This is a genomic window from Stutzerimonas kunmingensis, from assembly GCF_002929225.1.
Taxonomy (GTDB): domain Bacteria; phylum Pseudomonadota; class Gammaproteobacteria; order Pseudomonadales; family Pseudomonadaceae; genus Stutzerimonas.
Genome location: NZ_PISM01000018.1, coordinates 738601 through 785000 on the forward strand (window position 1 = coordinate 738601; position 46400 = coordinate 785000).

The 46400-nt window shown below is 61.5% G+C and carries 34 protein-coding genes, 2 tRNA genes, 2 rRNA genes and 2 pseudogenes (1 of these 40 running past the window's edge); 10 read left to right on the forward strand and 30 right to left on the reverse strand.

Annotated elements, in window-relative coordinates; genetic code table 11:
- Positions 1 to 161: the 5' portion of a hypothetical protein gene (locus CW305_RS14140; protein ID WP_014820595.1), read on the reverse strand. 76 nt of this gene lie to the left of the window's left edge; 161 of the gene's 237 nt are visible here — the first part of the coding sequence; its start codon is at positions 159 to 161; its stop codon lies off the left edge, out of view.
- A 213-nt stretch (positions 162 to 374) separates the two neighbouring features.
- Between CW305_RS14140 and CW305_RS14145 the strand changes: the two genes are divergently transcribed.
- Complete coding sequence (locus tag CW305_RS14145) at positions 375 to 1214, forward strand: DMT family transporter (RefSeq protein WP_104098180.1); 840 nt, start codon at positions 375 to 377, stop codon at positions 1212 to 1214.
- 17 nt (positions 1215 to 1231) lie between these two features.
- On the opposite strand, the gene CW305_RS14150 is transcribed toward CW305_RS14145, so the two are convergent.
- From CW305_RS14150 to fadB, 5 genes are all read right to left on the reverse strand, one after another.
- Positions 1232 to 1750, reverse strand: a complete 519-nt coding sequence (locus tag CW305_RS14150) for a DUF6586 family protein (RefSeq protein WP_104098181.1) — start codon at positions 1748 to 1750, stop codon at positions 1232 to 1234.
- 136 nt (positions 1751 to 1886) lie between these two features.
- Positions 1887 to 4490, reverse strand: coding sequence for a type I DNA topoisomerase (gene topA / locus CW305_RS14155; RefSeq protein WP_104098182.1), 2604 nt, complete (start codon positions 4488 to 4490; stop codon positions 1887 to 1889).
- A gap of 288 nt (positions 4491 to 4778) precedes the next feature.
- Entirely contained in the window at positions 4779 to 5012 is a 234-nt protein-coding gene (locus CW305_RS14160) for a DUF1653 domain-containing protein (RefSeq protein ID WP_014820599.1), read from the reverse strand.
- Positions 5013 to 5146: 134 nt separating this feature from the next.
- The gene (gene fadA / locus CW305_RS14165) at positions 5147 to 6322 is read right to left on the reverse strand and encodes an acetyl-CoA C-acyltransferase FadA (RefSeq protein ID WP_003285577.1); all 1176 of its coding nucleotides are present in this window, start codon (positions 6320 to 6322) and stop codon (positions 5147 to 5149) included.
- Positions 6323 to 6340: 18 nt separating this feature from the next.
- Complete coding sequence (gene fadB, locus CW305_RS14170) at positions 6341 to 8488, reverse strand: fatty acid oxidation complex subunit alpha FadB (protein ID WP_104098183.1); 2148 nt, start codon at positions 8486 to 8488, stop codon at positions 6341 to 6343.
- A 432-nt stretch (positions 8489 to 8920) separates the two neighbouring features.
- Here fadB and CW305_RS14175 point away from each other — a divergent pair, with 432 nt between their 5' ends.
- Together CW305_RS14175 and CW305_RS14180 are read left to right on the forward strand one after the other, a co-directional pair.
- Positions 8921 to 10954 carry a S9 family peptidase gene (locus CW305_RS14175; RefSeq protein WP_104098184.1) on the forward strand — a complete coding sequence of 678 codons (2034 nt, stop codon included), beginning with the start codon at positions 8921 to 8923 and terminating at the stop codon, positions 10952 to 10954.
- A 288-nt stretch (positions 10955 to 11242) separates the two neighbouring features.
- Positions 11243 to 11605: a YgaP-like transmembrane domain gene (locus CW305_RS14180; protein WP_104098185.1), complete on the forward strand. Its 363-nt coding sequence runs from the start codon at positions 11243 to 11245 to the stop codon at positions 11603 to 11605.
- Between the two features lie 118 nt (positions 11606 to 11723).
- On the opposite strand, the gene acs is transcribed toward CW305_RS14180, so the two are convergent.
- The 3 genes from acs to CW305_RS14195 all read right to left on the reverse strand — a co-directional run bounded on the left by acs (position 11724) and on the right by CW305_RS14195 (position 16111).
- Complete coding sequence (gene acs, locus CW305_RS14185) at positions 11724 to 13679, reverse strand: acetate--CoA ligase (RefSeq protein ID WP_104098186.1); 1956 nt, start codon at positions 13677 to 13679, stop codon at positions 11724 to 11726.
- A gap of 385 nt (positions 13680 to 14064) precedes the next feature.
- A complete protein-coding gene (locus tag CW305_RS14190; protein ID WP_104098187.1) occupies positions 14065 to 15063 on the reverse strand; it encodes a DctP family TRAP transporter solute-binding subunit in 999 nt (332 codons plus the stop codon).
- Positions 15064 to 15211: 148 nt separating this feature from the next.
- The gene (locus CW305_RS14195; RefSeq protein WP_104098188.1) at positions 15212 to 16111 is read right to left on the reverse strand and encodes a LysR family transcriptional regulator; all 900 of its coding nucleotides are present in this window, start codon (positions 16109 to 16111) and stop codon (positions 15212 to 15214) included.
- Between the two features lie 176 nt (positions 16112 to 16287).
- On the opposite strand from CW305_RS14195, the gene CW305_RS14200 reads away from it, so the two are divergent.
- The gene (locus CW305_RS14200) at positions 16288 to 17490 is read left to right on the forward strand and encodes a CaiB/BaiF CoA transferase family protein (RefSeq protein WP_104098189.1); all 1203 of its coding nucleotides are present in this window, start codon (positions 16288 to 16290) and stop codon (positions 17488 to 17490) included.
- Between the two features lie 100 nt (positions 17491 to 17590).
- Entirely contained in the window at positions 17591 to 18547 is a 957-nt protein-coding gene (locus CW305_RS14205) for a hydroxymethylglutaryl-CoA lyase (RefSeq protein WP_104098190.1), read from the forward strand.
- A gap of 36 nt (positions 18548 to 18583) precedes the next feature.
- Here the strand turns inward: CW305_RS14205 and CW305_RS23225 are convergent, their stop codons facing one another.
- The 10 genes and pseudogenes from CW305_RS23225 to CW305_RS14250 form a co-directional block, all read right to left on the reverse strand.
- Entirely contained in the window at positions 18584 to 19315 is a 732-nt protein-coding gene (locus CW305_RS23225; protein WP_146067152.1) for a hypothetical protein, read from the reverse strand.
- A gap of 118 nt (positions 19316 to 19433) precedes the next feature.
- A complete protein-coding gene (locus tag CW305_RS23230; protein WP_146067153.1) occupies positions 19434 to 20132 on the reverse strand; it encodes a hypothetical protein in 699 nt (232 codons plus the stop codon).
- A gap of 349 nt (positions 20133 to 20481) precedes the next feature.
- Positions 20482 to 21372, reverse strand: coding sequence for an alpha/beta fold hydrolase (locus CW305_RS14215; RefSeq protein WP_104098192.1), 891 nt, complete (start codon positions 21370 to 21372; stop codon positions 20482 to 20484).
- 122 nt (positions 21373 to 21494) lie between these two features.
- A pseudogene (locus tag CW305_RS14220) lies at positions 21495 to 22481 on the reverse strand (TRAP transporter substrate-binding protein); the annotation flags it as partial.
- Positions 22482 to 22535: 54 nt separating this feature from the next.
- Complete coding sequence (locus CW305_RS14225; RefSeq protein WP_104098193.1) at positions 22536 to 23363, reverse strand: HpcH/HpaI aldolase/citrate lyase family protein; 828 nt, start codon at positions 23361 to 23363, stop codon at positions 22536 to 22538.
- Positions 23364 to 23384: 21 nt separating this feature from the next.
- Positions 23385 to 24590 (reverse strand): CaiB/BaiF CoA transferase family protein, encoded by a 1206-nt coding sequence (locus CW305_RS14230; protein ID WP_104098194.1) that lies wholly within the window; start codon positions 24588 to 24590, stop codon positions 23385 to 23387.
- Between the two features lie 124 nt (positions 24591 to 24714).
- Positions 24715 to 26067 carry an MmgE/PrpD family protein gene (locus CW305_RS14235; protein ID WP_104098195.1) on the reverse strand — a complete coding sequence of 451 codons (1353 nt, stop codon included), beginning with the start codon at positions 26065 to 26067 and terminating at the stop codon, positions 24715 to 24717.
- On the reverse strand, positions 26064 to 26456 hold the full coding sequence (locus CW305_RS14240) for a VOC family protein (RefSeq protein WP_104098209.1): 393 nt from the start codon (positions 26454 to 26456) through the stop codon (positions 26064 to 26066). The genes CW305_RS14235 and CW305_RS14240 overlap by 4 nt, the downstream gene beginning before the upstream one ends.
- Before the next feature lie 115 nt (positions 26457 to 26571).
- Complete coding sequence (locus CW305_RS14245; RefSeq protein ID WP_104098196.1) at positions 26572 to 27735, reverse strand: acyl-CoA dehydrogenase family protein; 1164 nt, start codon at positions 27733 to 27735, stop codon at positions 26572 to 26574.
- 249 nt (positions 27736 to 27984) lie between these two features.
- Positions 27985 to 28806: an HTD2 family dehydratase gene (locus CW305_RS14250; protein ID WP_101275443.1), complete on the reverse strand. Its 822-nt coding sequence runs from the start codon at positions 28804 to 28806 to the stop codon at positions 27985 to 27987.
- Positions 28807 to 28931: 125 nt separating this feature from the next.
- Here CW305_RS14250 and CW305_RS14255 point away from each other — a divergent pair, with 125 nt between their 5' ends.
- The 3 genes and pseudogenes from CW305_RS14255 (at position 28932) to CW305_RS14265 (ending at position 32663) form a co-directional block, all read left to right on the forward strand.
- Complete coding sequence (locus CW305_RS14255; RefSeq protein WP_104098197.1) at positions 28932 to 29822, forward strand: LysR family transcriptional regulator; 891 nt, start codon at positions 28932 to 28934, stop codon at positions 29820 to 29822.
- A 72-nt stretch (positions 29823 to 29894) separates the two neighbouring features.
- Positions 29895 to 31218 (forward strand): annotated as a pseudogene (locus tag CW305_RS14260) (DUF2254 domain-containing protein).
- Positions 31219 to 31346: 128 nt separating this feature from the next.
- A complete protein-coding gene (locus CW305_RS14265; protein ID WP_045666038.1) occupies positions 31347 to 32663 on the forward strand; it encodes an MFS transporter in 1317 nt (438 codons plus the stop codon).
- A gap of 37 nt (positions 32664 to 32700) precedes the next feature.
- On the opposite strand, the gene arfB is transcribed toward CW305_RS14265, so the two are convergent.
- A complete protein-coding gene (arfB, locus tag CW305_RS14270) occupies positions 32701 to 33114 on the reverse strand; it encodes an alternative ribosome rescue aminoacyl-tRNA hydrolase ArfB (protein WP_003297653.1) in 414 nt (137 codons plus the stop codon).
- 136 nt (positions 33115 to 33250) lie between these two features.
- On the opposite strand from arfB, the gene CW305_RS14275 reads away from it, so the two are divergent.
- A complete protein-coding gene (locus tag CW305_RS14275; RefSeq protein WP_104098198.1) occupies positions 33251 to 34294 on the forward strand; it encodes a metal-dependent hydrolase in 1044 nt (347 codons plus the stop codon).
- A 45-nt stretch (positions 34295 to 34339) separates the two neighbouring features.
- On the opposite strand, the gene CW305_RS14280 is transcribed toward CW305_RS14275, so the two are convergent.
- The 6 genes from CW305_RS14280 to CW305_RS14305 form a co-directional block, all read right to left on the reverse strand.
- Positions 34340 to 36292 carry a methyl-accepting chemotaxis protein gene (locus CW305_RS14280; protein ID WP_104098199.1) on the reverse strand — a complete coding sequence of 651 codons (1953 nt, stop codon included), beginning with the start codon at positions 36290 to 36292 and terminating at the stop codon, positions 34340 to 34342.
- A gap of 235 nt (positions 36293 to 36527) precedes the next feature.
- Entirely contained in the window at positions 36528 to 38306 is a 1779-nt protein-coding gene (locus CW305_RS14285; protein WP_104098200.1) for an ABC transporter ATP-binding protein, read from the reverse strand.
- Complete coding sequence (locus CW305_RS14290; RefSeq protein ID WP_260465934.1) at positions 38299 to 38907, reverse strand: DsbA family protein; 609 nt, start codon at positions 38905 to 38907, stop codon at positions 38299 to 38301. Before CW305_RS14290 ends, CW305_RS14285 begins: the two co-directional genes overlap by 8 nt.
- A gap of 69 nt (positions 38908 to 38976) precedes the next feature.
- Complete coding sequence (gene trhO / locus CW305_RS14295; protein ID WP_014820625.1) at positions 38977 to 39912, reverse strand: oxygen-dependent tRNA uridine(34) hydroxylase TrhO; 936 nt, start codon at positions 39910 to 39912, stop codon at positions 38977 to 38979.
- A gap of 127 nt (positions 39913 to 40039) precedes the next feature.
- Positions 40040 to 40336: a BolA family protein gene (locus CW305_RS14300; RefSeq protein ID WP_014820626.1), complete on the reverse strand. Its 297-nt coding sequence runs from the start codon at positions 40334 to 40336 to the stop codon at positions 40040 to 40042.
- An 11-nt stretch (positions 40337 to 40347) separates the two neighbouring features.
- Complete coding sequence (locus CW305_RS14305) at positions 40348 to 40854, reverse strand: DUF2059 domain-containing protein (RefSeq protein ID WP_014820627.1); 507 nt, start codon at positions 40852 to 40854, stop codon at positions 40348 to 40350.
- 146 nt (positions 40855 to 41000) lie between these two features.
- Here CW305_RS14305 and CW305_RS14310 point away from each other — a divergent pair, with 146 nt between their 5' ends.
- Complete coding sequence (locus CW305_RS14310; RefSeq protein ID WP_046622366.1) at positions 41001 to 42395, forward strand: class II fumarate hydratase; 1395 nt, start codon at positions 41001 to 41003, stop codon at positions 42393 to 42395.
- Positions 42396 to 42820: 425 nt separating this feature from the next.
- Here the strand turns inward: CW305_RS14310 and rrf are convergent.
- From rrf to CW305_RS14330, 4 genes are all read right to left on the reverse strand, one after another.
- Positions 42821 to 42936, reverse strand: a 5S ribosomal RNA gene (gene rrf, locus CW305_RS14315).
- 133 nt (positions 42937 to 43069) lie between these two features.
- Positions 43070 to 45960 (reverse strand): 23S ribosomal RNA (locus CW305_RS14320).
- Positions 45961 to 46213: 253 nt separating this feature from the next.
- Positions 46214 to 46289 (reverse strand) — tRNA-Ala (locus CW305_RS14325).
- Between the two features lie 30 nt (positions 46290 to 46319).
- Positions 46320 to 46396: transfer RNA gene (locus tag CW305_RS14330), tRNA-Ile, on the reverse strand.
- Between the last annotated feature and the right edge of the window lie 4 nt (positions 46397 to 46400).

Sequence of the window (46400 nt, forward strand, 5' to 3'; positions counted from 1 at the left end):
ACATTGAACATCGCCTTGGCAATCTCGACGTGCTGCCCCTGTAGAAATAGCTTGGCGTCTTCCGAAAAATTCAGCGTGACCAACACCTCTTCGTCCTCGGCACGACGAAGCACGATGCGCCCGTCAGGTAGCTCGACGATTTCCAGAAAAGATGTAGGCATGGATCAGCTCCGCGTGAAAGGCGTCCATTGTAGCAGCCGACCAGCCTCAGGACAGCCTTTGCAGGCCTCAAGCTCCTTTCGCTAGCAACACCCCGATAGGTAGCAGCATCATGCAGCCGTGCGTTGCCCGACCAACAAAACGATGCGGCTATGGATACCGACACGTAGCATGCACAAAAAAAAGCGCGCGCCGGCGCTCGATAAGGATTGTGTATGACAACCCGCACCTTGCTGCTTACCGCCTTGGCCATGCTTGCATTTGCCGGCAACTCGATCCTATGCCGTATCGCCTTGCGAGACACCGCTATTGACCCGGCCAGCTTCACCGGCCTCCGTATACTGGCCGGAGCGCTCACGCTCTGGCTACTGTTGCGAATCGGCACGCCGAAACAGTCGCAGGGCGGAGATTTGTTCAGCGCCTTGGCGCTGTTCGTCTACGCCGCTAGTTTTTCCTACGCCTATATCAACCTGGATGCCGGAGCCGGCGCCCTGCTGCTGTTCGGCGCGGTGCAGTTGAGCATGCTTGCTTGGGGATTGCTGCGGGGCGAGCGCTTTAGCGCTTGGCAGATTGTCGGCTTGCTGTTGGCATTGAGCGGATTGCTGATTCTGCTGCTGCCGGGAAGCAGCGCGCCGGCATTGGACGGCGCACTGCTCATGCTGCTGTCCGGTGTCGCCTGGGGCATCTATTCGCTGCGTGGACGGGGCGCGAGCAATCCCCTTGCAGCAACTGCGGGCAATTTCATCAAGGCCGTGCCGCTGGCCGCAGTGCTTTGTCTGGTGACACTTGGCCAGCAGCAATGGGATGCGCCAGGAATCGTGTACGCCCTGCTCTCCGGGGCGCTGACCTCTGGCGTCGGCTACGCCATCTGGTACGCGGCGCTGCCCGGTCTTGCGGCAATACAGGCGGCGAGCGTCCAGCTCAGCGTTCCGTTACTCACAGCCATCGCCGGGACTGTGCTGCTGGGTGAAGCGTTGACGGCAACGCTGATCATCTCAGGTGCGGCGATTCTCGGCGGCATCGCCATGGTCCTGAGTATCAGGCACCGCGGCTGACGCCACGGTCCCGAGTGTCACCATTCGGTCAGCGACTCACGAAAACGTAATGCCAGGCCCTTGAGGTTCTGTCGCCAGGCTTCCAGCTCGACGCGCGACAGCGGTGGCACATCGTCCTCGACACTGACTGCCTCGATCAACGGCTGGCGCGGATCAGTCTTGGCCTTGGCAGGAGCGCGTGGCGGCTGGGAGAGCTGCTTGTAGGCGGTAAGCAACTGCCCGAGCCAGGTGCTTGGCTGCTCCGACAATTCCAGCAATTCGGCGAGTTCCGGGCTCGGCGCAGCCTCGAGCACGCTGCGGGTCAGAAATGCGTCGACGACAGGCGCATCCGCACCGGGCGATCGGTAGTAACCGGCGATCTCATGGCACAGTCCAAGCAAGGCGCCGTAAAGGTGGAACAGGCAGGCCTCACGTTCGGCCTGAATCAAACCTTGAGAATTCATCGAGGCAGATTCTTCGGCCTTGCGCCAGCTTTCCAGTGACAAACCGGCGAAGAAGATCTTCTGGTTGGTACGTGTGTAGAGCTCGTGAGCCATGGCATGCTCTCCGAAAGAAGATGGACAGAGAATGGACCTTCACAGGTTGCCGAACCAGATCGGCTGACGAAGTGTCAGCCAATCTGAAGAACGCACTCGGTGCAGCCGGTCTGCTGAGCGGTCGACCGCAAAGAAATCAGCGTTTGTCTTCGACCTTCCACTTGCCGCCGTCGTAGAACGCTTTCCAGCCGGTCGGCTTACCGTCCACTTCGGTCTGCACGTACTGCTCCTTGGTCTTGCGGCTGAAGCGGATAACCGCGAAGCGGCCTTCCGGATCCTTCTGCGGCGCATCGAGCAGGAAGTGGTACTTGGGATCGATCTCGTCCTTGTGCGGGATCAGCTCACGCACCAGCGGCGCGCGGGTTTCGCGATTCTTCGGGAACTGACTGGCAGCCAGGAACAGACCGGAAGCGCCATCGCGCAGTACGTAGGTGTCGTCGACCTTGTCGCACTTGAGCTCGGGCATCTTCACCGCATCCATCTTCGGTGGCGCGGCTTCGCCATTTTTCAGCAGCTTGCGGGTGTTCTTGCATTCGGCGTTGGTACAACCGAAGAACTTGCCGAAGCGACCGGTCTTGAGCTGCATTTCGCTGCCGCACTTGTCGCATTCCAGGCTCGGGCCTTCATAGCCCTTGATGCGGTACTGGCCTTTCTCGATCTCATAACCCGAGCAATCCGGGTTGTTGCCGCAGATATGCAGCTTCTGCGTCTCGTCGAGCAGATAGGCATCCATCGCGGTGCTGCAGATCGGACAGCGGTGCTTGCCAAGCAGCACGCGAGACTCGGACTCGCCCTCGTCATCGGCAGCGATCTCGTCGCCCGGAACCAGGTTGACGGTGGACTTGCAGCGTTCCTTCGGCGGCAGGCTGTAGCCGGAGCAACCGAGGAACACGCCGGTGGAAGCGGTACGGATCATCATCGGCCGACCGCAGACCTTGCACGGGATATCGGTCACGGTCGGCTGATTGGCACGCATGCCGTTCTCGCTGGCCTCGGCAACCTCGAGCTTCTTGCGGAAGTCACCGTAGAATTCGTCCAGTACGTGCTTCCAGTCGCGCTCCCCCTGGGCGACGTCGTCCAGATGCTCTTCCATGCCGGCGGTGAAACCGTAGTCCATCAGATTGTTGAAGCTCTCGGACAGGCGCTCGGTGACGATGTCGCCCATCTTCTCCGAATAGAAACGGCGGTTGTGCAGCGAGACGTAGCCGCGGTCCTGGATGGTCGAGATAATCGCGGCGTAGGTGGACGGCCGGCCGATACCGCGCTTCTCCATCTCCTTGACCAGGCTGGCTTCGGAGTAGCGCGCTGGCGGCTTGGTGAAGTGCTGGCTCGGGTCGAGCTTGAGCAGCTTCATGTCGTCGCCCTTGTTCATCTCCGGCAACACGTCATCCTCACCGGCCTTGCTCTGCTGCGGCATGACCTTGGTGTAACCGTCAAACTTCAGGATGCGGCCCTTGGCGCGCAGTTCGAAATTGCCGGCAGCGACGGTCACGCTGGTGGAGAGGTACTGTGCCGGCGGCATCTGGCAGGCTACGAACTGGCGCCAGATCAGCTCGTACAGACGCTCGGCATCGCGTTCCATGCCCGAAAGCTGGGTCGGGCGCAGGTTGACGTCGGACGGGCGAATCGCCTCGTGCGCTTCCTGCGCGCCTTCTTTGCTCGAATAGACATTCGGTTTTTCCGGCAGGTACTTGTCGCCGAACTCGCTCTCGATGAAACCGCGCACCATACTGATCGCGTCAGCGGAAAGGTTGGTCGAGTCGGTACGCATGTAGGTGATGTAACCGGCTTCGTACAGGCGCTGAGCCATCATCATGGTCTTCTTCACACCGAAGCCGAGGCGATTGCTCGCCGCCTGCTGCAGGGTCGAAGTGATGAAGGGGGCCGAGGGCTTGCTGCTCGTCGGCTTATCTTCGCGCTTGCTGACGCTGTACTGCGCGCCCTTGAGTTTCTCCAGTGCAGCGGTGGCTTGGGCTTCGTTCAGCGGCTTGAAGGCTTCGCCGTTCTCACGCGCGACCTCGAAACGCACCTTGGCCTGCTGCGCATTCGCCAGGTCCGCGTGAACTTCCCAGTATTCTTCCGGAACGAAGGCGCGAATCTCACGCTCGCGCTCGACCACCAGCTTCACCGCTACCGATTGCACTCGGCCGGCGGAAAGCCCGCGAGCGATCTTCGCCCAGAGCAGCGGCGACACCATGTAGCCAACCACCCGATCGAGGAAACGACGCGCCTGCTGTGCGTTGACCCGGTTCAGATCGAGTTCGCCAGGCTTGGAGAAAGCCTCCTGAATCGCCTTTTTGGTGATCTCGTTGAACACCACGCGCTTGTAACGGCTGTCGTCGCCGCCAATCGACTCGCGCAGGTGCCAGGCGATGGCCTCCCCCTCTCTATCCAAGTCGGTCGCGAGATAGATGGTGTCGGCTTCCTTGGCCAGACGGCGCAGTTCCTCGATGACCTTTTCCTTGCCGGGCAGGATCTCGTACTTGGCCTTCCAGCCGTGCTCCGGGTCGACCCCCATGCGGGTGATGAGTTGACGCTTGGCCTTCTCCTTCGGCGACAGCGCAGGCGCTTCGGCGGCCGCAGCCTTGCCGCGCTTGACCGGCTCCTTGTTGGCAGAGCCGCTGGTAGGAAGGTCGCGGATATGGCCGATACTCGACTTCACCACGTACTGGTTGCCCAAATACTTGTTGATTGTCTTGGCCTTGGCCGGTGATTCCACGATGACCAGCGATTTACCCATGGAGAGGAGAGTTCCTGAATCTAGAGGTGAACAGAGGCGGCGCCTCCGACAGTTTGAATACCCGCACCGGCGCTAAACGGCAAGGCATCAGCGTACGTTAGTGCGCGTTTTGCGAACGGGCCGACCTGACAGAAAAAACGCCCTGCCCGGCTCCGCCTGGTGCGAATCAGAGCAGCCGTTCGATGCCATCCAGCGAACAGCAAGGTTTAAGCTCTGTCTGAAAAGCACCGCTATATATAGTGGCGATGGAGGTGAGGTCAAGCGCGGACCTGGTGGCCGCTAGCCAGCTCAACCTTCGAAAACGCTCGTTTCGGCTTCGATCAATGCGAAACGCGGGACCGTTTCGCCGTTGACTTCGACAGTCTCGATGAACATCGACAACGGGCGCACCCAGAGTCCACGTTCCCCATACAGCGCCTGGTAGAACACCACCGACTCCTCGGTCTCGGAGTGCCGCGCAACAGCGAACACACGATATTCCGGCCCCTTGTAATGGCGATAACGCCCCGGCTGCAACTGCATGCCTACCTCCACACAAATACAAAAAAGAAAAACCGGGGCACCAGGCCCCGGCTTCCATGCACCGGCTAACAATTATATTCCCGCTCAGTCGCGAGATTGGCTGTCAGCCTAGCGCAGTCATTTGCATCTGTCTGTTAGACGCGTTCGAAGACCGTACTGATCCCCTGGCCCAGACCGATACACATGGTGGCAATACCAATCGTGCCGTTGTTCTGCTTCATCACGTTCAGCAGGGTGCCGGAGATGCGCGCACCGGAGCAGCCGAACGGGTGACCCAGGGCGATCGCGCCGCCGTGCAGATTGACCTTCTCTTCCATCTTGTCGAGCAGCTTGAGGTCCTTGAGCACCGGCAGTGCCTGTGCAGCGAAGGCTTCGTTCAGCTCGACGTGGCTGATGTCGTCCATGGTCAGACCGGCGCGCTTGAGCACCTTCTGGGTGGACGGCACCGGGCCGTAACCCATGATTGCCGGGTCGACACCAGCCAGTGCCATGGCGCGAACCACGGCCAACGGCTGGATGCCGAGATCCTTGGCGCGCTGGGCGGACATGACGATCATGCAGGACGCGCCGTCGGTGATCTGCGAGGAAGTACCTGCAGTCACGGTGCCGCCCTTCGGGTTGAACGCAGGCTTCAGCGCAGCCAGGCTTTCCAGGGTGGTGTCCGGACGGATGGTTTCGTCGTAATCGAAGACCTTGAGGAAACCGTCCTCGTCGTAGCCTTCCATCGGGATGATTTCATCCTTGAAGTTGCCTTCCAGCGTGGCCTTGTGCGCCAGACGGTGCGAACGCTCACCAAAGGCGTCCTGCTGCTCGCGGGTGATGCCGTGCATCTTGCCCAGCATTTCGGCAGTCAGGCCCATCATGCCGGACGCCTTGGCGGCGTACAGCGACAGCTGCGGGTTCGGGTCGACGCCGTGCATCATGCTGACGTGGCCCATGTGCTCCACACCACCGATGACGAACACGTCACCGTTGTTGGTCTGGATGGCCTGCACGGCAGTGTGCAGGGCGCTCATGGACGAACCGCAGAGGCGGCTCACGGTCTGGCCGGCGCTGGTGTGCGGGATACGCGTCATCAGCGAAGCCATGCGGGCGATGTTCCAGCCCTGCTCGAGGGTCTGGTTCACGCAGCCCCAGATCACGTCCTCGACTTCGGCCGGGTCGATCTTCGGGTTGCGCGCCAGCACGCCGTCGATCAGGTGTGCGGACATGGTTTCAGCGCGGGTATTACGGTGCATGCCGCCCTTGGAGCGCCCCATCGGGGTGCGACCGAAGTCGACGATGACTGCATCTCTTGGATTCAGGCTCATGAATTCTCTCTCCCTCGATTAACCGTAGAAGCGCTGGCCGTTGGCAGCCATCTCGCGCAGCTTCGCGGTCGGGTGGTACAGCGGGCCCAGGTCGGCGTACTTGTCGGCCATCGCGACGAACTCGGCGACGCCGATCGAATCGATGTAGCGCAGCGCACCACCACGGAAGGGTGGGAAGCCAATGCCATAGATCAGGCCCATGTCGGCTTCGGCAGCGGTCTCGACGATGCCGTCTTCCAGGCAGCGCACGGTTTCCAGGCACAGCGGGATCATCATGTAGTTGATGATGTCCTCGTCGGACAGCTCGCGAGTCTCGGCAACGATTGGCTTGAGCAGCTCGTAGGCCTCGGCATCGACGACCTTCTTCGGCTTGCCCTTCTTGTCCATCTCGTAGGCGTAGAAGCCCTTGCCGTTCTTCTGGCCAAGACGGTTGGCCTCGTACATGACGTCGACAGCCGTGCGGGTGTCGTCCTTCATGCGATCCGGGAAGCCTTCAGCCATCACGTCACGGCCGTGGTGGCCGGTGTCCATGCCGACGACATCCATCAGATAAGCCGGGCCCATGGGCCAGCCGAACTTCTCCATCACCTTATCAGCGCGAACGAAGTCGACACCGTGGGCGATGGCGCGGGCGAAGCCGCCGAAGTACGGGAACAGCACGCGGTTGACCAGGAAGCCCGGGCAATCGTTGACCACGACCGGGCTCTTGCCCATCTTCTTGGCGTAGGCGACGGTGGTAGCAATAGCCACTTCGCTGGTCTTCTCGCCACGGATCACTTCCACCAGCGGCATCATGTGTACCGGGTTGAAGAAGTGCATGCCGCAGAAGTTTTCCGGACGCTTGAGCGCCTGGGCCAGGTAATTGATGGAGATCGTCGAGGTGTTGGAGGCGATGATCGCGTCTTCGCGAACGTGCCCTTCCACCTCGGCCAGCACGGCGTGCTTGACCTTCGGGTTCTCGACCACGGCTTCGACGACGATGTCGACGTTGCCGAAATCGCCGTAGGACATGGTCGGGCGGATCGCGTTGAGCGCCTGAGCCATCTTGTCAGCGGTCAGACGACCTTTTTCAACACGCTTACCGAGCAGCTTGGAGGCCTCGTCCAGGCCCATCTGGATACCCTCTTCACGGATATCCTTCATCAGGATCGGCGTGCCCTTGACGGCCGACTGGTAGGCGATGCCGCCGCCCATGATGCCAGCGCCAAGTACGGCAGCCAGTTTCACGTCACGCGCCTGCTTGTCGTAGGCTTTGGCCTTCTTCTTCAGTTCCTGATCGCTGAGGAACAGGCCGACCAGGCTCTGTGCAACCGAGGTCTTGGCCAGTTTGACGAAGCCGGCGGCCTCGACTTCGATGGCCTTGTCACGGGTGAAGTTGGCGGCTTTCTGGATGGTCTTGATGGCTTCAACCGGGGCCGGATAGTTCGGGCCGGCCTGGCCAGCCACGAAAGCCTTGCTGGTTTCGAAGGCCATCATCTGCTCGATGGCGTTGAGCTTGAGCTTGTCCAGCTTCGGCTGGCGTTTGGCCTTGTAGTCCAGCTCGCCAGAAATGGCGCGCTTGACCAGGTCCAGAGCAGCTTCCTGGAGCTTCTCCGGAGCGACGACGGCATCGACCGCGTGCACCTTGAGGGCGTCTTCAGCACGGTTTTCCTTGCCGGAGGCGATCCACTCGACGGCGTTGTCCACACCGATCAGGCGCGGCAGACGCACGGTTCCGCCGAAGCCCGGGTAGATGCCCAGCTTGACTTCCGGCAGTCCGACCTTGGCAGCGGTGGACATGACGCGATAGTCAGCGGCCATGCACATCTCGAAACCGCCACCCAGGGCGATGCCGTTGATGGCGACCACGGTGGGCACGCCCAGGTCTTCGAAGTCACTGAAGATCTTGTTCGCTTCGAGGTTGCCGGCAACCAGCTCTTCATCGGGCAACTTGAAGTTGTCGACGAACTCGGTGATATCGGCGCCGACGATGAACACGTCCTTGCCGCTGGTGACGATCACGCCCTTGACCGAAGCGTCGGCCTTGATGGCGTCGACAGCCTGGCGCAGATCGTTGAGAGTGAGGCGATTGAATTTGTTGACGGACTCACCCTTGAGGTCGAAATTCAATTCGACGATGCCGCTCTCAAGAGCCTTAACCGTGATGGCTTTACCTTCGTAAATCATCAACTGATCTCCAGGTATGGAAGCTGAACGTTACGTGTCTCACGTCTTCGGCCCTGACTCGACCGCGCCTCGCGGCGAACGACACCCACCGACACGATAATCCGGGTGATCGGCATCTGCTCTGGCAAACGCTCGATTCATACGCCCGTTTGATTTGGGTCGGCACACCTTCGGGGAAAAGCGCAGCATTGTCAATCGGCTGCTTTGCCTAACCGAAAGGCACCCGCAAGCGGACATTTCGCGACCGCCCGGTCATCATCGACAACGCCGATTCGCCGCCATTCACCGCGCCGATCCTTGCCGTGTGCCAGTCACCGACCGACGCCATGTTTGTCTGTTGAATCCTAGCCGCAGCCGAGCAGGTACACTGGCGCCTCTCGCTCTTTGCCATCACCGGCCTTACCGGCCGCGAACCGAATCCGGAGTTACTGCATGTCCCACGCCCCCATCGCCCGCGCCGACACAGGCACCGATCCCTATCGCTGGCTGGAGAATCGCGACGCCGACGATGTGCTGGCGTACCTCAAGGCAGAGAATGCCTACCTCGAGGAACAGCTCGCCGACCAGTCCGAACTGCGCGAGACGCTGTTCCAGGAAATCAAGGGCCGCATCCGCGAAACCGACCTGTCCCTGCCGTCGCCTTGGGGACCGTGGCTGTATTACCAGCGCACCACCGCTGGCGACGAATACCCGCGGCACTATCGCTGCCCACGCCCGGTCGATGGCTCGCTCACCGTTGACGAGGACGCCGAACAGCTGCTGCTCGACCCCAACGAGCTGGCCGAAGGCGGCTTCCTCTCCCTGGGCGCGTTCAGCGTCAGTCAGGACCACAGCAAGCTCGCCTACAGCCTCGATCGCGAAGGCGACGAGATCTACCGACTGTTCGTCAAGGATCTCGCCAGCGGCGACGTGACCGCCCTGCCCTTCGACGATTGCGACGGCAGCATGACCTGGGCCAACGACAGCCAGACGCTGTTCTACGGTGAACTGGACGACACCCACCGCCCGCACAAGATTTACCGCCATCGCCTTGGCGATACGGGCAGCAGCGAGGTTTATCACGACCCGGACGGGCGCTTCTTCGTGCATTGCTACCGCACCAGCTCCGAGCGCCAGCTGGTCATCCTTTCCCACAGCAAGACCACCAGCGAAGCCTGGGTGCTGTCGGCGGACGAGCCGGAAGGTCAATGGACGTGCCTGGCACCACGCCAGGAAGACCACGAGTACTTTCCCGATCATGGCCTTCACGAAGGTCAGTGGAGCTGGCTGATCCGCAGCAATCAGGCTGGCATCAACTTCGCGCTCTATCACGCCAGCGAGGCGCAGCCCGAGCGGGAGCACTGGCAGGAACTGGTTGCCCATGACGACACGGTGATGCTCGAGGACGTCAGCCTCAACGCCGAGGCGATCACCCTGACCCTGCGCGAAGGCGGCCTGCCGGTTATCGAGGTGCGGCCACAGGGCGTGCAGCCCTATCGCCTGCAGCTGCCAGATGCGGCCTACAGCCTGCACGTGCAGAATTCGCTGGAGTTCACCAGCACGGTGATCCGCCTGCGCTATGAAGCGCTCAACCGCCCGGCGCAAGTCCGTCAGCTGACGCTGGCCGACGGCACGCAGGAAGTGCTCAAGGAAACGCCGGTGGAAGGCCCCTTCGATGCGGACGCCTATGAAAGTCGACGCATCTGGGCGACCGCCCAGGACGGCACGCAGATACCCATCAGCCTGGTCGGCCGCCGCGACAGCTTCGGCAAGCCGGCTCCGCTCTATCTCTACGGTTACGGCGCCTATGGGCACAGCCTCGATCCGTGGTTCTCCCATGCGCGCCTGTCGCTGCTCGACCGCGGTTTCGTCTTCGCCATCGCCCATGTGCGCGGCGGCGGCGATCTCGGCGAAGCCTGGTATCGCGCCGGCAAGCTGGAACACAAGCCGAACACCTTCAGCGACTTCATCGCCTGCGCCGAGCAGCTGTTGGCCGATGGCTACACCACCTCAGAGCGCCTGGCCATCAGCGGCGGCAGCGCCGGCGGGCTGCTGATCGGCGCAGTGCTGAACATGCGCCCGGAGCTGTTCGGCGCGGCAGTCGCCGAGGTGCCCTTCGTCGATGTACTCAACACCATGCTCAACGCCGACCTGCCGCTGACCGTCACCGAGTACGACGAATGGGGCGATCCGAATCAACCGGAGGTGCATGAGCGGATCAAGGCCTATGCGCCCTACGAAAATATCCGCGCCCAGGCCTACCCCGCGCTGCTCGCCGTGGCTGGTTACAACGACAGCCGCGTGCAGTACTGGGAAGCGGCCAAATGGGTCGCCAAGCTGCGCGCGACCCGCACCGACGACAACCTGTTGCTGCTCAAGACCGAATTTGGCGCCGGGCACGGTGGCATGAGCGGTCGCTACCAGGCGCTCAAGGACGTGGCGCTGGAGTACGCCTTCGTGCTCAAGGTATTCGGCATGGCCGGTTAGCACGCACGCGCGCGGCTCTTCGGATTGCGCTAGATATTCAGCCTCGGGGCCGACCGTGAAGCACGGCTGCCCCGCGCCGGTGTTAGCCGCGAAGCTCGTCCATCGCATTTCACGATTCGCGGTCAGGACCGCTCCCACGCATTGGCGCGCCCTGGATCGCTCCCCTGCATCCGTTTGGCTTCCCACAACAGCCATTACACCGCGTTGTCGCCAGATGCCGACCTGCGGCACCGAACAGCCTGCGCTGGCGAGAGTCATTCATTGAGAATGTCCTCGTCGGAGCCACCCATGAACAACAAGTCCTCGAACCACCAGAATCAGAACGTCCACGGCTGGGAGCGCGCCATGTCCCTGGCCGGCGGGCTGTATTTCCTTGCCAAGGGCCTCAGCCGCGGCGGCCTGGGCGGACTGCTGCAGCTGGGTATCGGCGGCCTGGCGCTGTCCCGTGGCGTAACCGGGCACTGCGAAGCCAAGCGCGTGTTCAATGAAATCAACGAACAGGCCGGCATGGCCGAAGGCCGCTCGCACCACATGCCGTTCGAACGCTCGGAAAAAGATAGTCAGCAACTGCAAGCAAATGCCGCGGCAGCCACCAACGGCACCACCGTAACCGGCAATGACAGCCTGAAAAGCCCGCCCGCGGGCGTCTGATGCCCGCGGCCATACAAGCGGGAAACATCGAGCCCGGCGTGTCGTGGCATTGCAGCCGGGCACAGGCTCATGGGTAGAGGCGACCGGCTGCGTGACTACGCTCCGGTCGCCCTCGCCTTCAGCGCTTCTTCACCGCCTCATGAGCCTCGATCAGCTGATCGACCACACCAGGATCGGCCAGGGTCGAGGTATCGCCCAGCGCGTCATAGTCGTCCGTGGCGATCTTGCGCAGCAGCCGGCGCATGATCTTGCCGGAACGCGTCTTCGGCAGCCCAGGGGCCCACTGAATCACATCCGGCACGGCGATCGGCCCGATTTCCTTGCGCACCCATTGCTGCAGCTCCTGACGCAGCGCATCCGTGGGTTGCACGCCACTGACCAAGGTCACATACACGTAGATCGCCTGCCCCTTCAGCGCATGCGGAACGCCCACCGCTGCCGCTTCGGCCACCTTGGCATGGGCGACCATGGCGCTTTCTATCTCCGCAGTGCCCATGCGGTGCCCGGACACGTTGAGCACGTCATCCACCCTTCCGGTGATCCAGTAATAGCCATCCTCGTCGCGGCGCGCGCCATCGCCGGTGAAGTACATGCCGCGGAAGGTCTTGAAGTAGGTGTCGACGAAGCGGTCGTGGTCCTTGTAGATGGTGCGCATCTGCCCCGGCCAGGAGTCGAGGATCACCAGATTGCCGTCGGCAGGGCCTTCGAGCAGGTTGCCGAGGTTGTCCACCAACCCTGGCACCACACCGAACAGCGGGCGCGTGGCGGAGCCTGGCTTGAGCGCGGTCGCCCCCGGCAGCGGGCTGATCAGGATGCCGCCAGTCTCGGTCTGCCACCAGGTATCGACGATGGGGCAGCGCGATTGGCCGACCGTTTCGTAATACCAGTGCCATGCCTCGGGATTGATCGGTTCGCCCACCGTGCCGAGCAGACGCAGGCTGGAGCCGTCGGCCCCATCCACCGCCGCGGCCCCCTCGGCCATCATGGCGCGGATCGCCGTGGGCGCCGTGTAAAGGATGTTCACCTTGTGCTTGTCGATGATCCGGGCGATGCGGGTAACGTCTGGATGATTCGGCACGCCTTCGTACATCAGCGTCGTCGCGCCGTTGGCCAGCGGACCATAGATCAGGTAGCTGTGCCCGGTGATCCAGCCGATATCGGCCGTGCACCAATAGACCTCCCCGGGGCGGTAGTCGAACACCCGCTCATGGGTCAGTGCGGTATAGAGCAGATAGCCGCCGCAGGTATGCAGAACGCCCTTCGGCTTGCCCGTGGAGCCGGAGGTATAAAGGATGAACAGCGGCTCCTCGGCCCCCATTTCCTTCGGTGCGCAGACCTCGCCGGCCACGCGCATCAGGTCGTCGTAGCAGATGTCGCGATGCGCGTGCCAGCGGATGTCCGCACCCGTGCGGCGCACGACGATGATCTTCTTTACACAGCTGGTCTGGGGATTGGTCAGCGCCTCGTCGACATTCTCCTTGAGCGGCACGGGTTTGCCGCCGCGAATGCCTTCGTCGGCGGTGATCACGATCTTCGACTGACCATCGATGATGCGCCCGGCCAGTGCTTCCGGGGAGAAGCCACCGAACACCACGGAATGAATAGCGCCGATGCGTGCGCAGGCCAGCATCGCCACCGCGGCCTCGGGAATCATCGGCATGTAGATGGTCACCACGTCGCCGCGATGCACATCCTGGCCGCGCAGCGCATTGGCGAACTTGCTGACTTCCTGATGCAGCTCGCGGTAGGTGATCTCGCGGTGTTCGGAAGGATCATCGCCCTCCCAGATGATTGCCAGCTGATCGCCGCGCTCGGCCAGGTGCCGATCCAGGCAGTTGGCCGAGACGTTGAGCGTGCCATCGGCGAACCATTTGATATCCACATGGTGATCGTCGAAGGAGGTGCGCTTGACCTCGGTGAAAGGCCGGATCCAGTTCAGCCGCGCCGCCTGTTCACGCCAGAAGCCCTCGGGATTGATCACCGACTGCTGGTACATGGCCTTGTAGCTGGCTTCGTTGGTCAGTGATTGAGCGGCCACCTCGGGCCGAACCGGATATACGGACGCAGCGCTCATGGCAGTTCCTCGTCTGTCTTGTTGGTATGCAGAACCCTGTCCAGCAGGCGAACCCAATGACCAACCCAGCGCCTGTCAGACGGTGCACTCCAGCCAAGCACGCCACCCTTGGCGTATCGGCTTTGCTCAAGCATAGACCGCGCCTCACCGCATGGCGTGTGCACTACCGCCATTTGCCAGAGCTTTCGCGTAGCTGAATGCTACGGCCCCGACACCCGCGGATGCGTTTTGCGGGCAAAAAAAAAGCGGCCTCAAGGGCCGCTCGGTCAACCATCCGGTTGGAATACACACTTGTCCGATCACGCAGATAGACGCCGCCATTCTGTGCAGCCAGCGCCGTGGCCGAAACTGCACATTGGTCTAACAGACCATTGGCGGACTTGCCTCAGGGCGCAGAGTTGGCTGCCTGGGCCGCCTCTATGAGCTCCTTGCCGATATCGGCTTCGAACTTCTTCCACGCCGGCTGCACCGCGTCACGCCACTTGGCGCGTTGCTCGTCGGTCAGCACCAGAATCTCGCTCTTGCCCGAGTCGATGACGCCCTGCTTGGCCTTCTCGTTCAGCGCTTCGGCCTGGCGATTCACCTCTGCGGTGACCTCATCGATGATCGCCTCCAGCTCGCCACGCACATCCGCCGGCAGGCCGTTCCAGAACCTGGTGTTGGTGATCAGCAGGTAGTTGCCGATGCCGTGGCCGGACTCGGTGATGTACTTCTGCACCTCGTGGTACTTCTGGCTGTAGATGTTCGACCAGGGATTGTCCTGGGCATTGACCACGCCGGTCTGCAAGCCCTGGTAGATCTCGGCGAAGGCCATCTTGCGCGGTACCGCCCGCAGCGCGGTGTACTGCGCGGCCTGCAGGTCCGAGGGCTGTACGCGGAATTTCAGCCCGCGGGCGTCGGCCGGCTCGCGCAGCGGCTTGTTGGCAGTGAAGTGGCGCATGCCATTGAGCCAGTAGGCCAGGCCGGTGATGCCCTTGTCCTCCATCGACTTGAGCATGGCGCGGCCCTCGTCCGACTGCTGGAAGCGCTGCGCCGCGGCCATGTCGTCGAACAGGAACATCAGGTCGAACAGCTGCAGCTGCTTGGTGTACTGCTCGAGCTTCGAAGGCGCGGGGGCCAGCAGCTGTACCTCATTCATCAGCAGCGCTTCCATCTCCTTGCCGTCGCCATACAGCGAGGAGTTGGCGAACACCTGCACTTCTACCTGGCCGGGCAGGCGCTCTTCCACGAGCTTCTTGAACATCAGCGCGCCCTGGCCCTTCGGCGTGCTGTCGGCGGTGATATGGGAGAACTTGATCAGGATCGGATCGGCCTGGGCGCCGAGAGCGGTAAACAGCGCCGAAGCGGCGAGCAGACGGGTAATGCCACGGGTGAGTCGTGCCATGGGGGTGAGCTCCGTATTGTAGTTGTGTGAGCCATGCAGCTGGCCCGACTCTACCCCGCCGCCCCCGCGGGCTGAATTGCTATTTGGCCAAGCGCGACTTCGCGTTTGGCGAAGGCCGCGCCGCAATCGTGCGGCCGAACGGCTTCGTTCAGGCCTGGCCTTCGCGAAGCGTGAGGTGCTCGAGCATCTGCCTCGCAGTCACCGACAGGCTTTCCAGATTGCGCACGCCGAGCTTCAGCTCGCGTCGCGCCCAGGCATCGCTCAGCGGCACGATGGCCACGTCCAGCGCCGGCAGGTAGTTGCGCACCACCTGCTCGGGCAGCACGCCGATGCCCATGCCGGTGTGGATCATCCGGCAGATCGCCTCGAAGCTGCGTACCTGAATGCGCAGGCGCAGCGGCGTGCCCATCTGCTGTGCCGACTGCTGCAGCAGGGCATGCAGTGAGGCGTCCTGCTGCAGGCCAATGAAGTCGAAGCCTGCCGCCTCGCGCAGCGCAATGCATCCGCGGCCGGCCAGCGGATGCTCGCGTGGCGTGACCAGCACCAGGCGATCCTCGCGGTAGGGAAACACCTGCAGGTCCTCGGCCGGCATGTGCCCGGCGAAGATGCCGATATCGGTCAGCCCCTCGCGCAGGGCGCGCAGGGTGTCACTGCTGACGCGCTCCTCCAGGTCGATCTTCACTTCCGGGTGCTGGCGGGCGAAGGCGCTCAGGTCTTCGGGCAGAAACTCGATCACCGCCGAGGTGTTGGCGTGGATGCGCACATGGCCCTTCACGCCCTGGCTGAACTCGCTGAGGTCAGCGTCCAGCTGCTGCAGGTTGTCCAGCAGGTTGCGCGCGTGGTGCAGCAGCGCGTGGCCGGCCGGCGTCAACTCGACGCCCTTGGGCTGGCGATAGAGCAGGCTGACGCCGAGCTGCCCTTCCAGATCGCTGACGCGCTTGCTCACCGCTGCCAGCGCCAGATGCTCGCGCTCGGCGGCGCGGGTCAGGCTACGGGTCTCGGCGATGGCGACGAACAGCCGAAGGGTGACGAAATCGATGCGGCGCATGGGCAAGCTTCCGTATTCGCGGGTGACGAAGCATGCACCTATTCCCGCCGCTATTCCAAGGCCCCACGTCTCCCGGCTTCGTGGAGCGCGAAGCCATGCTTGGCCAACGACCAATTGTCCGCTGCCGATGGGTCGGTCATGCTCGGCACCATGAATCAACCGGCACAGGTGTCGTGATGAGCGAACAGACAGACAAGAACCTGCCGCTGCAGGGCCTCAAGGTGATCGAGATGGGCCAACTGATCGCCGGCCCTTTTGCCAGCAAGCTGCTCGGCGAATTCGGCGCCGATGTGATCAAGATCGAGCCGCCCAAGGTCGGCGACCCGTTGCGCAAGTGGCGCAAGCTCAAGGACGGCACCTCGCTCTGGTGGCATGTGCAGTCGCGCAACAAGCGCTCGGTGACGCTGGATCTCAAGGCCGCGGAAGGCCAGGAAATCGTCCGCCAGCTGGTGGCCGAAGCCGACATCCTGGTGGAGAACTTCCGCCCCGGCACGCTGGAAGAATGGGGTCTGGGCTGGGATGAGCTGTCGAAGCTGAACCCGCGGCTGATCATGCTGCGCATTTCCGGATACGGCCAGACCGGTCCCTATCGCGACCTGCCGGGCTTCGGCGTGATCGGCGAAGCCATGGGTGGCCTGCGTCACCTCTCCGGCTATCCCGGCCAGCCGCCGGTGCGGGTTGGCGTCAGCATCGGCGATTCGCTGTCCTCGCTGTATGGCGTGATCGGTGTATTGCTCGCCCTGCAGGAGCGCAACCGTAGCGGCCAGGGCCAGGAGATCGACGTGGCGCTATACGAGTCGGTGTTCGCCATGATGGAAAGCCTCGTGCCCGAATACGACGCCTTCGGCTACGTACGCGAGCCGGCTGGCAGTGCCCTGCCCGGCATTACGCCGTCCAATTCCTATTTGTGCAACGACGGCGCCTACGTGCTGATCGCCGGCAATGGCGACAGCATCTACAAGCGCCTGATGACCCTGATGGGCCGCCAGGACCTTGCCGATGATCCGCGCTTCGCCCACAACGACGGCCGCGCCCAGCACGCCGAGCTGATCGATGCCGCCATTGGCGAATGGACCATCCAGCACAGCCGCGACGAGGTGATCGAAGCACTCAAGGGCGCCCGCGTGCCGGCCGGCTATCCCTACACCGCTGCCGATATCGTCAAGGACCCGCACTACCTGGCGCGGCAGATGATCGAGCAGGTGCAGACCTTCGCCGGCCCGCTCAAGGTACCGGGCGTGCTGCCCAAGCTGTCGCGCACGCCAGGGCGCATCGGCGAAGGCGGCCCGCAACTGGGCGAGCACACCGACGATGTGCTGGCTGGCCTCGGCCTCACCGACGAACAACGCCAGGGCCTGCGCGAACGCGGGATCATCTGAACGCCACGCAGGGTGGACAAGGCGAAGCTTGTCCACCAGCCAGCAAGCCACAACGGTGGATGGGTAGAGCGTCCACCCTACGAAAACCCTAGGACTCCCCATGAGCAAACGCCTGTATATCCAGGAAGTCGCCACCCGCGACGGCTTCCAGATCGAAGCGGACTTCGTGCCGACCGAAGCCAAGATCGCTCTGATCGACCGCCTCTCGCAAACCGGGCTGGCGAAGATCGAGGTCACCTCCTTCACCTCGCCCAAGGCCATCCCCAACCTGCGCGACGCCGAGGACGTGATGCGCGGCATCCGCCGTGCGGAGGGCGTCGAGTACACCGTGCTGGTGCCCAACGTGAAGGGCTGCGAGCGCGCGCTGGCCTGCGAGGTGGACGAGATCAACCTGGTGATGTCGGCCAGCGATACCCACGGCCTGGCCAACCTGCGCATGACGCCTGAGCAGTCGCTGGTGCAGTTCCGCGAAATCATCGAAGTCACTCGCGGCAGTGGCGTGTTCATCAACGCCTCGCTATCGACCACCTTCGGCTGCCCCTTCGAGGGCGACGTGCCCGAGCGGCGCATCTATGAGCTGGTGCAACGCCTGCTGGAAATCGGCGTGCAGGGCATCACCCTCTGCGACACCACCGGCATGGCCGACCCGGCGCAGGTCGAGCGCATCTGCCGCGAAGTGCTGAACAGCTGGCCACAGGCAGCATTCACCGCACACTTCCACAACACCCGCGGCATGGGCCTGGCCAACGCGCTGGCAGCGCTGAGCGCCGGCATCGACCGCTTCGACGCCTCCCTCGGCGGACTTGGCGGCTGCCCCTACGCACCCGGCGCCAGCGGCAATATCTGCACCGAAGATCTCGTGCATATGTTCCAGCGCATGGGCCTAGACACCGGCGTCGATCTCGACCGCCTGCTGCAATGCGCCGCCGACCTACCCCAACTGGTCGGCCACGACGTACCGGGCGCGGTACTCAAGGCCGGCAAAGCCGATCGCCGTTATCCGAAGCCGAAGTGGATGCAGGAAGTCGTGTTTGACCCAATGCGGGGCGGCTGCTGAAGGGTGGCGCTATGAGTGGCCTTTATACGTACTGACTTAATTTTCGCTGTTAATATGTTCTATTTTTGCCAGCAGCCAAAAAGCTGCTTCAGTTAATGTATAAACTGGACCTGTGCTGAACGAGCCTTGATCATTGTCATGAAGCAATCCTTTAGACATTAGCTCCATGCAGAACATTTGGACTTCTGTGCGGTTTCTACCACCAAGCTTTGTCAATATATCTATTGTTGGGGCGGTTGACCTGCCATCGGTGAATCCAGGCTTTGGGAAATTCGGAGTGTCGATATAAAATTTCGCCGCCCTACTTAAAGGATCAATGTGCAATGATGCTTCTGAAATTATTTTAATATGAATATCTTCTAGATCAGAAATCGCTCGAAGTGCCGTTGCAGTTTCATCCCATGAACTGTTATTAATGATGTGGCCTGATATTATTTTTGCAAACCTATTTATTTTTTCAGTACTCACCGCCGATTGAACGCCTTGAATAGCGAGTGTAACCGCTTCGTGAAGATTTTCATTCAAGGTTTCAATGCTGTTTTTGTGCTGCTCAAGTTGCAACCTGATTTGATCTGCTAGATAGCCCTGCTTAATTTTTGTGCGCTGAGAGTTTCCGTAAGATAAAAGAGCGCCAATAGCTGCAGCAGCCGCACCAAATGCAGGGTTAATTGTTGTTAATAGTGCGGCGAGGGCAGGTCCAGCAGCATTTTCATAATGCTCACCCAGCTTACTGATTGCAGTGTCCTGGATTCGGACTGGCAAATTCATATGATGTTCCTTTGTATTGTGGCTTTCTACAGACATGCCTAACGTTTGGCTAAGGGACGGCCGGAAGCGCAGCTTACGGCCGTCCCGAGTGAGTGAAGCGAACGACTTGAGCCAGTTGTTAGGGGATGCATACGGGAGTCTCGGACTCTTGTTTTTCTACTTCTAAACTTGCTGCCTTTTGAGCTTGCGTTTTTGGTTTTATGGTTGGTTTTCCTTCAATGGTTTGGTGAATCCACTTATTTTCTCTGGCCTTGTACCATGACCAATGAAATGGCGCCTCAAAGAATTCACACAAATAAACAAGAGACAGGTAGATATTAGTACCTTTTACAAAATTTTCATCTGCTAGGAATGTTTTGACATACAGGGATGACCAGAGTGCAACTGAAATATCAAACCTTATCTTTATCGATGGAGAGGCTATTGAATACATTCCTTTATTTTTTGCAGAAATTATTATGCTAAATAGCTCATTTCCTACCTCGCAAGCGGAAACGAAAAGTCTTCTGTTCTGTAGAAAACCAGAGAATATTTCAGCGAAACGCTGATAGGAAATACTCCCGAAGGTTGTTGCGATCTCGTTGTGGCTTCCGTGGCAGGACAGATGAAGAAATCGATAGCCTGACTTTCTGAATTCCTTTGCCAGTTCAATTAGTTCTTCTTCAGTTCTGAAGTAATAATATTCGGGGGATTTGCCGCACATCTTTAAGGTTTCAGCGAGAACCTTACCTTCGTATCTCCCTCTGCGCTCATCCTCAAGGGATAACGACTCTAAAATGAATACCTCAGGGAATGTTTCTTGAATTGGAGGGTACATTTTTGTTTTCCCTAACTATAATTAGACACCAAGTGGTGTATAAAACGCTGAACGGGCTTGGTGTATAACATCCCGTTCGCCTTTCTCTCCGAGCCTCTAGCTCGGGCCTCTCAGGGACGCCGGGTGTTTATACACCAGCTCCGGGAAGCATGAAATTGATGTCATCAAACCTTGCCTCGCCTGCGACCTTCCGCAAACGCTCCCCCATTGCCGTGTCGATAAAGCTTCGCGATTCCATACCGTGTTGCGCCGCAAAAAAACTGGCAAGCACAAGCGCCAGGCCTAGCAGAGCCCTAAAAAACCAACCACTGCTGGCCAGAGAAACGGCCCGCAGCATCTAGCAACGGGCTCAATCCCCCTGACAGAACCGCAGAATCGCCTCGGCCACCGCCTGCGGCGCCTCGCGCTGGGGGAAGTGGCCGACGCCTGGCAATAGCTGTCGGTGGTATGGGCCGCTGAACAAGGCCTCACGCCCGGCCGAGGTTTCCGGTGCGTTGCAGGTATCGGCCTCGCCGTGCAGCACCAGCGTCGGCACGGCGAGCACCGGGGCCGGTTGCAGCAGCGCCTCGTCCGAAGCATAGGCAGGATCGCCGTCGACGAAGCCCCAGCGGTGGCGATAGGAATGCAGTACCACGGCAGCCCAATCCGGGTTGTCGAACGCCTCCAGCGCCTGGATGAAATCAGCCTCGGCGTACCAGCCGGCCGGTGACCAGGTGTCCCACAGCAACCGCGTGAAGGCCGCGCGATCCTCGACTACCGTCTGCTCGCCGCGCGGGGTGGCCATGTACCAGTGGTACCAGTAGTTGCGCGCCTGGCTGAGCGAGATGTGCTGGTTCGGGTCATTGGTGCCGTAGCCCACCGCGAGCATTACCAGCCGTGCGGCGGCGTGATGGCGCAGCCCGCAGGCATTGGCCACCGCCCGCGCGCCCCAGTCATGGCCAACCAGCACCGGCTGGTCGAGGCGCAATGCGTCGATGAAATCCAGCAGGTCGCGCCCCAGCGCGGCGAGCTGACCGCTGCGTGGGGTCAGCGCGTCGCGAAAGCGTGTCTGGCCGAAGCCGCGCAACGTCGGGCAGAGCACGCGGTAGCCCGCTGCGGCCAGGCGCTCGGCCACGGGCTCCCATCCTTCGGGGCAATCCGGCCAGCCGTGCACGAGCACGGCCACCTGCTGGCCGCGGGGGTTCCATTCAAGATAAGCGATATCCAGCACGGGTGTGCTGACCGTGGCGTAACGACTCATGCCGGCGTCTCCTTGCGCGCTTTGGTCGGTCAGCATAAGCCTGGTTTCAGGCATAAAAAAACGGGCCGGTCACATCGGACAGGCCCGTTCGTTCTCCGCCGCTTGGTGCCTCTGGAGGCCCAGGAGCGGTTGGCCGCCTGCGCCGCTTCGATCAGCTCGGCGCCGATGTCGTTCTCGAACTTCTTCCACACCGGTTTCATCGCCTCGCGCCACATCGCGCGCTGCTCGGGGGTCAGCTCGATGATTTCGGTCTTGCCGGAGGCCGCGATGGCCTGGCGCGCCTGCTGGTTGAGGTCGTCGGCCTGGCGGTTCACCTCGGCAGTAACCTCATCCATGATCGTTTCCAACTCGCCGCGCACGTCTTCCGGCAGGCCGTTCCAAAACTCGGTGTTGGTGATCACCATGTAGTCGATCAGGCCGTGGTCGGAGGCGGTCATGTAGGGCTGGACCTCGTGCACCTTCTGGCTTTCATAGTTCGACCAGGTGTTCTCGGTGCCGTTGACCACGCCGGTCTGCAGGCCCTGGTAGACCTCGGCGAAGCTCATCTTGCGCGGGTTGGCGCGCACCGCCTTGAACTGCTCGTCGAGAACCGCCGAGGCCTGTACGCGGAACTTCAGCCCACGGGCATCCTTCGGCTCGCGCAGCGGCTTGTTCGCCGAGAGCTGCTTCATCCCGTTGTGCCAGTAGGCCAGGCCGGTGATGTTCTTGTTCTCCATCGCACGCAGCAGCGCCTTGCCCTGCGGGCCGCTCTGGAAACGATCGGCTGCCGCCAGGTCGTCGAACAGGAACGGCAGGTCATAGATCTGGATGGCCTTGGCGTAATGCTCGAACTTGGCCAGCGAGGGCGCCAGCATGTGCACGTCACCGAGCAGCAGGGCCTCCATTTCCTTGCCGTCGCCGAACAGCGAGGAGTTCGGGTAGACCTCGACCTTCACTTTGCCCGGCAGGCGTTCCTCGGCGAGTTTCTTGAACAGCAGGGCGCCCTGCCCCTTTGGTGTGTTGTCCGCCACTACGTGGGCGAACTTTATGGTCACGGGATCGGCATGCACCAGCCCGGCGACAGTGAAAGAAAGCGCGCAGGCGAGTGCCTTGAGCTTGTTACTCAGCATGGAAGTACCCTCTTGTTTTTGTCGGTTGGTACGTTTCGCGGGCAAGCGTTGCGGTCAGGGCACCGCTTGCCCGGCACGTTGCAGCAGGCGACGGGCACGGCCGATGACGGGGGCGTCGACCATCTGTCCGTCCACCACGAAAACCCCATCGCCGGAAGCTCCGGCGGCGAGGATGCGTTGCGCCCAGTCCAGTTCCGCGGCACTGGGCATGAGGGTTTCGTGCACCACAGCCACCTGGCTCGGGTGGATGCACAGCAGGCCGCCAAAGCCCATGTCACGCGCGTCGGCAGCGGCACGGGCGAGGCCTTCGAGGTTCTTGATGTCGGGAAAGACGCTGTCCAGCGGTGCTGCCAGCCCGGCCAATCGCGACTGCAGCAGCAGCGCATAGCGTGCCTGGTCAAGCATGCGCTCGGCGCCGGCGGTGCCATTGGCCAGGCCGAGATCGAGGCCCAGGTCCAGCGCGCCGAAGGACAGCCGCTCGACACCCTGGGCGTGGGCAATTTCCGCCAGATTGGCCAGCCCGCGGGCAGTTTCGACGATTGGCCAGACCGGCTTGCCGCAGCTGGCCGCCAGCGCTACCTGCACCGCGCTTTCGACCTTCGGCAGCAGCACGCCGGCGACGCCGGCATGACGGGCACAGAGCGCCAGGTCCGCGGCCTGCTCGGCATGGGTCGGCGCGTTGATGCGCACCAGGACGCTCGCCTCCGGGTTGGCCGTAAGAAACGCGTCGAGATTGGACCGTGCCTCGCTTTTCAGATTCTCGGCAACGGCATCTTCCAGGTCGACGATGACCGCGTCGGCGCCCGTCGCCAGCGCCTTGGGAATGCGCTCCGGGCGGGTCGCCGGGACGAACAGCGCGCTACGGATGATCGATGAGTTCATGGGCTGTCTCCTGGGGTGCGTTCATACCGCGCCCTGCTCGTGTAGCCGCCGAATGTCCCCGGGGGCGTAGCCCAGTTCGGTCAGCAGGCTATCGGTGTGCTGGCCCAGCGCGGGGATCGGGTCCATGCGCGGGGCGAAGGCACTGTTGCGTCCCGGCGGCAGCAGAGCGGGCAAGCGACCGGACGGACTGTCCACCTCGCTCCAGCGCTCACGCGCCTTGAGCTGCGGATGCGCCCAGACGCCGGCCATATCGTTGACGTGGGCATTGGCGATGGGCGCGGCATCCAGCCGGGCGATTACCTCCTCGGCGCTCAGGTGGCTAAACGCCTCGACGATGAGCGCACGCAACTCGGCGCGATGCTCCGAACGCCGAGCGTTGCTCGAGAAGCGCACGTCCTGCGCCAGCTCCGGCTGCAGCAGGACCTTGTCGCAGAACGCCAGCCACTCGCGCTCGTTCTGCAGGCCGAGCATCACCGTGCCGCCGTCACCGGTGGGGAACGGGCCGTAGGGGTAGATGGTGGCGTGCGCGGCGCCGGCACGCGGCGGCGGCGTCGCGCCCTTGTAGGCGTAGTACAACGGGTAGCCCATCCACTCCACCAGGCTTTCGAGCATTGAAACGTCGACGCGGCTGCCCTCACCCGTCTTGTCGCGCAGCATCAGCGCTGAAAGCACGCCGGTGTAGGCGTACATGCCGGCGGCGATATCGGCAATGGAGCAGCCGGCCTTGGCCATCTCGGTTTCGCCTGGGCCGCCGGTGACGGAGAGAAAGCCGCCTTCGCTCTGGATCAGCAGGTCGTAGGCCTTCTTCTGCTCGTAGGGGCCGCCTTCGCCGTAGCCGGAGATATCGCAGACGATCAACCGCGGAAAACGCTTGTGCAGCGCCTCGAACGACAGCCCCATGCGCGCGGCGGCACCGGGCGCGAGGTTCTGCACCAGCACATCGGCACCCGCCAGCAGCTGCTCGAGCACCTGCGCGGCGGCGTCCTGCTTCACGTCCAGAGTCAGGCTTTCCTTGGAGCGATTGGTCCAGACGAAATGCGAGGCGAGGCCGTCGACACGCTCGTCATAGCCGCGGGCGAAATCGCCGGCGCCGGGCCGCTCGATCTTGATCACCCGTGCGCCGAGGTCGGCCAGCTGGCGCGTGCAGAACGGCGCGGCGATGGCGTGCTCGAGGCTGACCACGGTGATGCCATCGAGTGGGCGGGGTTTGACTTGGCTGTTGTTCATGTTCGGTTCCTGCAAATTCGGCGTTGGGTGGAAAACGGCAACGCCTTTTCCACGCGTCTGTTCAAGTCCCTGCAACCCTGGTGTTGTTCTGGTGGATGAGGCGTCGCCGCCATCCACCCTACGTTCAGGCCAGCGCGTCCAGCCGCTGCAGCTCGCGCAGGCGCCAGACCGTATCGATCAGCGCGCCCGCCTCGTCATCGCTGCGCGCCGCGGAGAACTGCGCCAGGCGGCGGAACTTGTCCTCCAGCTCGGCGCGGCTCAGCGTGTTGCCCGGGTCGCCCTTGGGCTCGTCGATGGCGCCGTGCAGTGTGCGGCCATCGGCGGTGGTCACTTCGACGCGACCGAGCCAGCGTGCCGGGTAGGCGCCGTCCACCTCGGGATCGAGCGTCATCGAGACCTTCTCGCGGAACTCGCCGACGCGCGGGTCGCTGAGCGCATGGCTGTGGAATTCGGTCAGGCCGGCCTTGCCGTACAGGGCGATCAGCCCCAGCACGGTGCCCATGGAGAACTTGGCCTGATGCACCGTCTGCGGCACCGTCACGCGGCCGAGCACGTCGATCGCGCCCTGGTGCACGCGGGTGGTGACCGAGGCGATGTCATCGGCCCCGAGCCCTTCGCGCTGCATCAGCGCCAGCAGCGCATCGGCCGCCGGGTGGGTATGCCGGCAGGAGGCGTGGAACTTGAATGAGGTTTCCGCCAGCGCCCAGCGCGTGCCGAGCCGGTCGGACAGCTTGCTCGGCTCGGCATCGCGGGACATGCCCGCCGCCATGCCCTGCTCGCCTTCGAGGATGTTCTGCGCGCCGGTCAGGCCATCGGCGGTCAGGTAGGCGGCGAGCAGGCCATCGGCAGCCGCCTTGGCGGTGTGCAGCTGCTTGGAGTCCGCCGCGTCACGAAGAAACTCCCACAGCCCCGCCGCTTGCGTACCGGCGCTGCCGAGCAGATGGGTGAACTGCTGCTGGTCGAAATCCATCAGCTTGCCGACGGCCACCGCCGCGGCCAGGGTGCCGACCGTCGCGGTGGTGTGGAAGATGCGGTAATGCGAGCGGCCGAGGAATTCGCCGATGCGGATACCCGCCTCGTAGCCGGCGACCGAGGCCACCAGAAGCTCGCGACCGGACTTGCCCAGATCCTGCGCCGCCGCCAGCGCGGCGGGAAACACCACCGTGGCGGGGTGCAGCACGGAGCTGTTGTGCAGGTCGTCCTGCTCCACCAGGTGCGAGCTGGCGGCATTCACCAGCGCGGCGAAATAGGCCGAGCTGCTCTGGCCGTTGACCAGAATGCGCGCCGGCCCGTCGGCCGGGCCCATCCTCTGCGCGTAACGCTCGAACAGCGGAATCGGATGCGAGCCTGCGCTGGCCAGCGCGGAGCCGAGCCAGTCGAGAAAGAGGTCTTCGGTGCGAGCGAGCACCGGCTCGGGGATCTGCTCGTAGGTGAGCCCGGCTAGGAATTCGGTCAGCGCCTGGGTGTGCTGGCTCATGCGCGAGGCTCCATTGAGTTGGACAGTTCGATGAGGTTCAGATCGGGGTCGCGCAGGTACACCGAGCGGATCGGGTCGGTGGCGCCGGTGCGTTGCACCGGACCTTCGATGATGGCGACCTGCTGCGCCTGGAGATGGGCGATAACCTGATCCAGCGGTGTGGCGACGATAAAGCAGAGGTCCGCCGAACCCGGCGTCGGACGCTCGGCCTTGGGCTCGAATTCGCGCCCGGCCTGGTGCAGGTTGATCTTCTGGTTGCCGAAGGCCAGCGCCTTGCGCCCTTCGCCGAAGGTCACCGCCTGCATGCCGAGCAGGCGGGTGTAGAAGTCGATCGTGGCCTCGAGGTCGGCGACGGTGAGGACCAGATGGTCGAGATGACTGATATTCATGACGCACTTCCCTTTTTCGTAGGGGTGGAAATCGCGAAGCATTTCCACCACCCGTGTCGCCTGTTCGATATGCGTGGAAAAGGCTTCGCCGTTTTCCACCCTACGTTTGGCTCCGTTAGAACGAGCGCGGCAGCTCGAGCAAGTGCTCGGCCACGTACGACAGGATCAGATTGGTCGAGATCGGCGCCACCTGGTACAGCCGCGTCTCGCGGAACTTGCGCTCGACGTCGTATTCGTTGGCAAAGCCAAAGCCGCCGTGGGTCTGCAGGCAGGCGTTGGCTGCCTCCCAGCTGGCCTTGGCCGCCAGGTATTTGGCCATGTTGGCCGCGGCTCCGGCATTGCGGCCGCTGTCGTATTCCTCGCAGGCGCGCCAGCGCATCAGGTCCGCCGCCTCGATCTCGATATGCGCTTCAGCGATGGGGAACTGCACACCCTGGTTCTGCCCGATAGGCCGGCCGAACACCACGCGGTCGCGGGCATAGGCGGCGGACTTCTCGACAAACCAGCGGCCGTCGCCGATGCACTCGGCGGCGATCAGCGTGCGTTCGGCATTGAGGCCATCGAGGATGTAGCGAAAACCCTTGCCCTCCTCGCCAATCAGGCTGCTAGCGGGGATTTCCAGATTGTCGAAGAACAGCTCGTTGGTTTCGTGGTTGACCATGTTAGCGATGGGTTGCACGGTCAGGCCGTTGCCGATGGCCTCTCGAAGGTCGACGAGAAAGATCGACATGCCTTCGGACTTTTTCGTCACCTCGGCCAGCGGCGTAGTGCGTGCCAACAAGATCATCAGGTCCGAGTGCTGGATGCGCGAGATCCACACCTTCTGCCCGTTGATCACGTACTTGTCGCCCCGGCGCACGGCGGTGGTCTTGATCTTGGTGGTGTCGGTGCCGGTGGTGGGTTCGGTCACGCCCATGGACTGCAAGCGCAGCTCGCCGCTGGCCAGCTTCGGCAGGTAGTAGCGCTTCTGCTCCTCGCTGCCGTTTCTGAGCAGGGTGAACATGTTGTACATCTGCCCGTGGATGGTCCCGGAGTTGCCTCCGCAGTGGTTCACTTCCTCGAGAATCACGGAGGCTTCGGCCAGGCCCAGGCCCGAGCCGCCGTACTCTTCCGGGATCATCGCCGATAGCCATCCGGCCTCGGTCATGGCGGTGACGAAGGCTTCCGGGAAGCCCTTCTCCTCGTCGATCCTGCGCCAGTACTCGGCGGGAAATTCGGCACAGAGGGCACGCACGCCTTCGCGGATGGCGTTGAGTTCTTCGGTCTTGTTCGGGTTCATCTCAGTTCCTCAGAAAACGGGCGATGTCGAGTGGCTTGCCTCTCCCCCTCACCCCAGCCCTCTCCCTCCGGGAGAGGGGGCTGCATTCGCGTTTGGCTGGACTGCCCGGTAGCGCACTCAGCTTGAGGCTCACCAGACTTTCTTCCGCGGGACGACTATCACCTGCGCCCCTGACCACCCCGCAGATGCCGTCCCCTCGCCCCCTTGGGGAGAGGGTTAGGGTGAGGGGGCGGAGTCCCGCCATACACCTCAGTCGAATTCCACTTCGGCTTTCTGCGCCAGGCCGTTGTGATCGCCGGCCCAGAGTTCGGCATTGCCCGGCGCGACAATGCGCCCGCCGACCTCGAACGGCTGCGGTGCGATCAGCGGGCGCAGGCCGCGGTAGGCGAAGCGGCGCAGGCGGGCATCGGGATTGGCGCGGCAAAAGGCGCGCAGGTTGAGCGTGGCGATCAGCGGGCCGTGAACGACCAGACCGGCATAGCCCTCGGCCTCGGTGACGTAGGGCCAGTCGTAATGGATGCGATGGCCGTTGAAGGTGACCGCCGAATAGCGGAACAGCAGCGTCGGCGTCGGCGTTACCGCCTCGCGCCAGCCACCGGCAACCATGGGTTCGCCGCTGCTGGTCTTCGGTGGGCTGGGCTCACGGTAGACGATGTCCTGCTCTTCGCGGATGGCCAGACGACCGTCCTGCAAGTAGTCGTGCTGCACGGTGACGAACAGCAGCGCACCGGTACGCCCGTGTTTTTCCTCGATGTGCTTGATGGTCGATACCCGCCGCGCCTCGCCACCGGCCTCCAGCGGACGAAGAAACTCGACCCGGCCGCCGGCCCACATGCGGTTGCGGTTATCGGCCGGGGGCAGGAAGCCGCCGCGCGCCGGGTGACCGTCCTCGCCCAGGCCGCTCTCGGCGATGGGCTCCTGAAAGAAGCACCATTGCCACAACGGCGGCAACGCCTCGCCATGAGCGGGCGTTGTTTCGCCGAATGTGGCGGCGATGCGCATCAGCAGGTTGCGGCTGAGCTGGTCGTGCACTTCTTCGCTGCGGCCAATCCAGGCAGAGATATCGGTCATTGCGGCTTCCGGTCGTTGTCTTTGTTTCGCTGGAGAATGCTACGACGGCGGCGTTCCGTGAATTTGTATTTACCGACACCAGCGTTCGGCTAAGCTGAACGCCGTTCCAAGTTCCGGTATCAAGCATGCATTTCGATCTGGCGGACCTGCGTCTGTTCATCCATATCGCCGAATCCCCGAGCCTGACCCAGGGCGCGCGCCGTGCCCATCTGTCACCGGCAGCGGCCAGCGCTCGCATCAAGGCGCTGGAAAGCCAGCTCGACAGCCGCCTGCTCTATCGCGACAGCCGCGGTGTCGAGCTGACGCCGGCCGGCCACAAGCTGCTGCAGCACGCACGGCTGATCATGCGTCAGGTCGATTATCTGAAAAGCGAGTTCACCGAATACGGCACCGATTCGGCCGGACATATCCGTATCTTCGCCAACACCACCGCGGTGACCGAATTTCTGCCGGAAGTGCTGGCCGGCTTTCTTGCCGAGCACCCCGGCGTCACGGTGGACCTGCAGGAAAGGCTGAGCCGCGACATCGTCCGTGGCGTGCTCGACGGCAGCACCGACATGGGCATCATCGCCGGGCCGGTACGCGCCGAGGGCCTGCAGGTGCTGCACTTCAGCACCGACCGCCTGCTGCTTGCCGTGCCGATCGGCCATCCGCTGGTAGGCGAGCAACAGCTCACGCTGCGCCAGACGCTGGCCTATCAGCACATCGGCCTGCACGAAGGCAGCACGCTGCTGACCTTCCTGCGCGATCAGGTGGAAAAACTCGGTGGTCAGCTATCGCTGCGCATCCAGGTCTCCAGCTTCGAAGCGGTGTGCCGGATGATCGAGGCCGGTGTGGGCATCGGCATCATTCCCGAATCCGCGGCAAGGCGGCACAGCCGCACCATGCAGCTTGCGCTGGTGGCACTGGACGAACCCTGGGCGGTGCGCGAGCGCAGCATTCTGATTCGCGAACTGGACGCGCTGCCCGGTAGCGTGCGTGCGCTGATTGCAACCCTGGTCCCCACGCAATTCTGAAATCCCGGCCTACCGAACATTTGCCCATCAGCACTGCCGAAACCGGTACGCACCGCAATCCGGAAGCCCTGCATGGCTACGTCTAACAATCGCCTGTTTCGCCTCTACCAGCGCATCGTCAGCAGTATTGCCTTCTACCCCGCGCTGATCACGCTCGGCCTGGTGCTGCTCTGCGTCATCAGCATCTGGCTGGAGATGACCTACCTGCAGGTCTACAAGGAGGACATCAAACTTGGCCTGGTCAACAACGCGGAAAATGCCCGCCTAATCCTCGGCACCCTGGTTGGCGGCATCGTCTCGCTGATGGTGTTCAGTTTCAGCATGGTGATGGTAGTGCTCAACGCGGCGTCCTCGACACTCTCGCCACGCGTCATCCCGAGCCTGATCAGCAGCCGCAACCACCAGTTCATCCTCGGAATCTATCTGGGCACCATCATCGACTCGCTGCTGCTGATCCTGACTATTCAGGAAGGCGACGACATCAACATCCCGAGCCTCGGCATCTTTCTCGCGCTGGGGCTGGGGATCGTCAGCCTGTGCCTTTTCATCGCGTTCATCCGAGAGATCTCGCAGTCCATCCAGGTCGATTTCATCCTCAACAACCTGTTCAAGAAGGCTCTGAAGGAGCTTAAGGCGCTGCAGAACAAATTCGGACAGTTCAGCAAGTGCCCGCAGTGGCCGGATGACCAGGATTGGCACGTCATTCGATCCACCCGTGCAGGCTACTTCAAAGCCTTCAACAGCGAAGGCGTTGCTTAAAGAGCGCAACCTGTCCATGACCATCCAGGTGCACAACGGCTTTTTTGTGATGCCAGGCCACCCCTTGTTCAGGCTCAGCCAGGAGGCCGACGACGAGGTGGTCAACACGCTGCTCGATGCCTTCGATTTCTATGTGGAGGAATACCCCAACCAACACTATTTCTTCGGCTTCAAGCAGATCACCGAGATCGCCACCAAGGCACTCAGCCCCGGCATCAATGACCCGGGCACGGCGATCAAGGCGATCGACATGCTTGGCGTGCTGTTCGCCGAGCGCCTGAAGCTGCCGGATTTCGACGTTGCCAGCGAGCCGGACGAACCGCCGCGGCTATACATTCGCGAGCTGGAGCTGCAACAGATGCTCCTGGCCGTACTGGGGCCGCCACGGCACTATGGCGGCGGCGATACCCAGGTCGTGCTCAGCCTGTTGCAGTGCTTCAAGAACCTCTTGTTCTTCGATCCTGAGCCCGAAACCGAAGCCGTTCTGCTGGCGCATGCGCAGGCAGTGCTCGACAAGGCGAAGGAAAGCATCGCCCTGCGGCCGGACCGCGAGGCAATAGACGCTGCCGTGCAGCAGCTCAACGAGGCCATCAGCCACAACGCTCCGCTGGAAAGTCCGATGTGCGCGGAATCCTGAACGGGAAAAACTGCCCAAGCAACCGGCGGCAGAGCCCAGCGGAGCACATCGTCCGCACATAATGTTTCACGGTGGCCCGCAGACAAGCAGGTTGCCATCACCGTATTAGTTGCCTAGGGTTGTTCGACATGAAGTCCTTGATTGCCCCCATCAGTTCGTTGCTGGGCGGAGTAGCTTTGCTGCTGCTCGGCCACGGGCTGCTCAACACACTCCTGACCCTGCGCGGCGTTGCCGAAGGCTACTCCACCGGCATGATCGGTCTGCTGATGTCCGGCTATTTTGCCGGCTTCCTGATCGGCACCTGGCTGGCGCCCTCGCTGATCCGCCGCATCGGCCACATCCGCACCTTCGCCTTCTATGCCGCGCTGGCGGCGGTCGCCGTACTGGTGCACGTGCTGATCGTCAACCCGTGGGTGTGGCTGGTGCTGCGGGTGCTCTACGGGGTGTCGCTGGTCACGCTGTACATGGTCATCGAAAGCTGGCTGAACGCGCAGGTCAGCGGCGAGAAGCGCGGCCAAGTGTTCGCGCTGTACATGGCGGTCAACCTCGGCGCGCTGGCGGCTGCCCAACAGCTGTTGAGCCTCGACACACCGATGAATTTCACGCTGTTCGCGCTGGCCGCCATCCTCATCAGCAGCGCGCTGATGCCGATCACCCTGACCCGCCAGGCGCAACCTGCGCTGCCGGACATGCCAGCCACCGACTTGCTGCAACTGGCGCGCATCGCCCCGCTACCGTTGATGGCGGCCGGTATTTCCGGGCTCACGCTGGGCGGTTTCTGGGGCCTGGCGCCGGTATATGCGAGCCAGGTCGGTTTCGATGCCGCCGGTGTCGGCCTGCTGATGAGCATCACGATTCTCGGCGGCGCGGTGCTGCAATGGCCGATCGGGCTGTTCTCGGACAAGCATGACCGGCGCGTCGTGCTGCTCTGGGTGGTAGCGATCGCCGCGGTCCTGGCGCTGGTGATCACACCGATCCTGTCCGGCTCGCTGCTGCTGGGGCTGATGTTTCTCTGGGGCGGGCTAGCATTTTCGATCTATTCGATCGCCGTTGCGCAGATGGTCGATCAGTTGCACCCGGACGAAATTCTTTCCGGTTCCAGCGGCCTGTTGCTGGCCAACGGCTTCGGTGCGGCGTTCGGCCCGGTGGTCGCCGGTGGTCTGATGCACCTGTTTGGCCACATCGCCCTGCCGCTGTTCTTCGCCGTGTCGCTGGGCATCCTCGCGATCTACTCGTTCTGGCGTCCGCGCCGCGTGGTGGATCTGGTAACCGAGCCGCACGGTCATTTCACACCCATGCTGCGTACCAGCCACACCGTGCTGGAGCTGATGCCCGACACCCCGGAAGTCGAAGCAACTGCGGCACCGGCCAACGAGGCGGAGATGGTCGACGAGCATCCGGTCGCGCAGGAAGAGCCGATTCCACCACGGACCGGCACCCTGTAGCCGGCTGCTCCGCGGGCAGCGTGGCGACACAGGCCGATCAGAAGTCGACCTTGCCCCGCCCTGCCTTGATCGCGCCGCGCTTGGTTTTGCCTTCGAGCCGGCGCTTCTTCGAGCCGAGCGTCGGCTTGGTCGGGCGGCGCGCCTTCTCCACCTTGGCCACGCTGCGAATCAGTTCCGCCAGTCGTTCCAGCGCATCGAGGCGGTTCTGCTCCTGGGTTCGATACCGCTGCGCCTTGATGACGACCACGCCTTCGCTGGTGATCCGGCTATCGCGCAGGGCCAGCAGCCGCTCCTTGTAGAACGGCGGCAATGACGACGCCTGGATGTCGAAGCGCAAGTGCAACGCGCTGGAAACCTTGTTGACGTTCTGCCCGCCCGCACCCTGGGCGCGGATGGCAGTCAGTTCGATCTCGGCATCCGGCAACTGCACGGCATTGGAAATTTCCAGCATGAAAGCTCGCGGCGGACGATGGGTGTCGGTGATTGTCCTATGACCTGCGCGCCACTGACACACTTTTTAGAACATTGGCCGTCAGCTGCCGGCAGCCGTTCGGCTAAGGTAAACGCCCGCCCCAACGGATCTGAACATGGACTCGATCACCCAGGCTCTACTCGGTGCCAGTGTACAAGGCGCGATGCTCGGTCGCTGGCAGGGTCGCAAGGCGCTCGTTTACGGCGCGGTGCTCGGGACCCTGCCGGACCTCGATGTGGTCATCGACTACGGCGATGCGGTCGCCAACATGACCTATCACCGCGGCTTCAGCCATTCGTTGTTCGTGCTGAGTCTGCTCGCCGTTCTGCTGACCTGGCTGATCAGGCGATTCCGCCCGGACGAGCGATACACCGGTACACGCCTGTTCCTCAGCATCTGGTTGGTGCTGATCACTCACGTCCTGCTGGACGCCTTCACCAGCTATGGCACGCAGCTGCTCTGGCCACTGACCACGCCTCCTATCGCCTGGTCCAGCGTGTTCATCATCGACCCCCTGTACAGCGTGCCACTGCTCATTGCGGTGCTGGCGGGTCTGCTGTTTGGCCTGAGCGGACGCAGGGCCAGATGGCCCGCCTACGCCCTGGCCATTTCCACCTGTTACCTGGGGTTCACCCTGGCCGGCAAACAGATGGCCGAGCACCGCGTGCAGGCGACCATGGCTAGCCAGGGGATCCAGGCGGAGCAAATGTTCAGCACACCAACACCCTTCAACAGCCTGCTGTGGCGGGTGATTCTGGTGGATGGCGAGCACTATTACGAAACGCTGGTCAGCTGGTGGGATTCTGCACCACCCAGCCTCGTGCGGCTTCCACGCAACGCGCAGCTGGCCGCCGAGCTCAATGGCTCAGAGCAGCACGAACGCTTGAAGTGGTTTACCGGAAACGTGCTGCGCTATGACGTGGATGGCGATCAGCTACTGGTGACCGACCTGCGGCTGGGCATGACCGGCTTTCATCCATTCCGCTTTCCGCTGGCAGAGCGCTCTGCCGAAGGCTGGCAGCTTATCGCGCAACCCGAACGACTGCCGGCCAACCGGGGCGACATGAGCCGCCTGGTCAGCCTGTGGCAGCGCATCTGGCAGCAGGAGCCAGCGCTGCCTCTGGCCGCCTGGGCCGCTGAACTGAACGGCGGTCGCTGAAGAAAGCGGCTCAAGGAGCTTGAGCCGCATACCCTCCTACGCGGGTCAGGTGCGGAACTGACGAACCAGTTCCTGCAATTCCAGTCCCAGGCGTGCCAGCTCGGCGCTGGCACTGGCGGTGTGCTCGGTGGCACTGGCGCTCTGGTCACCGATGTCCCGCACGCGGGTCACGCTCTCGGAAATGTTCTCGGCCACGGCGCTCTGCTGCTCGGCAGCTGCCGCGATCTGCTGGTTCATCTGCTCGATGGTCGAAACCGACTCCGTGATGCGCCCAAGCGCGACGCCGGCCTCGTTGGCCAGATCTACGGTCCGTTGTGTCAGGTCACGGCTGCTCTGCATCTGCTCCACCGCCTGCTGCGCAACCCGCTGCAGGTTGGCGATAAGCCCCTCGATTTCCTCGGTGGAATCATGGGTACGCCGCGCCAGGGCACGAACCTCGTCAGCCACCACGGCGAAGCCGCGGCCCTGCTCGCCGGCACGGGCCGCTTCGATGGCCGCATTGAGTGCCAACAGATTGGTTTGCTCGGCAACCGCTCGAATCACCTCGAGCACGCTGCCGATGCGTCCACTTTCGGCGTGCAACGCTTCGATCGCATGCGCCGACTGATTCACCTCGCCGGCCAGGTTGCCGATCTGTCCGACGGCATCCTGCACCACCAGATCGCCCTGCCGCGCCTGCTGATCCGCCTGGCGCGCGGCAATGGAAGCCTGCTCGGCATTGCGTGCAACCTCCTGCACCGTCGCAGCCATCTCGTGCGTCGCGGTGGCCACCTGCTCGGTCTCGACGCGCTGAGTCTGTACGCCGGCGCTGGTCTGCGCAGTCACGGCCGAGAGCTGATCGGCGGCTGCAGCGATCTGGCTGACGCCGCCACCGATGCGGCCGATCAGATTGCGCAGGCTTTCGGTCATGTCGTGCATGGCGTTCTGCAGTTGCCCTACCTCGTCACGACGCGAGCTTGCCGCGGAGTACGTCAGATCACCGCTGGCGACCCGCTGGGCCTGCTGGACGGTGCTGCGAAGCGGGCCGACGATCATTCGCGAGATCACCGTGGCGGCCAGCATGCCGACGAAAATGGCCAGCGCGCCAATCACGCCGAGCAACATGTAGCTGCTGCTTTTCTGTTGCTGCATGGCGCTGCTGGCATTGGCCAAGGCCTCGTCGGCAGCAGCGATCACGACCTCGGACTGCTGGGCCATCGACTGTTCCAGCGCGAGGCGCTCACTACGATTCTGACGAAACTCGTCGAACGCCAGCCTGTACTGATCCAGCTCGGCCAGAGCCTTGTCCATGGAAGCCTTCTGGTCATCGTTCAGCCAGATCTTGAGATTGCTGCCGATGGTCGTCACGTTCCCGTGCAAGTCGCTCCAGCTGGTGGCTGCTTCATCCGAGCTGTTGGCAACGTAGACATTCTCCAGGGTACGCATGTCCAGGATCTGCTTGGTCAGGCCCGAAGTCGCTTCGGCGACGGTCAGCGGATCGCTTCCCTTGAGCCGATCTCCCTCCAGCCGCAGCACCCGTACTGCGTCGTACATGTCCAGCTCGATGAACTCGAACTCCTCGCGACTGACCTGAGCGGCCTCCTGCATCCGCGTACGTAGCGCCACGCCGCGCTCGATCAGCTGCATGTAGCGGTCGAACTTTTGCGCGTATTCATCCGCACCCTGGCTGATCCGCGTCAGATAGGCCCGCTCGGCGGCATCGGAGCTGGTGGTCAGGCCAGCGAGCTTCTGATTCAGTTGCTGCAGCGAGCCATGCAACGCCTCGGCCGAAGACGACTGACGGGTCAGCGCGTAGTCCCGCTCGGCACCACGCGCCGCCAGAATGGAGGCGTTGACGCTGGAAAGCTGCTCGATCTGCCGGGCCCGGCCAAGGATTTCATCGACGGCAACGAACCCGGTACCGGCCACTCCAAGCGTGAGCAGCAGTACCAGGCCGAAACCACCGATGAGCTTTTTGCCGACCGAGAGATTAGTGAGTGAATTCAGCACTGGTTCCATCAGAGAAGTTCCACAAAAGAGGCACGAACGGGAAGTCGGCAGAGATTACTAATAGTTGAGCGTTGCGGCTGGATATTTTTGGCGCCTTAAGACTGACGGTAAGTGCCAACGACCTTCCCCTCTCGCGGCCGACGCCAGGATGTCCACCTATGGGTGCGGATCAGCTGCGGCTTTCGGCCAAGCCCCAGCAGCGAACTCGGTGACCCGCTGCGGGTGAATGACGTGCCTGCGACAGCTAGTGCTGCAGGTGCCCATAGAGCCGAGCGTAAAGCCCACCCTCGGCGATGAGCTGCTGGTGGCCGCCGTCTTCGGCGATGCGGCCACCGTCGAAGACCAGTACGCGATCCGCCTGTTTCACCGCCGACAGGCGATGGGCAATGATCAGCGTCGTACGCCCCTGAAGGAAACGATTGAGGCCTTGGTGCAGGGCATACTCCGTCGCCGCATCCAGCGCAGAGGTGGCTTCATCGAGAATCACGACCTTCGACTCGGCCAGGATCATGCGTGCTACGGCCAGGCGCTGCCGCTGACCGCCGGACAGACGCACACCGGAACGGCCGACGATGCTATCCAGACCGTTCGGTAATTGACGAATGGTATCGGCCAGCTGAGCGATCTCCAGCGCCCGCCAGCAGGCGTCGTCATCTCGCTCGCGGCCCATCATCAGGTTGGCTCGCACGCTGTCGTTGAACAGTGCGGGATGCTGCAGCACTACTGCAACGTTGTCGCGCACAGTGCCCAGCCCGATCTCTTCAAGCGGCACGCCGCCGAACTGGATCTGCCCGGCCTGCGGCTGATAGAGACCCAGCAGCAGTTGCACCAAGGTGCTCTTGCCGCCACCGCTGGCCCCGACGATTGCGACCTTCTCGCCCGGCGCGATGCTGAGATCAAGCCCTTCGAGAATCGGTTCATCCTGATAGGCAAAGCGCAGACCTCGTACATCGATCGCCACCGTCGTCTGGCCGGCGAAAGGATCGCGTCCCCCGGCGTACTGCGGCTCGTCCGCACGCGCCAGCAGCTGGTTGATGCGGCCCAGCGCACCGCCGGCAGCGTAGAAGGCGTACTGCAGGCTCAACAGTTGCTCCACCGGACCGATCATGAACCAGAGGTAGCTGAAGACCGCCAGCATCTGGCCGATCGACAGATCGGAAAACAGCACAGTGAGCATTGCCGCGGCGCGAAACACGTCAATGCCGAACTGGAACAGCAGGCCACTGGCACGGTTGGACGCGTCGGTCTTCCACTGCGAAGCAACCGCGTAGTCGCGTACCTCCCGCGCGCGCAAACCCAGGCGACCGAGGAAGAATCCCTGCCGGTTGCCGGCGCGCACTTCCTGGATGGCGTCGAGGGTTTCCGTGAGCGCCTGGGTGAAGCGCGACGTGCTGTCGTTCTCCAGCTTCTTCAGGTGCTTCACGCGCTTGCCCAGCTGCACCGTGGCGTAGATCACCAGCGGATTGAACAGGAGAATCAACAACGCCAGCTGCCAGTGCATCCACACCAGAATGGCCGCCGTGCCGAAAATCGACAGCACGGCCACCAGCAGACGGCTGAGCGTATCGCCGATGAACTTGTCGATAGTCTCCAGATCAGTGACCAGGTGTGCCGCCACCGTGCCGCCGCCGAGGCTTTCGTATTCCGCCAGAGCAATGCGCTTGAGCCGCTCGATCAGGCGCACGCGAATGCGATAAACAATGTCCTTCGAAAGCCGAGCGAACAGGCGCGCCTGCAGCACGTTGAACACCAGCGCAGAAGACCGCAATACTAGGGTCACGCCGAGCATGAGCCCGATATAGCCAACAGCGGTTTCCCAGCTGGCAGGCAGAAAGCGATCCATGATCTGCAGCGCCGAGTCGCCCGCTCCGAGCAGCACCTCGTCGACCAACAGCGGCAGCAGCAACGGAATCGGCACACTGCAGAGCGTCGCCAGCACGGCAACCAGATTCGCCAGGATCAGCGCTTTGCGATGGTGCAATGCGAGCCGGCGTATCTCTGCCCAGCTGAGTTGGTCAGGCATGGGCGTTACGCTCCAGCCAGCGTTCCAGTAGCGGGCTTAGTGCAGGCAGCGGTTGATAGCCGTTGGTGACCAGCGCCAGTTGCCCTTCGTGCTCGGCCAGCAGTGTGGGGAAGCCGGCAATGCCGAGGTTCTCGACCCAGGTGAAGTCAGCCACGGTGGTTGCCTTGGTGGCCGGGTCGTCATAACGCTCGGCGAACTGACTCCGCGAAAGACCTGCGGTCTCGGCCAGGTCCACCAGCACCGCTGGCAGGGTCACATCGAACCCGTGCTGGTAGAACGCCTGCTGAATCGCCAATGACAGCGACCAGACGCGAGATTCATCGAGGCTGCGAGCAGCGACAAGCGCACGGCAGGCGGGCTCCGTGTCGTAGATCAACGCGTCAGGCAAGCCCTTATCCAGATTGAACGACTGACCTGTCGCCGAGTGCACGGCCTGCCAGTAGGACAGCGTGCGCTGCCGCCCTGCCTGATCCATAACGCCCTGCTCGCGACGCAGCCCGCCCACCCTCAGCTCTAGCGATACGCCCTGAGCCGCGGCTTGCTCGGCCAGCGCCGTCATTACCGGCGCGAATCCCCAGCACCATGAGCACATTGGGTCCATCACATAGATCAGTCGGGCCACTTCGAGACTCCACAACTACCTGGTGGGCCGACGCACGGCCAGTTGGCTTCAGCGATCCAGTTCTCGGAGGTCACGGCCGATGGGATGCGGCTGGTTGCGCTGACGTGCCAGCTCGATCTGTTTCTGCCGCTCGCGAGCACCGGCGCGCGTTTTTTCGCTCAGCGTATTCCAGCAATGAGGACAGCTGATACCCGCAGCGTAGTGCTCCGATTGCCGATCTTCCACGGATAGCGGTGCGCGGCAGGCATGGCACAGATCGAACTCGCCGACGCTGAGGTCATGCCGCACGGTCACGCGGTTATCGAACACGAAGCAGTCGCCTTGCCATCGACTTTGCGTCTCCGGCACCTCCTCCAGATACTTGAGGATGCCGCCCTTGAGGTGATAAACCTCCTCAAAGCCCTCACCAAGCATATAGCTCGACGCCTTCTCGCAGCGAATGCCGCCGGTGCAGAACATTGCGACCTTCTTGTGCTTTGCCGGGTCGTAGTGAGCCTTGATGTAGTCAGGAAAGTCTCGGAACGATTTGGTCTTCGGGTCGACCGCACCTTCGAACGTACCGATTGCCACTTCGTAGTCGTTACGGGTGTCGATCAGCAACACTTCCGGATCGGCGATCAGCGCGTTCCAGTCTTGCGGCTCGACATAGGTTCCAACCTGCCGATTCGGATCGACACCCTCAACGCCGAGCGTGACGATCTCCTTCTTCAGCTTGACCTTGGTGCGATAGAAAGGCTGCTCGTCGCAGTACGATTCCTTGTGGTCGATGTCGGTAAGGCGGTCATCGAGCCGAAACCATTCAAGCAGCGCATTGATGGCCTCGCGGGTACCGGAGACCGTGCCATTGATACCCTCCTCGGCCAACAACAAGGTGCCCTTGATGCCAAGGTGCGTGAGGGTTTCGAGCAGGGGTTCGCGCAGCGCAACGTAATCGGGCAGCGATACGAACTTGTACAGCGCTGCCACAACGATTTTTCGTGTCATGGGTACTTCCGCCAGTGGTCACCCGCGTAAAGGGTGGACCGGATACAAACGAAAGCGCCGGCGTGGGCCGGCGCGGGGAGGAAGTCTAACAAAGAACGGCAAGAATGGTCCCGTGCGAGACGGCGCGCTATTTATGCCCACCAGCACAAACCGGTGATGCCGGGGCCGTGCCTTGTTGCGCCCACTCCTCAGGCGTATAGGTATGCAGCGCAAGGGCATGGATCTGTTGCATCAGTGCCCCCATCGCGGCATAAGCCTTTTGGTGGCGCTTGACCGAATTCAGTCCGGTGAACTGCTCGCTGACGATCACGGCTTTGTAATGGGTTTCCTGCCCGCGACTGTGTGTGTGGCTTTCATCGAGCACTTCAAGGTGCTCGGGCTGCAAGGCTTGCAGGGCGTCTTGGATCAAATCGAGCTTACGCATAGCAGGGTCTCTTAAGGCTTCTGTTTCTCGAGTTCGGCCGTCATCTCGGACAGCAGGTTATTCACTTCCGGCACCGCGCTTTCCAACTTGACCTGGGTAAGCTGAGCCGAGCGAGCATTGAGCTCCGGCAGCTTGCTGAGCATCTTCTTGCCGAGTGGCGACTCATAAAAATCGATCAGCTGATTCAGTTCCGTTTCAGAGAACTGGCTGGTGTACAAAGCGACCAGATCCGGCTTCAGCTTGTCCCACCCTATAGCCTTGTCCAAAGCAGTATTGGCCTGAGCCTGATAGCGCTCGAGCAGCGCCTTCTTGGTATCTGGCGCCTGCGCTTCGGCAAAACGCTGCGCAAACATCTGCTGCACTTGGGCATAAACAGGTACGGCGAGCCGGTCAGCATTGGCAAGCTGCAGAAAACGTTCTGCACTTCCCGCATGGCTCGCACTATCGGCAAAAGCCGATGAACTGATACAGATGAACAGCGCTGCAGCGCGCAGGGTCTGGACACGAAAAGTCGACATTGGAAATCCTTAGGCTGGCTATAGGTAGCCCTCAATGGACACATTCTGCGCTCGGAGTTCCAATGCCTCAAGCGGCCGAAGGCAAAGCTACGGAACTGCCGATGCCGCAGGGCAGCCTAACCAGCAATATTGAGCAGGAGCATGGCATGACGCGTATAGAGACCGACAGTCTGGGGCAAGTCGAAGTACCGGAACAGGCTTACTGGGGCGCACAGACGCAGCGATCGCTGAGCAACTTCGCGATTGGTAGCGAGCGAATGCCGATTCAGGTGCTGCATGCGTTAGCGCTGATCAAGAAAGCTGCAGCGCGTGTAAACAATCGAATTGGTGATCTGCCGCCCGACATCGCGCGCCTGATCGAGCAAGCCGCGGATGAGGTTCTGCATGGTCAGCACGACGACCAGTTTCCGCTGGTCGTCTGGCAAACCGGCAGCGGCACGCAAAGCAATATGAACGTCAACGAGGTGATCGCGGGTCGCGCCAATGAGCTGGCGGGCGGCAACCGAGGCGGCAAGGCGCCAGTCCATCCGAACGATCACGTTAATCGCGCGCAGAGCTCCAACGACTGCTTCCCGACAGCGATGCACATTGCGGCCGCCAAAGCCGTGCATAGCCAACTGCTGCCTGCCATTGCAGAACTGTCCGGTGGATTGGCAGAGCTTGCAGTGCGACACAATAAGCTGATCAAGACCGGACGCACCCATCTGATGGATGCAACTCCGATTACCTTCGGCCAGGAGATGTCGGCGTTCGTCGCGCAGCTCGATATCGCCGAACGCACGATCCGTCAGTGCCTGCCGGCTGTTTATGAACTGGCGCAGGGGGGTACTGCGGTAGGCACCGGTTTGAACTCGCCGCACGGCTTCGCCGAAGCCATCGCAGCGGAGCTGGCCGCTCTCTCGGGCCTCCCCTTCGTCTCTGCCCCAAACAAGTTCGCCGCGCTGGCCGGACATGAGCCGCTGGTCGCGATGTCCGGTGCGCTGAAGACGCTGGCCGTCGCGTTGATGAAGTTGGCCAATGATCTTCGTCTGCTCGGCTCCGGTCCGCGCGGGGGATTCGCTGAGGTGCGATTGCCAGCCAACGAACCAGGTAGTTCGATCATGCCCGGCAAGGTCAATCCAACCCAATGCGAAGCCTTATCAATGCTCGCTTGCCAGGTCATGGGCAATGACATGACGATCAGCTTTGCAGCGAGTCAAGGACATCTGCAATTGAACGTATTCAAGCCGGTGATCATTCATAACCTGCTTCAATCGGTCCAACTGCTGTCCGATGGATGCCGCAACTTCAACGCTCATTGCATTTCCGGATTAGAGCCGGACCCGGCGCGTATGGCCGAGCATCTGGAACGTGGGCTTATGCTGGTAACCGCACTGAATCCTCACATCGGCTATGACCGGGCAGCTGAAATCGCCAAGAAGGCCTATGCGCAAGGCACCACATTGCGCGAAGCAGCCATGGAGCTTGGTTACCTTACCAGCGAGGAGTTCGATCAATGGGTTCGTCCAGAGACGATGCTTGAAGCCGGACAAAGGGAATAACGGTGTAGCGGAAGCGTCTGCTGTGTGCTCTCAACACGCCTGCCGCCAACCTTAGGTCGCGCGCTGTGCCGGCTGGGGCTGCCTAAGACCGGCCGGAGCAATGTATCTAGACGACAGCTGCGGGCGGCTCCAGCTCAAGCATTAGCTAGTGCCGGCCAAGACCCAACGGCTGGCTCTGCTCCAGCACTTCGGGGTGTTAGGACTGAACGCTACGTGGTTGTCGGGGGCAGGCTTCTTTTAACACTACCCCAAAGCATCCGACCTGAATGAACTTTATAAGCTTGCAATGCAGCAATGCAATTGAAGGGTTGGCGGAAGGCACTTCGTAGGCACGCGCTAAATGCTCTTCCCATAGCTCAATACCTTTCTCTGCCCCAAAAGCAAACCCCCGACCAGCTTACGCGGGTCGGGGGTTTGGGAAAGGAGCTTGACGATGACCTACTCTCACATGGGGAGACCCCACACTACCATCGGCGATGCGTCGTTTCACTACTGAGTTCGGGAAGGGATCAGGTGGTTCCAACGCTCTATGGTCGTCAAGCAATTCAGTTGCTGCCTCGGGGTTTAGCCGCTGCAGCCAATCGGGTATGTGATGAATCGGTATTGCGTGTTCGTGCAGATTTTCGGCCTGTTTGTCGACTTTCCGTCTAACAGCCAAATTGTTTGGGTGTTATATGGTCAAGCCTCACGGGCAATTAGTATTGGTTAGCTCAACGCCTCACAGCGCTTACACACCCAACCTATCAACGTCGTAGTCTTCGACGGCCCTTCAGGGAGCTCAAGGCTCCAGTGAGATCTCATCTTGAGGCAAGTTTCCCGCTTAGATGCTTTCAGCGGTTATCTCTTCCGAACGTAGCTACCCGGCAATGCCACTGGCGTGACAACCGGAACACCAGAGGTTCGTCCACTCCGGTCCTCTCGTACTAGGAGCAGCCCCTCTCAAATCTCAAACGTCCACGGCAGATAGGGACCGAACTGTCTCACGACGTTCTAAACCCAGCTCGCGTACCACTTTAAATGGCGAACAGCCATACCCTTGGGACCGGCTTCAGCCCCAGGATGTGATGAGCCGACATCGAGGTGCCAAACACCGCCGTCGATATGAACTCTTGGGCGGTATCAGCCTGTTATCCCCGGAGTACCTTTTATCCGTTGAGCGATGGCCCTTCCATACAGAACCACCGGATCACTAAGACCTACTTTCGTACCTGCTCGACGTGTCTGTCTCGCAGTCAAGCGCGCTTTTGCCTTTATACTCTACGACCGATTTCCGACCGGTCTGAGCGCACCTTCGTACTCCTCCGTTACTCTTTAGGAGGAGACCGCCCCAGTCAAACTACCCACCATACACTGTCCTCGATCCGGATAACGGACCAGAGTTAGAACCTCAAAGTTGCCAGGGTGGTATTTCAAGGTTGGCTCCACGCGAACTGGCGTCCACGCTTCAAAGCCTCCCACCTATCCTACACAAGCAAATTCAAAGTCCAGTGCAAAGCTATAGTAAAGGTTCACGGGGTCTTTCCGTCTAGCCGCGGATACACTGCATCTTCACAGCGATTTCAATTTCACTGAGTCTCGGGTGGAGACAGCGCCGCCATCGTTACGCCATTCGTGCAGGTCGGAACTTACCCGACAAGGAATTTCGCTACCTTAGGACCGTTATAGTTACGGCCGCCGTTTACCGGGGCTTCGATCAAGAGCTTCGCTTGCGCTAACCCCATCAATTAACCTTCCGGCACCGGGCAGGCGTCACACCCTATACGTCCACTTTCGTGTTTGCAGAGTGCTGTGTTTTTAATAAACAGTCGCAGCGGCCTGGTATCTTCGACCGGCATGGGCTTACGTAGTAAATACTTCACCCTCACCGGCGCACCTTCTCCCGAAGTTACGGTGCCATTTTGCCTAGTTCCTTCACCCGAGTTCTCTCAAGCGCCTTGGTATTCTCTACCCAACCACCTGTGTCGGTTTGGGGTACGGTTCCTAGTTACCTGAAGCTTAGAGGCTTTTCCTGGAAGCATGGCATCAACCACTTCGCTTTCTAAAAGAAAGCTCGTCATCAGCTCTCGGCATTAAGATCCCGGATTTACCTAAGATCTCTGCCTACCACCTTAAACAAGGACAACCAACGCCTTGCTGGCCTAGCCTTCTCCGTCCCCCCATCGCAGTAACTAGAAGTACGGGAATATTAACCCGTTTCCCATCGACTACGCTCTTCAGCCTCGCCTTAGGGACCGACTCACCCTGCGTCGATTAACGTTGCGCAGGAACCCTTGGTCTTTCGGCGTGCGAGTTTTTCACTCGCATTGTCGTTACTCATGTCAGCATTCGCACTTCTGATACCTCCAGCCAGCTTCTCAACTGACCTTCACAGGCTTACAGAACGCTCCTCTACCGCTCAACTTGCGTTGAACCCGTAGCTTCGGTACCTGGTTTGAGCCCCGTTACATCTTCCGCGCAGGCCGACTCGACTAGTGAGCTATTACGCTTTCTTTAAAGGGTGGCTGCTTCTAAGCCAACCTCCTAGCTGTCTAAGCCTTCCCACATCGTTTCCCACTTAACCAGGATTTTGGGACCTTAGCTGACGGTCTGGGTTGTTTCCCTTTTCACGACGGACGTTAGCACCCGCCGTGTGTCTCCCGTGCTGACACTTGCTGGTATTCGGAGTTTGCATCGGTTTGGTAAGTCGGGATGACCCCCTAGCCGAAACAGTGCTCTACCCCCAGCAGTGATACACGAGGCGCTACCTAAATAGCTTTCGAGGAGAACCAGCTATCTCCGAGCTTGATTAGCCTTTCACTCCGATCCACAGGTCATCCGCTAACTTTTCAACGGTAGTCGGTTCGGTCCTCCAGTCAGTGTTACCTAACCTTCAACCTGCCCATGGATAGATCGCCCGGTTTCGGGTCTATTCCCAGCGACTAGACGCCCTATTAAGACTCGCTTTCGCTACGCCTCCCCTATTCGGTTAAGCTCGCCACTGAAAATAAGTCGCTGACCCATTATACAAAAGGTACGCAGTCACCTAACAAAGTAGGCTCCCACTGCTTGTACGCATACGGTTTCAGGTTCTATTTCACTCCCCTCTCCGGGGTTCTTTTCGCCTTTCCCTCACGGTACTGGTTCACTATCGGTCAGTCAGTAGTATTTAGCCTTGGAGGATGGTCCCCCCATATTCAGACAAAGTTTCTCGTGCTCCGTCCTACTCGATTTCACTTCTAAGACCTTTTCGCGTACAGGGCTATCACCCACTATGGCCGCACTTTCCAGAGCGTTCCGCTAAAATCAAAGAAGCTTAAGGGCTAATCCCCGTTCGCTCGCCACTACTAAGGGAATCTCGGTTGATTTCTTTTCCTCAGGGTACTTAGATGTTTCAGTTCCCCTGGTTCGCCTCACACACCTATGTATTCAGTGTGTGATAACCATCTTATGATGGCTGGGTTCCCCCATTCAGACATCTCCGGATCAAAGTCTGTTTGCCGACTCCCCGAAGCTTTTCGCAGGCTACCACGTCTTTCATCGCCTCTGACTGCCAAGGCATCCACCGTATGCGCTTCTTCACTTGACCATATAACCCCAAGCAATCTGGTTACTGTCTATAACGTGAAGACGACATTCGCCGAAAATTTGCATAGAGAACACGCAAATTTTACCTTGACTTGAATAATCACCAGTGAAAGTGACCACTCAAATCTACTTCTATCACATACCCAAATTTTTAAAGAACAGTTCTGGCGCAAAGACCAGAAATCAATACCCTCACACATCACAGGATGCGTAAGCAGCACTCATTTCTGAGCTTTCAGCGATTTTCGAGTTAATGGTGGAGCCAAGCGGGATCGAACCGCTGACCTCCTGCGTGCAAAGCAGGCGCTCTCCCAGCTGAGCTATGGCCCCATCTACAGATCGGCCACATCCCATGACAATTGGTGGGTCTGGGCAGATTCGAACTGCCGACCTCACCCTTATCAGGGGTGCGCTCTAACCAACTGAGCTACAGACCCAATC

What these genes read in the sequence shown, in the direction of transcription:
- CW305_RS14280 (WP_104098199.1), bottom strand. Translation starts at nt 36,292, where the DNA reads ATGGAACCAGTGCTGAATTCACTCACTAATCTCTCGGTCGGCAAAAAG.
- CW305_RS14250 (WP_101275443.1), bottom strand. Translation starts at nt 28,806, where the DNA reads ATGACCGATATCTCTGCCTGGATTGGCCGCAGCGAAGAAGTGCACGAC.
- CW305_RS14255 (WP_104098197.1), top strand. Translation starts at nt 28,932, where the DNA reads ATGCATTTCGATCTGGCGGACCTGCGTCTGTTCATCCATATCGCCGAA.
- acs (WP_104098186.1), bottom strand. Translation starts at nt 13,679, where the DNA reads ATGAGCGCTGCGTCCGTATATCCGGTTCGGCCCGAGGTGGCCGCTCAA.
- CW305_RS14145 (WP_104098180.1), top strand. Translation starts at nt 375, where the DNA reads ATGACAACCCGCACCTTGCTGCTTACCGCCTTGGCCATGCTTGCATTT.
- CW305_RS14245 (WP_104098196.1), bottom strand. Translation starts at nt 27,735, where the DNA reads ATGAACCCGAACAAGACCGAAGAACTCAACGCCATCCGCGAAGGCGTG.
- fadA (WP_003285577.1), bottom strand. Translation starts at nt 6,322, where the DNA reads ATGAGCCTGAATCCAAGAGATGCAGTCATCGTCGACTTCGGTCGCACC.
- CW305_RS14160 (WP_014820599.1), bottom strand. Translation starts at nt 5,012, where the DNA reads ATGCAGTTGCAGCCGGGGCGTTATCGCCATTACAAGGGGCCGGAATAT.
- CW305_RS14225 (WP_104098193.1), bottom strand. Translation starts at nt 23,363, where the DNA reads ATGAACTCATCGATCATCCGTAGCGCGCTGTTCGTCCCGGCGACCCGC.
- CW305_RS14305 (WP_014820627.1), bottom strand. Translation starts at nt 40,854, where the DNA reads ATGTCGACTTTTCGTGTCCAGACCCTGCGCGCTGCAGCGCTGTTCATC.
- CW305_RS14195 (WP_104098188.1), bottom strand. Translation starts at nt 16,111, where the DNA reads ATGCGCCGCATCGATTTCGTCACCCTTCGGCTGTTCGTCGCCATCGCC.
- CW305_RS14200 (WP_104098189.1), top strand. Translation starts at nt 16,288, where the DNA reads ATGAGCGAACAGACAGACAAGAACCTGCCGCTGCAGGGCCTCAAGGTG.
- CW305_RS14175 (WP_104098184.1), top strand. Translation starts at nt 8,921, where the DNA reads ATGTCCCACGCCCCCATCGCCCGCGCCGACACAGGCACCGATCCCTAT.
- fadB (WP_104098183.1), bottom strand. Translation starts at nt 8,488, where the DNA reads ATGATTTACGAAGGTAAAGCCATCACGGTTAAGGCTCTTGAGAGCGGC.
- arfB (WP_003297653.1), bottom strand. Translation starts at nt 33,114, where the DNA reads ATGCTGGAAATTTCCAATGCCGTGCAGTTGCCGGATGCCGAGATCGAA.
- CW305_RS14180 (WP_104098185.1), top strand. Translation starts at nt 11,243, where the DNA reads ATGAACAACAAGTCCTCGAACCACCAGAATCAGAACGTCCACGGCTGG.
- CW305_RS14150 (WP_104098181.1), bottom strand. Translation starts at nt 1,750, where the DNA reads ATGGCTCACGAGCTCTACACACGTACCAACCAGAAGATCTTCTTCGCC.
- CW305_RS23230 (WP_146067153.1), bottom strand. Translation starts at nt 20,132, where the DNA reads ATGTACCCTCCAATTCAAGAAACATTCCCTGAGGTATTCATTTTAGAG.
- CW305_RS14275 (WP_104098198.1), top strand. Translation starts at nt 33,251, where the DNA reads ATGGACTCGATCACCCAGGCTCTACTCGGTGCCAGTGTACAAGGCGCG.
- CW305_RS23225 (WP_146067152.1), bottom strand. Translation starts at nt 19,315, where the DNA reads ATGAATTTGCCAGTCCGAATCCAGGACACTGCAATCAGTAAGCTGGGT.
- CW305_RS14290 (WP_260465934.1), bottom strand. Translation starts at nt 38,907, where the DNA reads ATGGACCCAATGTGCTCATGGTGCTGGGGATTCGCGCCGGTAATGACG.
- topA (WP_104098182.1), bottom strand. Translation starts at nt 4,490, where the DNA reads ATGGGTAAATCGCTGGTCATCGTGGAATCACCGGCCAAGGCCAAGACA.
- CW305_RS14235 (WP_104098195.1), bottom strand. Translation starts at nt 26,067, where the DNA reads ATGAGCCAGCACACCCAGGCGCTGACCGAATTCCTAGCCGGGCTCACC.
- CW305_RS14300 (WP_014820626.1), bottom strand. Translation starts at nt 40,336, where the DNA reads ATGCGTAAGCTCGATTTGATCCAAGACGCCCTGCAAGCCTTGCAGCCC.
- CW305_RS14190 (WP_104098187.1), bottom strand. Translation starts at nt 15,063, where the DNA reads ATGGCACGACTCACCCGTGGCATTACCCGTCTGCTCGCCGCTTCGGCG.
- CW305_RS14215 (WP_104098192.1), bottom strand. Translation starts at nt 21,372, where the DNA reads ATGAGTCGTTACGCCACGGTCAGCACACCCGTGCTGGATATCGCTTAT.
- CW305_RS14205 (WP_104098190.1), top strand. Translation starts at nt 17,591, where the DNA reads ATGAGCAAACGCCTGTATATCCAGGAAGTCGCCACCCGCGACGGCTTC.
- CW305_RS14285 (WP_104098200.1), bottom strand. Translation starts at nt 38,306, where the DNA reads ATGCCTGACCAACTCAGCTGGGCAGAGATACGCCGGCTCGCATTGCAC.
- CW305_RS14265 (WP_045666038.1), top strand. Translation starts at nt 31,347, where the DNA reads ATGAAGTCCTTGATTGCCCCCATCAGTTCGTTGCTGGGCGGAGTAGCT.
- trhO (WP_014820625.1), bottom strand. Translation starts at nt 39,912, where the DNA reads ATGACACGAAAAATCGTTGTGGCAGCGCTGTACAAGTTCGTATCGCTG.
- CW305_RS14230 (WP_104098194.1), bottom strand. Translation starts at nt 24,590, where the DNA reads ATGAACAACAGCCAAGTCAAACCCCGCCCACTCGATGGCATCACCGTG.
- CW305_RS14310 (WP_046622366.1), top strand. Translation starts at nt 41,001, where the DNA reads ATGACGCGTATAGAGACCGACAGTCTGGGGCAAGTCGAAGTACCGGAA.
- CW305_RS14240 (WP_104098209.1), bottom strand. Translation starts at nt 26,456, where the DNA reads ATGAATATCAGTCATCTCGACCATCTGGTCCTCACCGTCGCCGACCTC.